The organism is Rhodospirillales bacterium, from assembly GCA_028824295.1.
In the GTDB taxonomy this organism is placed as follows: Bacteria; Pseudomonadota; Alphaproteobacteria; order TMED109; family TMED109; genus VXPW01.
This window is the reverse complement of the sequence record JAPPED010000016.1, coordinates 55,330-96,225: the sequence shown is the minus strand read 5'-3', so window position 1 is coordinate 96,225 and position 40,896 is coordinate 55,330. Positions and strand designations below refer to the sequence as shown.

Annotated in this window: 42 protein-coding genes and 1 pseudogene (1 of these 43 only partly in view); 25 read left to right on the top strand and 18 right to left on the bottom strand. The window is 61.6% G+C overall.

The annotated features are described in order from the left end of the window. The 5 genes from OXH60_07940 to OXH60_07920 form a co-directional block, all read right to left on the bottom strand. The coding region (locus OXH60_07940) for a hypothetical protein (GenBank protein ID MDE0712050.1) at positions 1 to 219 on the bottom strand (219 nt) is incomplete at its 3' end. After that, positions 216 to 1,172 carry a GTP-binding protein gene (locus OXH60_07935; protein MDE0712049.1) on the bottom strand — a complete coding sequence of 319 codons (957 nt, stop codon included), beginning with the start codon at positions 1,170 to 1,172 and terminating at the stop codon, positions 216 to 218. The genes OXH60_07935 and OXH60_07940, both read right to left, overlap by 4 nt. Positions 1,173 to 1,346: 174 nt before the next feature. Beyond that, positions 1,347 to 2,348, bottom strand: a complete 1,002-nt coding sequence (locus tag OXH60_07930) for a metal ABC transporter substrate-binding protein (protein ID MDE0712048.1) — start codon at positions 2,346 to 2,348, stop codon at positions 1,347 to 1,349. A 12-nt stretch (positions 2,349 to 2,360) separates the two neighbouring features. Then, positions 2,361 to 2,531: a hypothetical protein gene (locus tag OXH60_07925; protein MDE0712047.1), complete on the bottom strand. Its 171-nt coding sequence runs from the start codon at positions 2,529 to 2,531 to the stop codon at positions 2,361 to 2,363. A 79-nt stretch (positions 2,532 to 2,610) separates the two neighbouring features. Next, the gene (locus OXH60_07920) at positions 2,611 to 3,117 is read right to left on the bottom strand and encodes a Fur family transcriptional regulator (GenBank protein MDE0712046.1); all 507 of its coding nucleotides are present in this window, start codon (positions 3,115 to 3,117) and stop codon (positions 2,611 to 2,613) included. 338 nt (positions 3,118 to 3,455) lie between these two features. Here OXH60_07920 and OXH60_07915 point away from each other — a divergent pair, with 338 nt between their 5' ends. The 3 genes from OXH60_07915 (at position 3,456) to OXH60_07905 (ending at position 6,224) form a co-directional block, all read left to right on the top strand. Then, positions 3,456 to 4,664: an ISAzo13 family transposase gene (locus OXH60_07915; GenBank protein ID MDE0712045.1), complete on the top strand. Its 1,209-nt coding sequence runs from the start codon at positions 3,456 to 3,458 to the stop codon at positions 4,662 to 4,664. A 461-nt stretch (positions 4,665 to 5,125) separates the two neighbouring features. Continuing rightward, the gene (locus OXH60_07910) at positions 5,126 to 5,839 is read left to right on the top strand and encodes a DUF433 domain-containing protein (protein MDE0712044.1); all 714 of its coding nucleotides are present in this window, start codon (positions 5,126 to 5,128) and stop codon (positions 5,837 to 5,839) included. After that, positions 5,790 to 6,224, top strand: coding sequence for a hypothetical protein (locus OXH60_07905; protein MDE0712043.1), 435 nt, complete (start codon positions 5,790 to 5,792; stop codon positions 6,222 to 6,224). Before OXH60_07910 ends, OXH60_07905 begins: the two co-directional genes overlap by 50 nt. Positions 6,225 to 6,392: 168 nt before the next feature. Here OXH60_07905 and OXH60_07900 read toward each other — a convergent pair whose 3' ends face one another. After that, the gene (locus OXH60_07900) at positions 6,393 to 6,692 is read right to left on the bottom strand and encodes a hypothetical protein (protein MDE0712042.1); all 300 of its coding nucleotides are present in this window, start codon (positions 6,690 to 6,692) and stop codon (positions 6,393 to 6,395) included. 172 nt (positions 6,693 to 6,864) lie between these two features. Here OXH60_07900 and OXH60_07895 point away from each other — a divergent pair, with 172 nt between their 5' ends. The 4 genes from OXH60_07895 (at position 6,865) to OXH60_07880 (ending at position 11,549) form a co-directional block, all read left to right on the top strand. Continuing rightward, positions 6,865 to 8,331: a circularly permuted type 2 ATP-grasp protein gene (locus OXH60_07895; protein ID MDE0712041.1), complete on the top strand. Its 1,467-nt coding sequence runs from the start codon at positions 6,865 to 6,867 to the stop codon at positions 8,329 to 8,331. A 4-nt stretch (positions 8,332 to 8,335) separates the two neighbouring features. Next, positions 8,336 to 9,310 carry an alpha-E domain-containing protein gene (locus OXH60_07890; GenBank protein ID MDE0712040.1) on the top strand — a complete coding sequence of 325 codons (975 nt, stop codon included), beginning with the start codon at positions 8,336 to 8,338 and terminating at the stop codon, positions 9,308 to 9,310. After that, a complete protein-coding gene (locus OXH60_07885) occupies positions 9,307 to 10,272 on the top strand; it encodes a transglutaminase family protein (protein MDE0712039.1) in 966 nt (321 codons plus the stop codon). The genes OXH60_07890 and OXH60_07885 overlap by 4 nt, the downstream gene beginning before the upstream one ends. 107 nt (positions 10,273 to 10,379) lie before the next feature. Beyond that, positions 10,380 to 11,549, top strand: a complete 1,170-nt coding sequence (locus tag OXH60_07880; GenBank protein ID MDE0712038.1) for an ATP-binding protein — start codon at positions 10,380 to 10,382, stop codon at positions 11,547 to 11,549. An 81-nt stretch (positions 11,550 to 11,630) separates the two neighbouring features. Here the strand turns inward: OXH60_07880 and OXH60_07875 are convergent, their stop codons facing one another. Beyond that, on the bottom strand, positions 11,631 to 13,523 hold the full coding sequence (locus OXH60_07875) for an ABC-F family ATP-binding cassette domain-containing protein (GenBank protein ID MDE0712037.1): 1,893 nt from the start codon (positions 13,521 to 13,523) through the stop codon (positions 11,631 to 11,633). A 351-nt stretch (positions 13,524 to 13,874) separates the two neighbouring features. On the opposite strand from OXH60_07875, the gene OXH60_07870 reads away from it, so the two are divergent. From OXH60_07870 to typA, 5 genes are all read left to right on the top strand, one after another. Then, entirely contained in the window at positions 13,875 to 14,993 is a 1,119-nt protein-coding gene (locus tag OXH60_07870; protein MDE0712036.1) for an ATP-binding protein, read from the top strand. 430 nt (positions 14,994 to 15,423) lie between these two features. Beyond that, positions 15,424 to 16,431, top strand: coding sequence for a hypothetical protein (locus tag OXH60_07865; protein ID MDE0712035.1), 1,008 nt, complete (start codon positions 15,424 to 15,426; stop codon positions 16,429 to 16,431). After that, positions 16,421 to 17,014 (top strand): hypothetical protein, encoded by a 594-nt coding sequence (locus tag OXH60_07860; GenBank protein MDE0712034.1) that lies wholly within the window; start codon positions 16,421 to 16,423, stop codon positions 17,012 to 17,014. Before OXH60_07865 ends, OXH60_07860 begins: the two co-directional genes overlap by 11 nt. Then, complete coding sequence (locus tag OXH60_07855) at positions 17,001 to 17,261, top strand: hypothetical protein (protein ID MDE0712033.1); 261 nt, start codon at positions 17,001 to 17,003, stop codon at positions 17,259 to 17,261. The genes OXH60_07860 and OXH60_07855 overlap by 14 nt, the downstream gene beginning before the upstream one ends. Before the next feature lie 206 nt (positions 17,262 to 17,467). Beyond that, a complete protein-coding gene (typA, locus tag OXH60_07850) occupies positions 17,468 to 19,336 on the top strand; it encodes a translational GTPase TypA (protein MDE0712032.1) in 1,869 nt (622 codons plus the stop codon). A gap of 194 nt (positions 19,337 to 19,530) precedes the next feature. Here typA and OXH60_07845 read toward each other — a convergent pair whose 3' ends face one another. From OXH60_07845 to OXH60_07835, 3 genes are all read right to left on the bottom strand, one after another. Next, positions 19,531 to 19,719 (bottom strand): hypothetical protein, encoded by a 189-nt coding sequence (locus tag OXH60_07845; protein MDE0712031.1) that lies wholly within the window; start codon positions 19,717 to 19,719, stop codon positions 19,531 to 19,533. A gap of 91 nt (positions 19,720 to 19,810) precedes the next feature. After that, the gene (locus OXH60_07840; GenBank protein ID MDE0712030.1) at positions 19,811 to 20,146 is read right to left on the bottom strand and encodes a helix-turn-helix domain-containing protein; all 336 of its coding nucleotides are present in this window, start codon (positions 20,144 to 20,146) and stop codon (positions 19,811 to 19,813) included. Continuing rightward, positions 20,121 to 20,429: a BrnT family toxin gene (locus OXH60_07835; protein MDE0712029.1), complete on the bottom strand. Its 309-nt coding sequence runs from the start codon at positions 20,427 to 20,429 to the stop codon at positions 20,121 to 20,123. The genes OXH60_07840 and OXH60_07835 overlap by 26 nt, the downstream gene beginning before the upstream one ends. Before the next feature lie 379 nt (positions 20,430 to 20,808). Here OXH60_07835 and OXH60_07830 point away from each other — a divergent pair. The 6 genes and pseudogenes from OXH60_07830 to OXH60_07805 all read left to right on the top strand — a co-directional run bounded on the left by OXH60_07830 (position 20,809) and on the right by OXH60_07805 (position 26,011). Further along, a pseudogene (locus OXH60_07830) lies at positions 20,809 to 21,153 on the top strand (translational GTPase TypA). A gap of 410 nt (positions 21,154 to 21,563) precedes the next feature. Then, positions 21,564 to 21,794 carry an AbrB/MazE/SpoVT family DNA-binding domain-containing protein gene (locus OXH60_07825; protein MDE0712028.1) on the top strand — a complete coding sequence of 77 codons (231 nt, stop codon included), beginning with the start codon at positions 21,564 to 21,566 and terminating at the stop codon, positions 21,792 to 21,794. 124 nt (positions 21,795 to 21,918) lie between these two features. Continuing rightward, the gene (locus OXH60_07820; GenBank protein MDE0712027.1) at positions 21,919 to 22,182 is read left to right on the top strand and encodes a PIN domain-containing protein; all 264 of its coding nucleotides are present in this window, start codon (positions 21,919 to 21,921) and stop codon (positions 22,180 to 22,182) included. A 261-nt stretch (positions 22,183 to 22,443) separates the two neighbouring features. Beyond that, positions 22,444 to 23,532, top strand: coding sequence for a hypothetical protein (locus tag OXH60_07815; protein MDE0712026.1), 1,089 nt, complete (start codon positions 22,444 to 22,446; stop codon positions 23,530 to 23,532). Beyond that, positions 23,529 to 24,557: an endonuclease/exonuclease/phosphatase family protein gene (locus tag OXH60_07810; GenBank protein MDE0712025.1), complete on the top strand. Its 1,029-nt coding sequence runs from the start codon at positions 23,529 to 23,531 to the stop codon at positions 24,555 to 24,557. Before OXH60_07815 ends, OXH60_07810 begins: the two co-directional genes overlap by 4 nt. A 620-nt stretch (positions 24,558 to 25,177) precedes the next feature. Then, positions 25,178 to 26,011, top strand: coding sequence for a DUF3883 domain-containing protein (locus OXH60_07805; protein MDE0712024.1), 834 nt, complete (start codon positions 25,178 to 25,180; stop codon positions 26,009 to 26,011). Positions 26,012 to 26,259: 248 nt separating this feature from the next. Here the strand turns inward: OXH60_07805 and OXH60_07800 are convergent, their stop codons facing one another. Genes OXH60_07800 through dcm form a run of 5 tightly spaced genes read right to left on the bottom strand, consistent with a single transcriptional unit; the run spans position 26,260 to position 31,233 of the window. Beyond that, entirely contained in the window at positions 26,260 to 26,721 is a 462-nt protein-coding gene (locus OXH60_07800; GenBank protein MDE0712023.1) for a very short patch repair endonuclease, read from the bottom strand. Then, positions 26,678 to 27,436, bottom strand: coding sequence for a DUF6339 family protein (locus OXH60_07795; GenBank protein ID MDE0712022.1), 759 nt, complete (start codon positions 27,434 to 27,436; stop codon positions 26,678 to 26,680). Before OXH60_07795 ends, OXH60_07800 begins: the two co-directional genes overlap by 44 nt. Continuing rightward, positions 27,436 to 28,302, bottom strand: a complete 867-nt coding sequence (locus OXH60_07790) for a hypothetical protein (GenBank protein ID MDE0712021.1) — start codon at positions 28,300 to 28,302, stop codon at positions 27,436 to 27,438. Before OXH60_07790 ends, OXH60_07795 begins: the two co-directional genes overlap by 1 nt. Continuing rightward, positions 28,299 to 30,260, bottom strand: coding sequence for a hypothetical protein (locus OXH60_07785; protein MDE0712020.1), 1,962 nt, complete (start codon positions 30,258 to 30,260; stop codon positions 28,299 to 28,301). Before OXH60_07785 ends, OXH60_07790 begins: the two co-directional genes overlap by 4 nt. Next, on the bottom strand, positions 30,250 to 31,233 hold the full coding sequence (gene dcm, locus OXH60_07780) for a DNA (cytosine-5-)-methyltransferase (GenBank protein MDE0712019.1): 984 nt from the start codon (positions 31,231 to 31,233) through the stop codon (positions 30,250 to 30,252). Before dcm ends, OXH60_07785 begins: the two co-directional genes overlap by 11 nt. Before the next feature lie 617 nt (positions 31,234 to 31,850). On the opposite strand from dcm, the gene OXH60_07775 reads away from it, so the two are divergent. Together OXH60_07775 and OXH60_07770 are read left to right on the top strand one after the other, a co-directional pair. Further along, positions 31,851 to 33,593 (top strand): methyltransferase domain-containing protein, encoded by a 1,743-nt coding sequence (locus OXH60_07775; protein MDE0712018.1) that lies wholly within the window; start codon positions 31,851 to 31,853, stop codon positions 33,591 to 33,593. A 219-nt stretch (positions 33,594 to 33,812) separates the two neighbouring features. Then, positions 33,813 to 34,028 (top strand): nucleotidyltransferase domain-containing protein, encoded by a 216-nt coding sequence (locus OXH60_07770; GenBank protein ID MDE0712017.1) that lies wholly within the window; start codon positions 33,813 to 33,815, stop codon positions 34,026 to 34,028. Between the two features lie 529 nt (positions 34,029 to 34,557). Here OXH60_07770 and OXH60_07765 read toward each other — a convergent pair. Beyond that, complete coding sequence (locus tag OXH60_07765; protein MDE0712016.1) at positions 34,558 to 34,998, bottom strand: hypothetical protein; 441 nt, start codon at positions 34,996 to 34,998, stop codon at positions 34,558 to 34,560. A gap of 107 nt (positions 34,999 to 35,105) precedes the next feature. Continuing rightward, positions 35,106 to 36,185, bottom strand: coding sequence for a ParA family protein (locus OXH60_07760; protein MDE0712015.1), 1,080 nt, complete (start codon positions 36,183 to 36,185; stop codon positions 35,106 to 35,108). Positions 36,186 to 36,562: 377 nt separating this feature from the next. Between OXH60_07760 and OXH60_07755 the strand changes: the two genes are divergently transcribed. Beyond that, the gene (locus tag OXH60_07755; protein ID MDE0712014.1) at positions 36,563 to 37,396 is read left to right on the top strand and encodes a hypothetical protein; all 834 of its coding nucleotides are present in this window, start codon (positions 36,563 to 36,565) and stop codon (positions 37,394 to 37,396) included. A gap of 541 nt (positions 37,397 to 37,937) precedes the next feature. Here OXH60_07755 and OXH60_07750 read toward each other — a convergent pair. Continuing rightward, the gene (locus OXH60_07750; protein ID MDE0712013.1) at positions 37,938 to 38,780 is read right to left on the bottom strand and encodes an abortive infection family protein; all 843 of its coding nucleotides are present in this window, start codon (positions 38,778 to 38,780) and stop codon (positions 37,938 to 37,940) included. Between the two features lie 998 nt (positions 38,781 to 39,778). On the opposite strand from OXH60_07750, the gene OXH60_07745 reads away from it, so the two are divergent. From OXH60_07745 to OXH60_07730, 4 genes are all read left to right on the top strand, one after another. Beyond that, positions 39,779 to 39,907: a hypothetical protein gene (locus tag OXH60_07745; GenBank protein MDE0712012.1), complete on the top strand. Its 129-nt coding sequence runs from the start codon at positions 39,779 to 39,781 to the stop codon at positions 39,905 to 39,907. A gap of 57 nt (positions 39,908 to 39,964) precedes the next feature. After that, positions 39,965 to 40,255: a nucleotidyltransferase family protein gene (locus OXH60_07740; GenBank protein MDE0712011.1), complete on the top strand. Its 291-nt coding sequence runs from the start codon at positions 39,965 to 39,967 to the stop codon at positions 40,253 to 40,255. Continuing rightward, positions 40,227 to 40,613: a DUF86 domain-containing protein gene (locus OXH60_07735; protein ID MDE0712010.1), complete on the top strand. Its 387-nt coding sequence runs from the start codon at positions 40,227 to 40,229 to the stop codon at positions 40,611 to 40,613. Before OXH60_07740 ends, OXH60_07735 begins: the two co-directional genes overlap by 29 nt. A 93-nt stretch (positions 40,614 to 40,706) precedes the next feature. Further along, positions 40,707 to 40,896 carry the beginning of a glutathione S-transferase family protein gene (locus OXH60_07730; GenBank protein ID MDE0712009.1) on the top strand. The gene runs 434 nt beyond the window's last position, so 190 of the gene's 624 nt are visible here — the first part of the coding sequence; the start codon lies at positions 40,707 to 40,709; its stop codon lies off the right edge, out of view.

The following is a 40,896-nucleotide window of genomic DNA, read 5'->3' as shown; positions in this document are numbered from 1 at the left end:
GTCGACGGCCAGCGAAAGACAAGCCCCGTCATGCACCGAAACGAAGGACGGAGGAGTCTCGCTCTCGCCGTTGATGAGCGCGACCCGACCGTCGCCGAGCGCGGCCGCAAGCAGCCCCTCCCTTAGGAACACCGCGCCCACCACATAGGCGTCGAGTTCCCGACCGGTGCCGATGCGATCAAGCAGCGACGTCTTGCCCTGTTCGGCGGACCAACTCATGCGATGCAGGCGTCGAACTGCCGACGCAGTGCCGATTCATCCAGGTTTCGTCCAATGAACACCAAGCGACTCTCTTGGGTCTCGCTTGCGTTCCACGGCTTCGTGAAATTGCCTTCCATCAGCATGTGGACCGCCTGGACGACGTACTGCCTGTCCTGACCGGCGATCGACAGGATCCCCTTGGTTCGCAACAGGTCTTGGCCACACTCGACAAGTAGGCGCTGCAACCACCCCGAGACGCGGGTTCCGTCCAAGGGCCGGTCAGTGCGCAGGCAGACGCTCTTCACAGCATCGTCGTGTTCATGGTCGTCTTCCGAAAGAAAGTCGGGCTCGATCGCCAGGATGCGATCGAGATCGAAGGCCCGGCGCCCCAGCACCGAGTCAAGCCCCACCTCGCATCGCTGCGTGCGGTGGATCACCGCCGTGGCATTGATCGAACGAATGCGAGTCTCCACCAGCGCCAGTTCGTCGGCCGGCACGAGATCCGTCTTGTTGAGCAGGATGACGTCGGCGAAGGCAATCTGTTCGAGCGCCTCATGGCTGTCTTCCAGCCGTTGGACGACATGGCGGGCGTCGACCACCGTTACGATCGAATCGAGGCAGGTCCGCCGCCGAACATCGCCGTCGACAAAGAAGGTCTGGGCAACCGGCGCGGGATCGGCAAGGCCGGTGGTCTCGATGAGGATTCCATCGAAGCTGCCCGGCCGTTTCACCAGCCCGCCAAGGATGCGGATCAGATCCCCGCGTACGGTGCAACAGATGCAGCCGTTGTTCATCTCGAACACTTCCTCGTCGGCGTTGACCACAAGGTCGTTGTCGATGCCAATTTCGCCGAACTCGTTGACGACCACGGCGTATTTCTTGCCGTGCTCCTCGGTCAGGATGCGGTTCAGGAGCGTGGTCTTGCCAGCGCCGAGATAACCGGTCAGAACGGTAACGGGGATCTGATTCATTGCTTCCTCTCCTGCCATCATTGCGCCTGTTCAGCAGCGCCCAACGGCCATTGCTCCGTGCGTGGATGCCGGCAGAAAGCGCGGTCCGGGATACGACCCCATGCCCGGTGTGCCAACCTGTTGCTCTCGCTCCGGCAACTTCGGCGTCCCAGCTTTCGCTGGATGCGCCGAGCCTTACGACGTCAGCGCCCGTGCGAGCGTCATCGCGTTGTGCCGCATCATGTCGAGGTACGTCGGCGCCGGGCCGTCCGGGCCGGACAGAGCCTCGGGATAGAGCGTGCCGCCAATGACGGCTCCCGTCTCGTCGGCAATGCGCCTCAGGAGGCGCCGATCACCGACGTTCTCGATGAAGACGGCCCGAATGCCCTGTTCCCGAATCTGCCGGATCAGGCGGACGACATCTTGCGCGGACGCCTTCGATTCGGTGCTAAGCCCCTGCGGCGCGATGAACGTCAGCCCGTAGTCGCGACCGAAATACTGGAACGCGTCGTGGGAGGTGACGACGGTCCGGCTGCCGGCGGGAAGCCCGGAAACAATCTTGCTGATCTCCGAGTCAAAGGCTTCGAGTTCATTCACATAGGCCTCGCGGTTCCGGTAGAACACGCTGGCATTCCCCGGATCAGCCCGGGCCAGCGCCGCGGTGATGTTGTCGACGTAGACCACTGCATTGCGAAGGCTCTGCCACGCATGCGGATCGAAGGCGCCATGGTCATGACCGTCGTGTTGGACGTCCCCGGCGTGTTCGTCGTGGTCAGCCTCCCCGGCGTGTTCGTCATGGTTGGCCTCGCGGTCGCGATCGCGCGTGTCGCCGTCGGGCTCGTACGCGATCGGCTCGATCCCGTCGGCGGCCACCACCCGGACACCGCGGAATTCCGAGGCGTCGATCAGGCGGTTCAGCCAGCCTTCGAACTGCAACCCGTTGACTACGAGGATTTGTGCTTCGCGGACGGCCCGCGCATCGACCGGGGTCGGCCGGTACATGTGTGTATCTCCGTTGGGGCCGACGAGCGTCGTGACGGCGACGTGCTCGCCGCCGATCCGCTTCACCATGTCCCCAAGGATCGAGAAGGTAGCGACGACCGGGATCGGTCGGTCTGACTGTGCAAAGGGCGGCGCGGCAAGCGACAGGGCAAAGACGGCGGCGGCAAATGTCAGCAGCGATCGGCGGGTGAGCACGGAGATGTCCTTTCAGGCTTCGGGATAACGGCGCGGGAAGGCCCGCGTGGCGAGACCGCCAGCAGGCGGTCCGAGAACCGGCGACGGCGCGGCGGCGAGACCCGCGACGAGATCACCGACGGCCGCACCCGGCAGGATTGCCCGGGCCATTGCGTTGCCCGGCAGGCTCAGGTGGCGGGGCATCCGGAACTCCCTGATTGATGTCGCGGCGACGGTCCGTTGGGAAGACGTGCTCTACATGGGTGCAAGCCCCGGTATCCGGCTACGCCGCGCCGGCTTCCGCGCACCGCGCGCACCTGCCCTCGACCTCGACCGTGCGGCTTGTCACGACAAATCCCAAGACGGCAGCATGCTCGGCCAGCAGTGTTGCAATCCGCGGGTCCACGAACTCGACTGACGCCCGGCAGCCTTGGCAGATGAAGAACATGCAATCGTGGTTGCGCTCGGGATGGGCGCACGGGAGGTAGGCGTTCAGGGTTTCGATTTTGGAGACGAGACCCTGCGCCATCAGGAAGGCGAGCGCCCTGTACACCGTCGGCGGTCCAACAGGGCGCGAATCCCGGCGCTTCAGCGCCTCCATCAACTGGTAGGCACTGGCCGGTTCACGTCTGGCCCACAGCAACTCCAGGATACCTCTGCGCAGCTCGGTCATCTGTACACCGCGTTCCCGACAAATTGCTGTAGCCAGCGCGATCCGCTCATACGGCGCGTACCGCCCGCCGCCGTGCGGATCGGTGCAGGGCCGGGGTCGGGTCGACGGTGGAGTCATCGCCCATCTCACCTTGCGGGGCCAGAATGTTATGTTATAACATAACATATCAAAATGCTACAGGAGGGCCGGGCGGGGCAAACCGACATGAAAGGCCCCGAAATGGACGTCACTGTTCTCAAGCATCAGCCCTGGACGCCTGTACGCCCTAGCTCGGAAGCACGCTGCCGGCCGCCGCACTTCAACCCCGGAGTCACCGCTGGCATGTCGATCGAGTGGGCCGGGGATGATCCAGGCCGGAAGGGGCTGCACGGAACGCCCGAGCGCGGCGCGCGGGCCTGCGGACGCTGTTCCAAATCACTGCGCCATCCATCACCGATGGTATTCTCACCCTGCTGATGCCACACAATCATGAGCTCAAGGCGACGATCGCCCAGAAGTACGCAGCGGTCGAGGCGTATCTTGATGAGCGCGGACGTCGGATGTGGGCGGCTGCAGAATCGCGCGCTATCGGGCATGGAGGTGATGCGCTGGTCTCGGATGCGACAGGACTGTCGCGCCCGACCATTCGCAAGGGGCGCCGCGAGCTGGAGTCGGGCGGCGCGGAGTTCGGTCGCATCCGCCGCCCGGGTGCGGGGCGCCCGAGGATCGAACGGTCCCAACCTGGCTTCAGGCGGGCACTGGAGCAGCTGGTTGACCCGCTGACGCGCGGCGACCTGCAATCGCCGTTGCGCTGGACATGCAAGAGTCGGCGGGGGCTCGCCGCGGCACTGACGGACGCCGGCTGGAAGGTGAGCCCGATGACCGTGGGCCGATCGCTGCACGAGCTGGGCTATCGGTCGCAATCGGTGCGCAAGAGTCACGAGTTGACCCCGCATCCGAACAGCAACGAACAGTTCGAACACATCAATTCGAAGGCAGATGACTTTCTCCGGCGTTCACAGCCGGTGATCTCCGTCGACACCAAGAAAACGGAGTTGATCGGCGACTTCAAGCTCACAGGCTGGGAGTGGCAGCCCAAAGGGCGGCCCGAAAAGTCGCTGGTCCGCGACGTTCCCCAGGATGCGGCGGGCAGGGCGATTCCCTACGGCATCTATGACATGAGCCGCTACGAAGCGTGGGTCAGTGTCGGACTTGACCACGACACCCCTGCATTCGCGTTGGCGTCGCTTCGGCGGTGTTGGGGGGAGTTGAGTACGAGCCGTTACCCGGGCGCACGCGAATTGTTCATCACTGCCGCAGCGGGGGGCGGCAACGGATTGCGTTCGCGCACATGGAAGCAGGGGCTTCAGCATTTTGCCGACGAGACGGGGGTGCGCGTGCACGTCAGCCACTTCCCGCCCGGCACCTGCAAGTGGAACAAGATCGAGCACCGGCTGTTCTGTCACATCACGCAGCATTGGCGACGCAAGCCGCTGCAAGTCTTTGAGACCGTCGTCGATCTCATCGGCAATCCCCGAACCGACGCGAGGCTTCGGATCAACGCCGAGCTCGATATGCGCAAGTACGCGAAGCGGGTAACGGCGACGGACACGGAGTTGGAAGCCCAGTCGATACGTCGTGACGAATCCGGCGATGACTGGAACTACGAACTTCACCCGCAGTAAGCTGGAAACCCAGCTTCCATCAAACTCCGGCGAGGAATTCTTTGCCTGTTGCGCCGAAGACCCGGCCATCTTGCTGGCCAGAACTTTTGGGAGAACTGCTGGCTGCGACGAGATGATCGTCTTGCATGCGCGATATGAGTCCCGAATCTCAGGGCGAGCGCCCGGTTCGGTGACCATGTCCTCTGTGCGCGCACCGACTTCACGGACGCGCACGCGTGGATCCTGACCCGCACGTTTGCGGACTACGCCGAAGCGGACGAGGCGGTCGAATTGCCGGTGGACCTTGAGGTGGACGCCGCGGCGGAAGCAGAGGTTCCGCGCCACCACTGATCAGGCGTTGGACGGAAGCCTGCCCACAGCCGGGCTCCGAACGTTCCCGGCTGCAGTCATGAGCGGGCTGACTGACATGGACTGTCGGCAGCCAATACAGTACGCTATCTTTTGACTCAAAAGATGGTCTTTTGAATTCTGGAGGAAATCTGACGGTTAAACTTCGGACGCGGGCCAACGATCCCCGGGAACTCCCCGCCTACACGATCTCGGAGGCAGCTCACTACCTCACCGTCCCGGCGGCAACGATCCGCTACTGGTCGGTGGGTCGTCACAACTACGCACCACTCATCAAGGTTCCTGAGCGCACGCCGGCGTTACTGTCCTTCATCAATCTCACAGAACTTCACGTTCTCGCTGCGATTCGGCGCAAGCACGAAGTGAAGATGCCGAGCATTCGACGGGCGATCGAGTACCTGGCAACAAACGCCAGACATGCAATCGACCGGAACCATCCGCTGATCAGTCGCGCATTGGAAACGGACGGGCTTGACCTGTTCATCGAGCAATACGGACAACTGATCAATATCAGCCGAGCCGGACAAACGGCCATGCGAGAGATCGTCAGCGCGGCGCTCCGTCGCATTGATCGCGATCCCGATGGGATCCCGATCAAGCTCTTTCCGTTTACCCGGGCTTCCGTCGCCGCCACACCCTCCATCGTGGTTATTGACCCGAGGCTCTCCGCAGGCCGTCCCGTCATCAGCGGCACCGGCCTCGCAACCCAACTCATCGCTGAGCGCTACAAGGCAGGTGAATCGATCAGTGACCTAGCGTACGACTATGAGCGTGGAAATGAAGAAATCGAAGAAGCGATTCGGTGCGAACTCCAAGCCGCTGCCTGAGCCGACACTCTTTCTCGATCGCAACCTCGGAAGGCACATCATTGCGGACCGGCTTCGGTCAGAAGGCATGAAAGTCGAGGTGCATGACGACCATCTTGCATCGGATGCGCCGGACGAGGATTGGATCTCGCTCGTCGGGCGCAACCATTGGGTGGCAATCACGAAAGACAAGAACATCCGTTATCGAATAGCGGAACTCGAGGCCATCAGGAACCATTCAGCGCAGATCATCGTGATTCGAGCGAAGAACGCGACCGGAGCGGACATCGCCGCGCTGCTCGTGAAGGGCAGGCGCCGTATTGCCCGCTTCGCCACCGCAACGCCTTCGCCATTCGTGGGAGGCGTGTACGGAAGCGGCGCGATCAAGGCATACCCGATCATCTGAGGTTCTCTTCTTTCACTGACATATTGAAGGGAGGCACAGCTCGAGAGGTAGTAAATCCGCCTTCGACCAGATGATTCGTTCGATAGTCGGCGGCGGGTTGATGCCGTGCCGTGCCCCCTAATCGAACCTCAGGAATCTCTTGCAGCATTGAGGCCATCGGCACGAAGGTCATTCGTATTCGTCGCGCAGCTCGAAGGTGAAGGTCATGGCCACGAGCTGGGTAGAGCCGCGCCACATGAGCTGTGCGCCGGGTAGACCGCGGGAGCGCCGAGGCCTTCCGTCGGAGCGTGCGACCAGATCGACCGCCTCGTCCGAGCATGTGGGCAGTTCCGTCTTGCGTGAGCGCGCGATCGTTGCGAGCACGTGCAGTTCGGCGTCAGAGAAGAGCAGTGCGACGGACCTGCGCCGCACGGGTGGCACACTGTGTCCGTATCGGGAGTCAAGCAGATCCCTGAGTCTACCCGCCACTATTACTCCACTCCGCAATGACGGAACGTGTGTCTTGCCCTAGCCAAGGGCACCGGTTCGACCCCGGTGACCGCGGCTTGCCATGTCCCGCCATTCCAAACCACAATCGGGCGATGGTCCGGCGGACGACGAGCGTGGCCTCATGAATCGCGAAACGGGCGGCAGACAGTCGATGGCCGACGGCAGCGGCCCCTCCGTGGCGAAGCGCCTCTTCGCCGACTACGAAACCCGCCCGGCGTACTACGACGAGATGTTCGCAGCCACCGGCGTGCCGCGCGCACATTGCCTGGAACTCTGTGAGGCGCTCGACCGGATGCAGCCCGACGAGATTGCCGCCATGCAGGCGCTCGCCGAACGCTCCTTCCTGCACCAGGGAATCACCTTCGCGGTGTACGGGGAGGAGGGTGCGCAGGAGCGGATCATCCCGATCGACTTCCTGCCGAGGCTGCTCAACGCGGCCGACTGGGACGTCGTGGAGCGCGGGCTCCGCCAGCGGCTGAAGGCGCTCAACCTCTTCCTCGCCGACGTCTACGGGCCGGGGCGGATCATCGCCGACGGCGTCATACCGGTCGATCTGGTGCGCGGCTGCCCGCAATACCGGGTCGCGATGCGCGGCCTCGACGTGCCGCACGGCGTCCATGTCGCGCTCTGCGGGACGGACATCGTGCGAACCAACGACGGCTTCATGGTGCTGGAGGACAACCTGCGCGTCCCCTCGGGGGTCTCGTACATGCTGGCCAACCGCCGGGCGCTGAAGACGAGCCTCCGCAACCTGTTCAGGCGGCACCACGTCCGCGGCATCGAGCATTACGGCCAGTTGCTCCGCCAGACCTTGGCCGAACTGGCGCCGCCCGGCGTCTCCGACCCCTGCATCGTCCTGCTGACCCCCGGCGTCTACAACTCGGCCTTCTACGAGCACATGTTCCTGGCGCGCGAAATGGGGGTCGAGCTGGTGCAGGGCAGCGACCTGCTCGTCCACAACGGGATCGTCTACATGCGGACAACCGCCGGGCTCCGGCGGGTGGACGTGATCTATCGCCGCATCGACGACGACTTCATCGATCCGCTGGCGTTCCGTGCCGAGTCGCAGCTCGGCACCCCCGGGCTCTTCTATGCCTACCGGCTCGGCAACGTGACGATCGCCAACGCGCCGGGCACGGGCGTCGCCGACGACAAGGCCGTCTACGCCTATGTCCCCGACATGATCCGCTACTACCTGAGCGAGGAGCCGGTGCTCGCCAACGTCGAGACCCATCTCTGCCGCGAGCCGGAGGAACTGGCGTTCACGCTGGACAACCTGGAGACCCTCATCGTGAAGATGGTGGGCGAATCCGGCGGCTACGGCATGCTGGTCGGCCCCCACGCGACGCCGGCCGAACGCGCGGCCTACGCCGAGCAGATCCGCAAGGACCCGGCCAACTACATCTCGCAACCCGTGCTCGACCTCTCCGTCTCGCCCTGCCTCGCGGCGAACGGTGCCGCGCCCCGTCATGTCGACCTCCGCCCCTTCGTCCTCCACGGCAGCGAAACACGTCTCGTCCCGGGCGCCTTCTGCCGGGTCGCCCTCGTCGAGGGCTCGCTCGTCGTCAATTCGAGCCAGGGTGGCGGCGGCAAGGACCTCTGGGTCCTGTCCTCCTGACGGCATGCTGTCGCGCAACGCCGAGGGCCTCTACTGGATCGGCCGCTACCTGGAGCGGGCGCGGCACGGCTGCCGTCTCCTTTCGGACCAGCTCGCGACCATGGAGGACCGGCCGGTCGAGGAGATCGACCAAGGCTGGCGGCGCCTCTACCGGGCCGTGCACCGGACGCCCCTCGGCGGATTCCTGGCATCCGGCGAGGAGGGCGAGGACTTCATGCTGGCCGATGCCTACACGATGGCCGACGACCTGACCTTCGAGCCGGGCAACCCCGATTCGATCCGCAACTGCCTCGCGGCGGCGCGCGAGAATGCCCGGCAGGTCCGCAACATCCTCGGTGTCCGGATGTGGGACTGTCTCAACCTCGCGTACCTGGACATCCGCGACATCGGCATCGAGACCATCTGGAACGACCAGCCTGACGCCTTCTACCTCCGCACTGAGGACGCCATCCGTACCTTCTCCGGCATCGCCGTCAGCAGCATGTACCGCGACGACGGATGGCACTTCCTGTGGCTCGGCTGGTTCGTCGAGCGGACGCAACTCCTCGCCGGTCTCATCGACGCCCACCTCGCCCAGTACCCCACGGCCGCCCAGCACAGCGAATCGGACTGGCGCGCCCTGCTCAGGATCTGCGAGGCGCACGTCGCTTACCGTCACCTGCACTCCCACAGCCATCGGCCCGGCCGCATGGTCGACTTCCTGGTGGCGGACCCCCTGCTCGCGCACTCGGTTCGCCATGCACTGGCGCGGGTCACGGAGGCCCTCGATGCCGTGTCCACCGGCCGGACGCTGGCGATCGAGGCGGGCCGGCGCGCGGGCAGGATGGCCGCCGCCATCGACTACGACTGGCCCAACCGTGACCCCGTTGACGACGACGCCACACGGGCGGCGCTCCGGGACGTCCGCGACTCGTGCCTCCTGCTGCACGAGGACATCGCGGCCACCTACTTCCACTACGAGATCGTGGACGCGCCATGACGGAGCGGACGCAGCGGCGCTTCGCGGTCGAGCACGTCTCCGACTTCCGCTACGGGGAGACCGCCCAGGGGAGCCTGGTGGTGCTACACCTGCGCCCGCGCGAGGACAACGGCCAGGCGCTGCACGCCTTCGAGCTCGACATCGATCCGGCCGCCGCGCCGGTCTCCTTCGCGGACGCCTTCGGCAACGGCTGCCACCTCTTCAACATCCACCGGGCGCATCGCCACACCCTGGTCTGTTCACGCTCGGAGGTCACGACCGTGGACCCGGCGCCGCTGCCGGGGCACCTGGAAGCGGACGCCTGGGAGGCGCTCCGGGAGTCCGCCTCCCCGGTGGACAACTGGGAGTTCATGGGACCCAGCCGGTTCGCGCGGCCAAGCCCGGCGCTCGCGACGTTCACCGACGCCAAGGCGATCCGCCGCGGGCGCGATCCGCTCTCGTCCCTCACGGAGATGGCTGCCGTGCTGTACCGGTCGTTTCGCTACGAGCCGGCCAGCACGTCAGTCGACTCGCCCATCGAGGACATCCTGGAAACCGGCCGCGGCGTCTGCCAGGACTACACCCACGTGATGATCGCGATCGCGCGATCGTGGGGCATTCCGAGCCGCTACGTGTCGGGCTACCTGCACCTCGAAGGGAAGGCGGGCGAGCAGACGCCCGCCGGGACCAGCCACGCCTGGGCGGAGTTCCTGCTGCCGGACCTGGGCTGGATCGGCTTCGACCCGACCAACGACACGCTCGCCGATCACCGCCACGTCCGAGTCGCCGTCGGCCGGGACTATGCCGACGCGGCGCCCACCCGGGGCGTCGTGGTGGGCGGCGGTGATTCCAGTCTCGACGTCCGGGTCACCGTGGTGGAGGACGGCGATCCGAAACCGGCCCACGCGCCGCACCGGGAACAGTCGAGCCTTCGTGACGTGACGCACGCCCCGCTGGTCCAGCCCGCGGGCGCCAATCAGTGACCACCCGGGCCATCGGCCTGGGCGTCAGTTCGCGAAATGGACGGTTGAGTTAGGCTATTTCAAAATCATATTTTGAATTAGCCTATTTTCTTGCCAAGCTGTCCGCCGTGATTGAACGCGACCTTGCGCAGAAGCTGACGGAAGCAGCACGAACCTGGCCTTCCATCACGCTCACCGGGCCCCGGCAGAGCGGCAAGACGACCCTGTGCCGCGCCATGTTCCCCGACCATCCGTACGCGACATTGGAAGCCCCGGACATCCGGAACTTTGCCAAGGAGGACCCCCGTGCCTTCCTCGAGCAATTCCCGCGCGGCGCCATCCTCGACGAAGTGCAGCGAGTGCCGGACCTTCTCTCCTACCTGCAGGGAATCATCGACGCTGAACCGGCGCCCGGACAGTGGATTCTTACCGGCTCGCAAGACCTTTCCCTGGTCGAATCGATCAGTCAGTCACTGGCCGGAAGGACCGCGCTGTACCACCTCCTTCCACTGACGCGGAGCGAGACGACGCGCTTCCCCCGGCACCCAGAAACCCTTGAGCAAGCCCTGTTCACCGGATCCTACCCGCGCATATTCGACGGCGGTCTCGATGCCAGCGACTGGCTTCGTTCCTACGTCGCCACCTACGTCGAGCGCGACGTCCGGATGCTCAGCAACGTGGGCGATCTGGCAACGTTCCAGCGGTTCGTCGCACTGTGCGCCGGCCGTACGGCCCAGTTGCTCAACTACTCGGCGCTGGCCGGGGATTGCGGCATCTCGCAACCGACAGCTAAAGCCTGGCTCAGCATCCTTGAAACCAGCTTTCTGGTGTTCCGCCTACCGGCCCTTCACACGAATCTACGCAAGCGTCTCGTCAAGATGCCCAAATTGCATTTCTACGACACCGGCCTGGTGTGCTGGCTTCTGGGTATTCGCACGTCCGAACAGCTGCGCATGCACCCGTTGCGCGGCCCCATTTTTGAGACCTGGGCGGTTTCGGAGATCGTCAAGCACAGGGCCAACAGAGGTGAAGCCGGCGGGGTGTCGTTTTACCGAGACCAGAACGGCGCGGAAAGCGACCTCGTCATCGAAGGGGCCACCGGCTTCATGCTTCTCGAGGCCAAGTCGACCAAGACCGCGTCAGCCAGCCTGTTTGACGACGCCAAGCGGGTCCGAAAACACCTGGCCCGATCATCCGGACCGTGCCCCGTCGCGGTTGTCTACGGCGGCGATCAACCGCAGCGCCGGGGCACAGACACCCTGATTCCCTGGCGAGAGCTGCACGGCCTCGACTGGTAGGCGCCGGACCCTCGCGCATTCGTTCGATCAACGAGATGCTCTCGCTGCGCAAGATCCGTTGTTCGGGGCGCGTCTGTCGCGTCAGGCGGCCGGGGCAGTCTCCCACTGCTCCTGCAACTGCAGCCACCGCGCCTCGGCTTGTGCCAGATCGCGGGTAACCTCGCGAAGTTCCCTCTGCAACGCGACCGCCTTCTCGCCACCGCCGTCATACAGGTCAGGAGCTGCCATCGCCTCGTCGAGTTCGGCCTTCCTCGTTGTCAGTTGTTCGACCATCCGCTCGGCATGTTGGAGATCGCGGCGAAGCGGTGCGAGGGCCCGGCGCTGCGCGGCCGCACGACGCCGTTGATCCCGCTTGTTCTTCGGATGGAGTGACGGCGTCTCCCCGGTCCCGGTGTCGGCGCGCTTCCCGTTGGCGGAACCCGCAAGCAGGAGGTCCCGATAGTCCTGCAGGTCGCCGTCGAATGGCGCCACGGTCCCGTCCGCAACCAGCCAGAAGCGGTTGGCGGTCAGCTTGATGACGTGGGGATCGTGGCTGACAATGACGACGGCGCCGGCGAAGGAATTGATCGCCTGGATCAGCGCCTGGCGCGAATCGACATCAAGATGGTTCGTCGGTTCGTCGAGCAGCAGGACATGGGGCCGGTCGGCCGTCATCAGCGCGAACAGGAGACGCGCCTTCTCGCCTCCGGACAGGCTCGCGACGGTGGTCAGGGCACGGTCCTGGGAAAAGCCGAACCGGGCAAGCTGGGAGCGGATCTGTTCAGGTGAATCGCCGGGGCGTCGACGGGTCAGCTCGCTCACCGGCGTCCCCGCCAGGTCGAGCTCGTCGGCCTGGTGCTGCGCGAAGTAGCCGACCCGCAACTTCGGCGCGGCGGACACCGTGCCCCCCATCGGCGAAAGCCGGCCTGCCAACAACCGGATCAGGGTCGACTTGCCGTTGCCGTTCGCGCCCAGCAGCGCGATCCGGTCGTCGTCGTCGAGGTACAGCGAGAGCCGCTTCAGCACCGGCGTGTCGTCGTAGCCGACCGATACCTCCCGGGCGCTGAACAGCGGCGGCGCCTGGGGTTCGGGATCGGGGAACTGAAAGATAACGCTGGCCTCGTCCTGGTGCTCCGGGATCGGTTCCATCCGTTCCAGCATCTTCAGACGCGACTGGGCTTGGCGCGCCTTGGTGGCCTTGTACCGAAACCGCGCCACGAACTTCTCGATGTGGGCGCGCTGCGCCTCCTGGCGGGCGCGCAGTTTCGCATCCCGCGCGAGGCCCATGCGCCGGGTGCGTTCGAAGCGGTCGTAGCCGCCCTGGTAGAGCTTCAGCTGACGGTGCTCGAGATGCAGGATCTTCTGGGCGACGCTGTTCAGGAGGTCGCGCTCGTGACTGACGACGAGCACGGTCCCGCTGTAGCGCCGCAGGTACTCCTCCAGCCACAGGGTGGATTCCAGGTCGAGGTGATTGGTCGGCTCGTCGAGCAGCAGCAGGTCGGGCCGGGTAAACAGCAGCGCCGCCAGCATGACCCGCATGCGCCAGCCGCCCGAGAACGTGTCGAGCGGGCGCTGCTGGGCCGCGTGATCGAAGCCGAGCCCGTCGAGGATGCGGGCGGCCCGGGCGGGCGCGCTGTGCGCCTCCTTGTCCTGCAGGCGTTCGTGAATCTCGACGATCCGCGCGTGGTCCGTCGCGGTCGCGGCCTCGCGCTGCAGGGCGGTGAGTTCGTGGTCGGCGGCCAGCACGGCCTCGACCGGGCTCCGCGAACCCGAGGGCGCCTCCTGGCTCGTCATGCCGATCCGCCAGCGCCCGGACACGCTGACGGTCCCGTTCGCCGGCTCCAGGGCGCCGGTGATCAGGCGGAGCAGCGTCGTCTTGCCAGTCCCGTTGCGGCCGACGAAGCCCACGCGGTGCCCGGCGTTGACCACCGTGCTCGCCCCGTCGAACAGCACCCGGTCGCCGATCCGGTACGTCAGGTTGTCGATCCGCAGCATGGCCGGGGTGTACACCCCGTGTGGAGAAATACAACGCTCGGGCCCGAGGCACCCCTGCATCTTGGAGCAGCAGCCTTCGGGCCCGGCGGCTGGCGCGGTGGCCGACCGACCAACTCCAATCGAACCCTGACCTCCTTGGTGCAGCGGTCCGCACGAGACACTGCCGGGGACAACCGGCTCGCAGCTGCAGGAAACCCGCTCTTTCGTGTCTCGCGATCGCCGCCGGCGTTGCGGATTCCCGGGTTGGCGGAAACTGCCGCCATAAATGCTGAATATTCGAATCTTCTACTCGAATTATCAGCTTCTAGCTGCTAGTGTTCTCTGATGGTCCACCTGCCTCGTCCGCGTGAGATGGACGCCGTTCAGTCTAGGCTCCGCCGCGCCCCGATCACGGCGCTCCTCGGTCCCCGGCAATGCGGCAAGACCACGTTGGCTCGATCGCTGAACGCCGAGCATTTCTTCGACCTCGAGGATCCGCGTAGCCTTGCTCGCTTGGACGCGCCGCAAACTGCCCTCGAGGGCTTGACCGGCGTCGTCGTGATCGACGAAGTGCAGCGCAAGCCGGATCTCTTTCCCCTTCTCCGCGTCCTTGCCGACCGCCAGCACTCCACGCGGTACCTGCTGCTCGGCAGCGCCTCGCCGGAGCTGGTGAAGGAGGTCTCCGAAAGCCTTGCCGGCCGGGTCGCCTATCACGACCTCGGTCCCCTGGCGCTCGACGAGACGGGGGTCGGCGAATGGCGCAACCTGTGGCTCCGGGGCGGGTTCCCGCGAAGCTTCCTGTCGGAGGACAACGCCTCCTCTGCCCTGTGGCGCGAAGACTTCATCCGCAGCCACCTGGAGCGCGACATTCCCGCCCTCGGAATCACGGTTCCGGCGGAGACCCTGCGGCGGTTCTGGGTGATGGTGAGCCACTACCATGGCCAAACACTCAACTTCACCGAGCTCGGTCGATCGTTCGGGATTTCGGATCACACGGTTCGCCGTTACCTCGAGATCTTGAGCGGTACGTTCATGATCCGCTTGCTGCCGCCATGGCACGCGAACGTCGGCAAGCGGCTGGTGAAGGCGCCGAAGCTGTACATCCGTGACAGCGGCCTGTTCCATGCGCTCCACACCATCGCCACTCCCGCGCAACTGGAGGCGCATCCCAAGCTCGGCGCCTCGTGGGAAGGATTTGCGATGGAGCAGGCGATCCGCTTCCTGGGGATCCACCACCTGTACTTCTGGCGCACGCACACCGGCGCAGAGATGGACCTCGTCTGGCAGGCCGACGGTGCCCTGTGGGGCATGGAGTTCAAGTACCAGGACGCGCCGAGGATGACGCGGAGTATCCGCGCGGTACAGCGCGACCTGCCCCTGCAGCACGTGTGGATCGTGTATCCGGGATCTGGCCGATATGAGCTCGACCACGCGGTCAGCGTGGTGCCCGTGGTCGACCTTCCCGATGTTGTGGCCCGCAAGGGCGAATGACGGGCGAATGGCGCCCCGTCAGGACCGTGACCCTTCCGTAGATCCGCGTCATCGTGAAGTGCACGGGTCCGTCAACGATCAGCGGCATTACACGCGGTACTCGGAGATGTACCAAGACGTGCGGACGGCGGGCTCGGTCACCGGCTTCATCAGGGTGCTGCTCTCCAAGCAATCCCGCGTATCGCAAGTAAATCGGAATTCGGTCAAGTCGTGGCCTCGTGCACCCTTCGCGGGAGGACGGTGACGGGGACCTCGCTTTCGCAGTGCGTCAACAGGGCTACCAGACCACCAGTGACGCCTGGCGATCTGGCGGAGACGACGACAACACGCACGCCGTGTGGCTCAGCGCCTTATCCTCAGTTATTTCTATACATCATCGTGATAGTGAAGTATTCTCGATTACTGAAGATAGAACCGTTCTACAGATACCATGGCCAAGCACGACATCACCCAGCGTTCCGAGACCGCGGTTGCGGCTGTACTCCCGCCTTCGGTTCGGGTTCGGCGTAGCCATCAGGATGGCCGCTCGGTCAACCTTGCACTCAATGGAGCGCCCGTCCGAGTCACCTGGCTGGGCGAAGGGGGACTTCGACAGGCGCGCGCGCTGATCAAAAACCAGAACGAGCGCCCCGACGTCGTGGTCGCCCGGCGCATGTCATTCGCCGCGCGCGAGGCGCTTTCGGCCGCAGGGATCGGCTGGGTCGACGAGACCGGCGCCGCAGAGATCGCGCGGGGGTCCTTGATCATATCCAGGGATGGTCGTGTCCAGAGGTCTCCGCGCAAGCCGCCGCATTGGACACCTGCGGTACTGGCGACCGCCGAAGCCTTGCTGTGTGGCGGACGCGGGACCGTCGGCGCCATGCAGGAGATCACGGCATTGTCCGCAGGAAGCGCCACCAACGCGCTGCGCACCCTCACTGACCTCGGTTTCCTGCACGCGGAGGCCCGGCGTGGCCGGAACGCCGCCCGTTGCATTGTCGACCCGGATCGGTTGCTGGACGCATATGCAGAGGCAGCAGCGGCGCTGATGCCGCCGGTCTCGATCACGGTCGGTGTGACTTGGCGCGACCCGGTGTCGGGCTTGACCGATGCCGGCCGACAGTGGGATCGCGCAGGCATATCGTGGGCGGCTACGGGCGCTGTAGCGGGGTCCGCGCTCGCCCCCTATCTGACAACGGTTACGACCAGCGAGGTCTACGTTGAAGGAAAGACAAGCGCCAGACTCGAATGGGTGGCCGCGAACACTGGCCTGCGACCGATCGAAGGCGGGAGGCTCACCCTGCGACCATTCCCCACGACCACGGCCGAGCGGCTGACTACGGTGAAGGACCGAATGCGGCTCGTTCCGTGGCCGCGCGCCTACACCGATCTTCGGGTCCTCGGGGTGCGGGGCGAGGAGGCTGCCGAGCATCTCCGGGAGACAATGCGTGGTCGATGACCTACCGGTCCGCTCCCGAGCGGCACGGGAAGCTGCGGAGAGGGCACTCGTCCACGTCGTTAACCACTACGGGGAAAGGCCTGAATTCGTCGTGCTCGGGGGGCTGGTCCCGGAGCTGCTTTGCGCCGGAAGCGAGTTCCAGCACGCGGGCACGATCGACATTGACGTGCAGGTCGACCTTGAGATCGCCTGTGGAGCGGTGAACACCGCACGACTCGAGCAGGCACTACGCGACGCTGGCTTTGCACCGGAGAACGCCACGATCTGGCGATGGTTCGCGGACGGGGGTGTCGGCGCGCCGGTGGTCAAGTTCGAACTGCTGGCCGACCTTCATGATGTACCAACGGCAACGACGATTTCGTTCGACGCATGCGAAGATCTCGGTGCCGTGAACCTTCGCGGCACCGGATTCGCGGCGCGCGACATCGAAATTCGTGAATTGAACATCCGGGACAACAATGTCACACATACCGCCGAGGTGGACGTCTCCGGCCTCGCCGGGTTCCTGCTTGCCAAGACCGCGGCCATTTTCGCGGCGCAAGGCCAAGGACTGGTACGACATTGCATTCGTGCTCTTGCATAACGACGCTGGCGGAACGGATGCTGCGGCCGCATTGGTGGAGCGCCGCTTCACCGGCGAGATCACTGCCCTCCGAACGGCGCTAGTTGAGCTGGAGGCCAACTTCGAGAACCCGGTGGCCCAGGGGGCCCAGGCCTATGTCACCCAGATGCTGATTGACCATCCCGATCTCAATCCCCGAACACTGGCCGCCGACGCCATCGTCGCAGTCGGGGAGTTCTGTCAGCGTCTACGGAATTCTTCCGATTGACCAATACAATCGGCGGCAAACACCGCCGAACACCTGGGTGGAGGGACCCACGACTTCGCAAGTTCGCTTGAAGGGCCGAGGGCATCTGACGCTCGTGCCCGCGAAGCCTGGAGAGTCGGTCCGAACGCCACTACTACCCCTTTCCTCCGAGAGCCTCATCAGGAATATCTGACCAAGTGACACTCGTGGATACAGAAGCGTCGCACATCCGTCCTGTCGAGAATGCGCAGGAGGAGTATCCTGCTGCCGGGAATCTCCGCAACATCGCCATCATTGCGCACGTCGATCACGGCAAGACGACCCTGGTCGACGGCTTGCTGCGCCAAAGCGGCACCGTGCGGGCAAACCAGCCCATGCGGGAGCGTGCACTGGACAGCGGCGAGATTGAGCGCGAGCGCGGGATCACGATCCTGGCGAAGTGCACGGCGATCGACTGGCGCGGCGTGCGCATCAACATCGTCGACACCCCCGGCCACGCGGACTTCGGCGGCGAAGTGGAACGGGTGCTCGGGATGGTCGACGGTGTGCTTGTCCTGGTGGATGCGGCCGAGGGCCCGATGCCGCAGACCAAGTTCGTCGTGGACAAGGCGCTCCGGCTCGGCCTGCGGCCGATCGTGGCGATCAGCAAGATGGATCGCGCCGACGCCCGGCCCGAGGTCGTGCACGAGGCCGTCTTCGACCTGTTCGACGCCCTCGGAGCGATCGACACGCAGCTGGACTTTCCGACCGTCTACACCTCGGCGCGCGCCGGCTGGGCCTCGCACGACCCGGCCGTTGCCGGGACCGACATGTCCCCGCTGATCGAGACGGTGCTCGCGCATGTCCCGGCGCCAGCGACGGAACAGGACCGGCCGTTCCGGATGCTGATCAGCCTCCTCGAGGCCGACCCCTTCCTTGGTCGGCTGGTGAGCGGTCGCGTACTCTCCGGCGGGGTGGAAACCGGTCAAACCGTGACGGCGCTCGGGGTGGACGGCGCCGTCGTCGAGGTCACCCGCCTCACCAAGCTGCTCCGCGCGCGCGGGCTGGAACGCATCACGGTCGAGCGCGCCGAGGCCGGCGAGATCGTGACCCTTGCCGGCCTCAAGACCGCTTCCGTGGGGGACACGATCGCCTGCTCCGAAGAATGCGAACCGATACCGGCCGAGCCGATCGATCCGCCGACGATCGCGATGGTGTTCTCGATCAACACCTCGCCGCTCGCGGGGCGCGAGGGAACACAGCTCACCTCGCGCATGATCGGGGCCCGCCTGGAGCGCGAGAGCGAGGGCAATGTCGCGATCCAGGTGACCGATACCGGCGAGGAGCATTCCTTCGAGGTGGCCGGCCGCGGCGAGCTGCAGCTCGCCGTGCTGATCGAGACGATGCGGCGCGAGGGCTTCGAGCTGTCGATCAGCCGCCCACGGGTGCTGATGCGCGACGACCCCGAGGGCGGCGCACCGCTCGAGCCCATCGAGGAAATTCAGATCGACGTGGACGACGCGTTCGTGGGTGACGTGGTCAACGCACTCGCCAAGCGGCGCGCGGAACTCATCGAGCTCCGGCCCTCCGGGCGCGACAAGAGCCGCGCACGGTTTCACGGTCCGTCCCGCGGCCTCATCGGCTTCAACGGCGACCTCCTCGCCGTGACCCGGGGCACGGCGATCATGCACCGGATCTTTCACGGCTACGCGCCGTTCAAGGGCCCGATCGCGGGGCGGCGGAACGGCGTGCTGGTCTCAAGTGCCGACGGGAAGGCGGTTCCGTACGCGCTCTGGAACCTGGAGCCGCGTGGGACGCTGTTCGTCAAGCCCGGCATGCCCGTCTACCGCGGGATGATCGTGGGGGAGCACACGCGACCGCAGGATCTCGACGTCAATCCGCTACGGAGCAAGCAGCTGACCAACATCCGGGCCGCGGGCAAGGACGATGCCGTGCGCCTAAGCCCGCCCCGGCCGATGCCGCTCGAGATCGCGCTGGCCTACCTCGCGGATGACGAGCTGCTCGAAGTGACACCGGCGTCGATCCGGCTTCGGAAGCGATTGCTCGACGCGTCTGCGCGTCGCCGTGCCGCACGCGTGAGATCGGCGGCGCGCTGATTGCTCAACGGGGTGTGGGGCTGCCTTTCAACGCAATCCAAGCGCAATGACAGCTCGTCCGGTTAGCCCGGCGGTGAGCGTCACCCCTCGCTCCGATCCCAATACGGTCCTTCCCCGACCGTCGGCAGCGGGGAGGAGCTGCTCAACATCCGCACGGCACCCATCGCACCTAGCAACGCTCTGAAGGAAGGCAATCATTCGCACCGGTTTTCTTTTTTCCAGAGCCTCTGAGCGGAGATTCCCATTGCGGTTTCCGCAGCGTTGGCAGCCCGCATGACGGCATAGAGGTTGAGGCCGGGCAACGCGCCCTGATAGTCCGCGAGAGCAGGTTTGTCCCTGCGATTCGGCTTTGGCAAACCACCGAGCATGGGGAGTTCCTGCATGGAATCAAGCTCTTGCAACCTACAGGCACCGTCAGGCGCCGCCTAGGGCATGAGCGAAAAACTTGGTCGCGAGTCGTCGATCATGCCGTTTTCAAGTCAGCACGCGGAGCGCGGTCTCGGGCGCCCTATCGAGCACCCGCAGCAGGGCGCGCGCCGCGCCGGTCGGGCAGCGCTTGCCCTGTTCCCAGTTGCGGATCGTCTCGGGCGACACGTCGATGCGCCGCGCCATCTCCGTCTGGCTGAGGCCCATCCGCCGTCGGACCCGGCGCGTATACCGCGCCATGTCCTGCATGGCCTCAGCTTCGTCCTCCCGCTCTTGGGCCGCGATCTCCGCTTCCGTGGTCGCGTCCACCCTCGCGGCGTCGATGCGCCCCTTCGGGAAGGTGGCCGGATCGTCGGGATCAACCGTGATGCGCGTTGTGCTCATAGTCCGCGACCTCCTTCGGGATGGCCTTGCGGGCCGATATGATGCGGACGGCCGGACCCCGCATCGTGTAGACGATGACATGGGCCCGCCCGTCGACCCTGCCGAGCAGCCGGTAGCACACCTCGCCATAGTCCCGCCGCCGGTCCTGGACGACGATCGGGTGCGGATCGTGGAAGGCGTTGACGGCATGGGCGAAGTCGAAGCCGCGACGCTCGAAGCAGGCGTTTTTCTTGGCCTCGTCCCATTCGAGCTCCATCCCCGAGACTATAGGCCAAAGGCCCATAGTGGCCAAGCCTGCCGTCCGCCGTGCCGCGTCGGGTTGCAGGCGCGGACCGGGTCATGCGGCGGCGCACGGCGTCTGGATGGTGCGACCGTTCGTTCCGCCCTTGTTCTGCCGCCCGCAACCGCATATCTGGCGTCCATGGAGTCGCACGAATCCCGCATTTCCGCGACCACCGGATGATGGCTGCGAGCCTCACCAGCGACGCGAAGACCGCCTTCGCCAAGCTCGGCGTCGAGACCCGCGCGTTAATGGCTGAACCTGCCGCCGGGAAAACGCGAGCGGACAGGGGCGATCGCCCCAACGCGGGCGCTGCGCGACGAAATCAACGCCACGATCCACGCGGGCCTGGTCGCCGAAGGCGTCATCGACGGCCCCGCCCGAGGCGGTCCCGTACGCGCTCTGGAACCTGGAGCCGCGGGGGACGCTGTTCGTCAAGCCGGGCATGCCCGTCTATCGCGGGATGATCGTGGGCGAGCATTCGCGCCCGCAGGATCTCGACGGCAACCCGCTGAGGAGCAAGCAGCTGACCAACATCCGGGCCGCGGGCAAGGACCAATCCGTACGCCTAAGTCCGCCCCGGCCAATGCCGCTAGAAATCGCTCTCGTCTATCTTGCGGATGACGAGCTGCTCGAAGTGACGCCGGCGTCGATCCGGCTTCGCAAGCGGCTGCTCGACGCCTCTGCGCGTCGCCGCGCCGCCCGCGCGAAATCCGCGACACGCTGATCGCCCTGTGGGAGGTATGGAGGGTTTGCGACGCAATCCGGGTGCAGCGACGCCGTGTAATCTCGGCCCGGGCGTTGACTTCGCCCTTGCTCCCTCTCCCGCTAGGCTCCGCGCCCATCCGACATCGGCGGGACTGCCAGGCATTCCGTAACGGCGGCGGCCCCATTGCCTGCCGGTTGTGTCCCGAGGAGTGCTGTGGCGACGTGTTTGGCATCGCGTGGGGTCCGATGGGCGCCGGGGGTTCCGGCCGTCTGCCTCACGGGGAACACCCCGACTCATCAGCGTTTTTCGAGAATGCAGCGGAGAGGCCGAGACGGGCCAAGCGTTGGCGAGAGCGCCCCTTCCCGGATCGAACACGGACCCGATCGGCCGATTGATATCCTTCCACCGAGGACACCATGAGAAACATCATGCAAGTTTCACGATGGGGAAACAGTCTCGCCGTCCGGCTGCCCAAGGCGGTGGTCGAGGATCTCGGTCTGAGGCCGGGTGACCAGTTGGAGATCGTTTCCACCGACGCCGGACGCATGGTCATCGCGAGGGACCGCAGGCGGGCTCGTGCCGTCGAGCGAATGCGCGCCCGCGCATGGCCGATGCCGGAAGGCTACGTTTTCGACCGCGAGGAAGCGAAGACTAGGTGACGGCGTTTCTCGACACCAACCTGTTGGTCTAAGCCCAGGGCACGGGGACAAGAGCGAGACTGCCAGGCAGGCGGTCCTCGCGGGCGGTGTCATCGGCGTTCAGATTCTGAATGAGTGTGCCGCCGTGCTGTGGCGCAAGTTCCGTCTTGAGTGGGCCGCGATCAGCGAAGCGCTGTCGGATCTGCGCACCGCACTGCACCCGATTCGTCCCATCACCGTCGACACGCATTTGGCGGCCATCGAGTTGGCCAAGACGCATGGTTTCAGCTTTTACGATGCGCTGGTAGTTGCATCGGCCCTGGAGGCACGGTGCGGTCGGCTCCTGACAGAGGACCTTCAGGCCGGCCGGCGGATCAATGGGCTGACGATCGTCAATCCGTTTGCATGAGAGCTGCCGGGTTGGCGAAAACGTCGCCCGGGACCGGGACATGCCACGGCGAGATGAAATATCCGTCATGTCGTTGTTGGTGTGCAACCGATTCCCTGCCGGTACCGCCTGGATTCGCCACACGTCATGATGAGGTACCGGTCAGGCCACCAACATTAGCTCCCAATAGCGCTGCCTACACTGCTCAACTAGCATTCTCGATGAACCACGCGACCGGTGTCCGGCGCGAGCACCTGCCTGAATTCAACCGCGTTTCATCACATGCTCTCTGTTGCGACCTGGGATGAAGGCCTCCCCACGCTCGTGCTGATCGGCGTCGGCGCTCTCGCTCTGGTAGGCGGCTACTGGCGCGGCGGGGAAGTATGGCGCCGGCGTCATCAGATCCCCATCAATGGGCCCGAGTCGAAGCTGCGCATCGACGGCAGATTCGGCGAGTTCGCCGTGTTCACGATGACGCTGATCGGCGTTGGGATCGTGATGGTCTCCTGCCCGGACGTGGGTCTGTACTATGCGGGCGAGCCCGAATTCGCCTACGTGCTCTTCTGGTTTGCCTGTGTCTTCGGCGCCACCGAGCTCTACTCGTGGCGGACGGTCAAGGCGGCCGACGAGGGCAACAGCGGCGGCGGCAGCCAGCCGGAAGCCGACACCACCGACGACCGGTCGAAGGCTGACGACGTCGCCGCCCACCTCAAACGCGGGTACCGCATTTACAACCTCTACACCTGCGTGCTCTTCGGTCTGGGCGGACTCGCGCTCGCCAAGGTTGCACTGCAGTTCCGCCACGACTGGCAGGAAAATGCGTCGGCTGCCCAGCAGCTGGTCGCCAAGGCGGAAGCGCTGCTCACGATCCAACCCGCCGTGTTCAACCTCCATGCGATCGTGGAAGTTGAGAGGGCCTATCTGGCGTTCCGCCAATTGCTGAGCGACGTGCTGGTTCAGGTCGAGCCCATCGCCTTCATCTTTCTCTACGTCATGATGATGACGCTGCTGATATCCCTGACGCCGCTCTCGGCGGCGTTTCGTGTCGGCGCCCTCCGGTTGGGGTCGGCTGCTTCCCTGTGCATGGTGGTGAGCCTGCTGGCCATCTCGCTCGCCAGCTACTTCATGCACGCCATTACCGTCTCGCGCGTCCTCGCGGAATCGCTGTCGCACATGGAGCCGTGGTCCGCCACCGATCAACGGCATTACATGCGGTACTCGGAGATCTACCAGGACGTGCAGGCGGCGGGCTCGGTCACCGGATTCATCAGGGTACTGCTCTCCGAAGCGGTCTTTCTCGTCATCATCGTCGGGGTCGTGCAGCAAGCGGCTACCGGCCTGCGCAATCTCGCGGGACGAACGCCTCCATGACGGAGGCCGTGGCGGTCCTGCTGCTCCTGCTGGCCGTCGCGACCGGCATCGTCTTCGTCGCAAATCGGCGGAAGTCGCCGCGCTACGGCGGCATCGCGTTCATTGGTACCGCCGAGCCGGGTGCGGCCGGCGACACCTTGCAAATCGTCACATGGAACGTCGGCTACGGATCCCTAGGGGCCGGTGCGGACTTCGTCGCCGACGGCGGAAGGAGCATTCGCGCCCTGGATCACCGCAGCATCGTCACCGCGGCGAACGCCGTCGGCAAGACCCTGGATCGACTCGATGCCGATCTCGTGCTCCTGCAGGAGATGGCGGGCGCAGGCTTCGCGACCCGGGGCGTCGATGTCACAGCAGGCGTGCTGCGACCACTGAACGGCTACCGCACCGCCTTCTGGGAAGATTTTGCAACGACGTTGCTGCCCCCGCCGCTCAGGATCTCGCACGGGATGATGACCCTCGCCCGCGTTGCCGCCCGGGAGTGCGCGGCGCACCCGCTGCCACAGGAACCCGGCTTCCGGCTCGGCATGCTCAAGAAGCACTACGGCGCCCTCGTCACCCGGGTTCCGGTCGCGGACGGCCGCCAGTGGGTAATCCTGAACATCCACCTCTCCGCGTTCGACGACGGCGGCGCGGTCCGGGCGCAGCAGGTGCCGGCAGTGCTGGAGATGGCGCAGGCCGAGTACCGGCGCGGCGCGCACGTGGTGGTAGGCGGTGACTGGAACATGCGGCTCACCGCCACCTCGTTCCCGCACGAAACCGAGGCGAAGTATCTCTCGTGGATCCACGATTTCCCCCGCGAGACGGTGCCCGAGGGATGGACCTTCGGTCTGGATTCATCGGTTCCCAGCGTGCGCACTCTGCACCGGCGCTACGAGGCGGGCGTCAACTACGTGACCATCGTCGACGGTTTCCTCGTCTCCCCCAACGTGACGATCGAACGGGTCGAGACCACCGATCTTGGCTTTCGCCACACCGACCACCATCCGGTCCTGGCTTCCCTTCGCATGCGCAGGGACCGGTAACGAAGCCTCTCCGGCAGTAGCCCAAGACTATGCACCAACGAGCGGGAGAGAAGTGGCGCCCTGTCTCACGCAGGGCCCACCGGAAACCCTGTTGGAACTGCCTCGAGCCTGGGGCTGGCATGCCGGCCCCAGAATGGTGCGATCATGACCTTCTCGCCCGGGGCTTCTCCAGCAAGTTTGGACTTGTCCAACATCTGAAAATTTTGCGGCCACGATCGATATAGACGTACAGGTCGACCTTGAAATCGCCTGCGGAGCGGTGAACACAGAACGAGTCGAACAGGCGCTCTGCGACGCCGGCTTTGCACCAGAGAACGCCACGATCTGGCGCTGGGTCGCGGATGGGGGTGTCAGCGCGAGGCGGGCAAGTTCGAGGATTTCGTTCTACGCATGCAAATGCCTCGGTGCCGTGAACCTTCGCGACACCGGCTTCGCGGCGCGCGACATTGAAATTCGTGAATTGAGCATTCGGGACGGCAACTCATGCACAGCGGCGAGTGAATGTCTCTGGCCTTGCTGTGTTCCTGCTTGCCAAGGCCGCCGCCGCATTCTCGTGGCGCAAGACCAAGGACTGTTACGACAGATGACCGTCCCCCCTGACCAGTGTTAGCCTGGCCTACATGGCGACCGGCCCCTGGACGGATGACGAAAACGACCTCATCGTCGCGGACTACTTTGCGATGCTTGCGGCCGACCTCACTGGACGCCCCTATATCAAGGCCGAGCACAACCGGCGACTGCGGGAATGGATCGACCGAAGCCGCCCGTCAATCGAATTCAAGCACCGGAATATCAGCGCCGTCTTGAAGGGACTGGGCGCAACGTGGCTCACTGGATATCTGCCCGCATCCAATGTCCAGATGTCTCTCGCCGATGCAGTCAACCGCTGGCTGCGTCAGCACCCTGAGTTCCATGCTCCCGCACCGTTTGCGGATCAGCGGGCCAACATGCCGCAGGCAGCTCATCTCGACATCGAGTTGCCGCCTACTCTCAGGAACTACCCTCCACCCGACGAACTCGAACAGATGCAGGCGATCGCGCGCAAGTTCGACGTGGCCGCACGAGACGAGCGCAACCGAGCGCTCGGACGCGCGGGCGAAGAGCGCGTTCTCGCCCATGAACGGACCGTTCTTACAAGCGTCGGCCGTGCCGACCTGGCCAGGCGCGTGCGATGGGTGTCCGACGAAGACGGCGACGGCGCGGGATACGACATCGAGAGTTACTCCCCTGAGGGCCAGGCCCGACTGATCGAGGTGAAGACGACCAACGGCTGGGAGCGGACGCCCTTCCACATCACTCGGAACGAGCTCGTCGTCGCGGAAAATCGGCCCACTGAGTGGTGCCTCCTACGTCTATGGAATTTTGCCCGGGAACCGAAAGCCTTCGAGTTGCGCCCGCCGCTCGATGCACACGTGACCCTCATAGCGACAAGCTTCGAGGCTCGCTTCCACTGACCCCACTTCTTTACGTACTTCCGTCATTCCTTGGTGTCTTACAACCGCTTGATGACACGCTTGGTTCCGGCGCGTTCCGTGAAAGCGACTCGCTTTTTCCCGCCCGCATCGACGGCCACCGACGCGCGGTTCGCTCGATCTGCCCCAGCCCGGCATCGTTGCCGTTGAGCGCTATGCTTGCGCTCGACGACAGTGCGGAGAATCTTCTCGCAACACACGGTTTAACTTTCGGAAAGCCGGCGAAATTGCTAGCTGTCAAGTAATTTCCGAATTCTAGCGATGACGTTATCGATCTGCCGTAATTCGCATTCCCAAACGGTCAGCACTCTCCAACCCTCAGCCTCTAAAGTCGCCACATTCTTGCGATCACGAACACGAGTGCGCTTAAATTTGGGCTCCCAGTAAGATAAATTTGATTTCGGCAATCCCGATATCGGACAATCCGGATCTGGATGCCAATGCCAAAAGCATCCATTGACAAGAATAACTGCGCGACGGCGCGGGAACACTAAGTCGGGCTTACCAACCATGTCTGAACGATGTAATCGATAACGATACCCGAGGCGGTGCACCATTGACCGCACCACCAATTCCGGTTTCATGTTTTTTGATCGTATCTTGGACATACACCGAGAACGATCTCGCTGACTTAGATTATCCACCACGTCACTTAGCTTTAGCGGAAGCAACTGCTTGTTCCGCTTCCTCATTCAGTAATTGTCTGAGAGCGTCCTCGGGCAATGCGTCTAGCAATATAACGCCACCTCGACGATTCAGCGCAATCATCCAGTTTCGAAACACTTCCCTTTCAAACAACGTTCCACCATTATTCCAGTGGTCTCGCATTACCGCATAAATTCCACGCAGTAGATTTTGATTCATGGAGACCGAAGGTCGCTCTATCAATGCGGAGCGGACATCCTGCCTATGCAGCAAGATCTTCAGGAAAACGTCCGGTGCAGTCGGGTCGATTTGAAAAGCGATCTTTCCAAGCCACCATAATCGGGAAACACCGTTGTCGCGAATTAACCCTCTGTTGCCTGCTACAAAAAAATGATTCTTAACTTCGCGAACAGCATCATCCACTTCTTTTGGCCTACGATTCAGCCAGCGTGAGGACACATATTGTGGGCAGTCAAAATGCGTCAAATATACCCACATGCGTTCAATAGACGCTTGATGAGGTGTCAATGCTTTCATCGCTTTGTAAGTCGCCAATGCATTTTGCGCGTCAGTTTTCGCCGGCTTTTCGTTGTCGACAGCAAGCTTATCCGCGAGCCGTGGCGCTTCAACTACAGACTCCCGAAGGCCGCCAAATGACGTAATGGAAAGCGGCTGGTGTGGAGCATAGTACCAATCAAGACGATCCGGAACGGTGTGTCTAAGAGTTTCGAGAGTGTTCGCAGTACAATACCGAAGCTGCATTATGAACTGGCCTCCAGAGCACCAGCAATTAGAGGCATTCTGGGGAAAGGGGAATCAAGTATTTTTTGGGCATCAACGAGGCGATTTGAACTATCGCCCCCTAGGGGTAGACACCCTACCGCTTCGAGGCGGTGGTCTAATGATGAGAACCACCGAAAGTCGCGGTAGTCTTCAGCATTTTGATCAACATCGTTCAGCAGTGCCACCAGTGCAGGCAAATAAAGTCCGTTCATCAAGTACTGACTTTCTGGCTGATTGTCAGCCAACTTACGTGCCGACTGAAATTGTTCAGTATTGGCATTCGACATCACGATCCAAATTCGATCTTCAGCAATTTCGTACTCCCATCGTCCTTCCACCAGATCTGTTCGAACCTTGTGGCCAAAAATTGATCCAAGCGGTGCTTCGTCCGCGGTATCTATCCAATAATCCTTGGACACATCCTCAGCAAGTACTGTCCCAGGGTCAATAGTGAAACTCCGTTCCCCGAAATCCGGATGCCACCCATCCGCCCGAAAACTCTGCAACGCTTTTACGCAAACCAAGAATGGCGCGAGCTCAACCCGTCCGGACAGTGCGCCAGATGGAAATGATTGAGCGATCTTTGGCGCGAAGGACTGAAGCATTTGGCGATAATGTGTCTTCGGAGATCTCACCAACAACGCAAAGCTAGCCCGTTGATTATCTAGCAAAGCGAGGAGACTTGGATCACTTAGTTCGAACCAAGATTCAATCTCAACTGCAGTACTGTCTATCGTCCGCGTAACTCTAATATCGACTTCAAACTCTGCTTCTGGATAATCGTCACCAAAGTTTGATGGTCGCAATACCGGATGCGGCCAAGCTTTTCCAGGATCAAACTTCATGCTTGATCTCTTTCCTTGGTGGCGACAGCCGACAGACGCCAAGCTCTGCCATCAATCGGTCCGTCCGCCGTAATCTCGACGACGTGTCGTCGTCCCTTCTCTAGGCGAACCTTATCAAGTGACACGTCTGGCCTAACCGCACGCACGTCATTCCGTGGGATGGTGGTTGAGTCGCCAGCTTCTTCCAAAATCAACTGGGCAATTCCATCTCTTTGAGGCAAGAAACTGAGTTGATATCGGTTCTTCCGACCGACAAGCGGAAGCATGCGGACGCGTGAAACAGGTATTCCGCGACGAGCTCTTCCTCCCCCACTTGCACCAGTACCTCCTCGTCCCTCGCCTTCGCCCCTGCCGCCTCCATCTCCTCCGCCACCACCATTCTCGCCTGTTCCTGCACCACCCTCACTACCAGTGTCTTCGCCGGCACCACCATCAGACTCGGTGTCGCCCTCTGTCGCAAGTCCAGGTGGTACTGGTCTCCGTACCGGTTTCAGTGAGATTGTCACCCGCCCACCGAACCCAGGTTCTCCATTGTCTTCACGGCTATCGGAATTGGTATCATCGAAAGGTTCGTCTGGTTGGTAGTCCGGAAGATAAACGGCTAGTTCTGAAAGCACCGTCTTTTTTCCGCCTTCTGGTGGTCCAGCCCGCTTACGTATTTCGGTGCGGACCCACTCTGTTACTCGCTTCAGCGCTTTACGCCCACGATCACGTTCTTCCTTTGGCAATCGTTCTGGCTCGAATTGATCGTGCTTCGGATTCTCCATTCTGCGAAGCAGTTCATTTCCTTCGGGGTCTTCAAACACACAAAGCGCTGCAAAATCGCGGAATCCCGGAAACCGAATTAGGCCTTGCTGTCGCGTCGTTACTAGCATGCCAGTGCTCCTCACAAACGCAACTCTGCTAGGAAGGCCATCGGAGGTCCGAAGCCAGAGCTTGCAATGCCCTAAGTCAGAATCTTGCTTTTCTGCAATCGGATCACTCTGAGAAATTTCCCAAAAGTTCCGCGCTTCCCGCACTTGATCAGCTAAATCGTTAGTCGATTTATCTCCGGCATCATCTTCAATCAAGTGTTGAAACCATTCTTCGATGGAAATTCGATTTATCTCCATCAATTCGCTTGCTTCTTCTGGCTCTACTATGACTGTGAGACTCCCACTTGCTATTGCATAGAAGAAATTCTCAATCACACTAGCTGCGATACGGCGTCGCCAATTATCTGTCTCCCGAAACCCCATAATCGTTAAGCTCGTGCCAGGTTTTGGACGCTGGGCAGAGTCAAGTACACGGAAGCCTTGCGGAATACTCTGCGTTAACTCTTTGCAATCCTTGTGATACCCGTAGAAGCCCGTACCTTGTGTTTCCTCACCATCTGCGTTCATGTGTGACATAAGAACCGATTTACCCTGGAATCGCTCTACATCGCGACCATCTTCGCGAAAACACGTCCAGTAAAATACTGTTCGAACTGTTGAGACTGCAAATGGCGCATACTTTCCGATACCGTGCGACCCTCCTGCCCCCTCCAGATCTGGTTTGTGACTAATCCCTTGCATCTTCACAAGCGCGCGCCAATGGTCTCCCCGTAGTCCCGTAGTTTCCCGATCTGACACACGAAGACAGGGAATCGACTTTCGCCTAATCGTTTGGCCAGCTGCTTCCAAAGCTGAAACGGCCGTCATATCTCCACCAGCCTTAGCGGTCTGCTTGCACTGATCTATCGTTCTAGCAATTTCGTCGCGACCTACATAGTCGGGACTTAAGCCAATTAACTCAAATGAAACGTGCACCGGATGATCTTCGCCTAATCGGGCATCAAGCGAGTTCTGTATGGTTTCTCGCGCGAGACTGCCTAATGGCGTGCCCGTAAAGTGTGCGATTCCGGGATCATTGAATCCGTCTACTCTACCGCCATTAGTCGGCGGAAACCGCCAACCAATATTGTTGTCAATTTGCATTTGCCTGACCAATCAAAATGTTTGCGCATGCGTTCCCTATCAAATGGGCAAGATCTACACAAACGGCATTTCCGAGTAGTCGATATTGCTCTGCCACAGGAATATTCGGGAACAGCCCACCCGCGACATTGAATCCCTGGAGTGCCGCAACTTCGCTCACACTTAGTCGGCGTATTCCCCATGAATCACGGACAAATGGGACATTGTGACCACCAACGCCCATATTTGCGGTAAGTGTGGGGCAAAGGCCCTGTTTCTTCTCCCGTACGTATGACCGTCGCAGTTGATATATGTTGCTGGCTGATTCACCTGCGCCCATTGCTTTGTCAATCATCTTGTAGTAGCGGTTGTCGGGAGGGAGGTAGGCTTCCATCTCTGCTTGTTGCGTTCGATCGATAAATTCGTCGAGAGAACGTCTGTGACGCGTTGGCGCTTTGACGAGATTGTCTGCAGAAAATGGGTTACGAGAAAAATGTCGGCGAGCCGCCGCCACCATAAACAGTCGCTCGCGATCCTGCGGTGAGTCAGTCACATCTTTAACATTTACGGTCCAGCACGTTTCTTCTCTGAACCAATAGCCGGCCTGACGCATGGCTCGCCGTATTTGGTCGAACCAACAACCGTTCGCTCCGTACAATAGATGTGGTACGTTTTCCAACACCACCAATGCTGGCCTATCTTCCTCAGGAAATTCTTGAATCAATCGCGGGATCTCGAAAAATAGTGCGCCCCGCGGGTCCTGAAATCCCTTCCTGCTGCCGGCTTGTGAAAAGCTCTGGCATGGGAAACCCGCTGCCAACACATCAACTGGTGTCAGGCGATTCTCTTCTACTGATAGCTGGCGCACATCCTTGTTGATCATTGGAACATTGGGAAACCGATGCTGGAACGCTGAGCATGCATGAATGTCGTTGTCACTTGCCCATAAGATCTCTAGGCCAGCCTGAGCAAGCCCGGTTGCAAATCCGCCCATCCCGCCAAATAAGCACCCGGCGCTGACTGACCTTCCTTGCCGAACCAATCTCTAGGCGTCCCTTGTGGCGAGAAGGCCTGAATCCGCCAAGCGGTCACCCATTGACACAACTAACTGAACAAATGCAGCATTCAAAAATAGGCGCCCGCGTCCGCCTCTCTTGATTTTGCAACGGATACCGGTGTTTCCTAAAGTCATGCATGACCGGACTCCTGAAGGATCGAGCGTACTTCCATATTGCACCCCAACAAATACAAATCGTTTCAGTAGGTTAATTGTACCGATATTCCTCGGTTTGGCCTACCATTGCCACGAAAGCCAACAAGATATTCAAGCTGTCGCGCCAGTTCAAGTCGGGAAGGGTTTGAGTCCGATTTTCTCCCGACGGCTGAGGGAAGTCGCCGGTGCAACGCGCTTATTTCGACGCTGTAGCCTCGGAGCGTTGCACGCGGATGTCCTGACGGGAGCTGCAAGATCTCCGTTGGCAGACATTGAGGGGCTTTGTCGCGTCGTCCCCGTGCCACTGCGACTTCTTCAACAGTGCGTCGGCCGCTTCTCTCGCCGGTTGGAAGCAAACATGCCGTGCATTACCATTGCAACCATTGCGAGAAAACCGAATGAGTTCAATGGGAATGGCGGATCCGGTTGCTTGGTACGATGCGAATGCTGAGACAGTCATCCAACAGTATGAGGGACTGGTTTCCGATACGGTTCACGGCTGGCTTCGTGACTTGCTGCCCAAGGGATCGGCCACGGTCTTGGACATCGGCGCAGGCACTGGCCGTGATGCTGCCTGGTTGTCGGCCAAGGGCTACGACGTTGTGGCTGTTGAGCCTTCCGCATCCATGCGGACAACCGGCACCGCCATACATGCGCTGGCACACATCCGATGGATCGACGACCGTCTGCCGGCACTCGCCACCGTATCCAAGTCCGGCCTGTCGTTTGATCTGATCCTTCTGAGCGCTGTCTGGATGCATCTGCCTCCGGGTGACCGGCCGCGCGCATTTCGCAAGATCATCAACCTGCTCAAGCCGGGCGGCCTGCTGGCGATCGTTCTGCGCGATGGACCGACGGACCAGACAAGGAGCATCCACCCCATCTCGCTGGAAGAAGTTGACGGACTGGCTCGCGATCACGGTGCTTTTGTCGAAAGGCATACAGAGGCGGAGGATCACCTCGGCCGCCCTGGCATTCGCTGGATCCAAGTCGCTGTCCGATTGCCCGACGACGGAACCGGAGCACTTCCGCTGCTGCGGCATGTCATCCTGAATGATGACAAGAGTTCAACCTACAAGTTGGCGCTTCTTCGTACGCTCTGTCGGCTGGCAGACGGTGCAGCAGGATGTACCCGTGATCACGACGACGAATTCGTCGCCGTGCCACTTGGGCTTGTCGCACTGACGTGGATTCGGCTGTTCAAACCCCTGTTATCCGCAAATCTTCCCCAAAACCCTTCCAACGTCGGCCTGCGACGTCTCGGGTTCGTCAGGGACGCTTTTCGACGGCTTGCCGACGTCTCCCATCTCGACCTCCGCGTTGGGGTCAGGTTCTCAGGCGAACCCGGCACGGCCCTTCACCAAGCGCTGAAGGACGCCGCAAACACCATTGCGCAGATGCCCGCGACCTACATCACCTATCCGAATGGAGGGCCGGTATTTCCTGTCCGGAAATCCGGTACGGCGCCTCTCTCTTCATCGATCACATTGGATCAGGCGTACCTGTTTCGCTTCGGCGAAATGCTGGTCCCGAGGCATCTTTGGTGGGCTTTGCGGCGCTTCGGCGCATGGGTTGAGCCGTCCCTTGTCTCCGAGTGGAGCCGTCTCATCAAGTCCTACGCTTCACGCCAAGGTGTCAATGTGGACGATGCAACCATTGCAGCGTCGATGACGTGGGACGAGCCCACGCGGGATGTGGGCTTGGCAAGAGAGCGGGCACTCAACATGTTGGCCGACGGTGATTTGCGTTGCATCTGGAGCGGCCAAAATCTGAATCGACGATCTCTGGATATTGACCATTGCTTCCCTTGGACGGCCTGGAGCTGTGGCGACCTCTGGAATTTGATGCCGGCACATCGGACGGTAAACCAGCGCGAGAAAAGAGCACGTCTCCCGACGGACCGACTTCTTCAATCCGCTCGGGACAGGGTTCTCAACTGGTGGGAATCAGCGTATGTCAAGGACCTGCCATTGGTGTCGGAACGATTCTGGCTCGAGGCGACGTCGAGTCTTCCGACTGTGGATGCCGATAAGAAGCGGCTGGACGACGTCTTCGATGCCATGTGTTTTCAGCGAATTCGCTTGAAGGATGACCAACAAGTTCCGGAATGGATCGGCGAGCGGCACATTCAGGTCGGCTGATGAGGGCGGTCCGCTCCGGGAATTTAGCAGGGATCAAGAGTGAATCTGCACCATTGCCCCCAATGGATAGGCCCGATGTCGAGTTCCTGGCGGAGCCGGGCGCGGAAACGCGCGATGCCCCGGTGGCCCGCATGCCGGTTTTGACGCGGCCAGCGAAGTGGTCGGTCCCAATTTCAAGCGTGCGTCCTGGCGCCGCACTCGATCAGAGTCGGTTGATCCGTGGCGCTTAAGTTCTTCTGGACACAGCAGGGGCAGCCAACGACCAGAGACAAATTCCTTGCACTGCTGAGGACGCACAAGACGACTCCCTTCGGCGTCAACGATCTCACCCAGTTCGGTTCCTTCGCCCGCGATCAGTTAGGTGAAGACAGTGATCTCGATATCCTCTTTCATTTCGACCGTCGCGCGACCTCCAAACACTACTTCGGCACGTAGTTCTACATCGAAGATCTGCTGGGCCAACCCGTCAACCTAGTGACTGACCGCACCTTGCGCTGAGGAGGGCGTCCCTACATCGAGCGTGAGCGCGAGGCGATTCATGTCTGAGCGGGACCGGGAACCTCGGCGGTAGCGCTTCTACGTCGAGGACATGATCGGCTTCTGAGAATGGGTGCGGGACTACACCGCCGGGCTGGGCCAAGCTGCGTGCGTCGCCAGCCCCATGCCTTACAACGCCACTCTGCGCAATCTCGAACTCATCGGCGAGGCTGCGACCCAGACGCCTCAATCGGTCCGTGACGCCCATCAGGAGATTCCCTGGCGATCATCGGGATCCGCAACCGCCTCATTCACGGTTATCTCGGTATCGATAACGACATCGTCTGGGACGTCGAGTCGGGTCAAGCGCGAGAGGGCCGGAGAATCCCGTCCTCGCTACGTCGATACAATCCTCCATGGAGACCTGAACAGCGGGAGCAGGGACCCGCTCATCTGGCAGTAGAGCCTGCATCTTGACAATTCCGTGTTAGCCATTTTCGTCTGGGTTTTTCGGTTGTCCTGTCTTCGTGTCGCTCCCAAGAATCAGCTCAACCCAACGACCAAACTCCTCCCCGGGAGGCTGGTGCTCAGGCAACGTCGTATGCAAGGCGGCTTCGATTTCTTCCGTCGATTTGGTCGCCAAATGGCGGACGATCTGATTTGCTGCCTGATTCCGGCGAACAGCAAGTTCTTCCTTCATTCCGAGCGAAGTGGCGAACTGTCGAATCTCCGCGAGAGCTAGAGTTTTGTCCTTGTTAGTCAGGCGTGACTTGATCGCTGACAGGATCTCAGCCTTGACTTTGTCCTCTCGTGCGATTCTGGTCAACAAACTCTCGCGAACTCTTCGGCGCTTCTTCTTCGTCTTCTCCACCGATTTCGTGGCCGCGGCCGCCGCGTCTTCGATTGCCCTCGCGATGTCCTCGATCACCTCTCGATCTCGCAAGCGACTTGCCAGTGCTCTCCAGTCTTTCTCCGGATATTCCGCGAACAAACGGCCTATCTCAGCCACCAAAGGTGGACGCCTCCTACCCATGGTTAGCTGCTCCCCTTGAGGCCGACCCGCTCCATGAATTCCTGGGCAACGACATACAGCTCCTCTTTCTTCCAGTGTCGGGCGTAATCTGTCAGGAAAATAGGTTTACCGGTGCGAGCGCCGGCCGGGTACGAGTCAGAGTGTGTTAGCTGCCCGTCGAAGATGTCCCATCCCTGTTCCGTGGCAACCTTTCCCACGGTTTCTCGCGACCGGCGGTGTTCTGGTTTTGAATCGTCCGAATCATTGAAGACGATGCCTGCTAGTTTCGGATGTGGCTCGTTCTTGTATGCTTTCTTGTAATCAGCAAGTGAACGTACGAGCAGCGGTAGACCGATGGTGGAGAGATACTCAGGCCGTACCGGCACAACCAAAAAATCGCTACTCATGTAGGCAGCCGCCGTCAGCATCGACTCAGTTGGCGGACAATCGATGAGGATTAGATCGTAACCGTCCCTGATGTCCTGGAGATAGTCCCTGACTAGATGCTCCTTTTGATGAGGGTTCTTCAACGTCCAAGCCAGCTCTAGTTTCGATGGAATCACATGTATCAAGCTGCCATCGTCCCATTTTCGGGCGACGGTGATCGCCTCCCTGCCAATGCCCCCTTTAGCTCCATTTCCAGGTGTGTGTTGTTCGAGAATGTCCACAATTGTCGGCTTGCTTGCCTTCAGATGTTCCTCATAACGGTCATTTCCGAGTACATATTGGCTCAGGTTGAACTGAGGATCGAGATCGACCATCAAGACGCGCAAGTTTCTATAGTACGCACAGTACCAGCCGATGTTCGCTGTTAGAGTTGACTTGCCAACCCCGCCTTTCATATTCACCATCGCAACAACTACACACTTAGCTTCGGTATCAGCACCAGACTTTAACGCATCCGCCTTCGCGACCTTAACCTTCATCTTACGTTCGTCTCCCCAAGCAAGTATGTCCGGCAACTCCCATACCGGGCCGCTCTTCAGGGACGCAGTAGGCGGTGGAAAGTCGGCATGTCGCTCACGCCAGTTAGAGGCGGCCTGTCGAGACACGCCGAACAGTTCCGCTATCTCGGCGATGCCTACCAGCGCTGATCGATTCATGACGGTTTCCTTTCATCGCACGACGAGAAGGCCACTTATATATCATGATAGGAACGTCAGCACAATCCTATTTTGTGAATAATGTTCACAACCAATTTCTGTCCGCGGGTGATGGCACGGCATCAACCGTCAGTTCGAACGAAACCCGGCGGTCGTAATCCGCATCCATTTGCCCATGCTGGATCCTACATGTCGATTGTCTACATTCGATCTCGGCCGCCGGGCGCGGCTGTGAGCGCTGGGTATCCCGCAAGGCAGCCGATTTTCCTGCATAGTGGGTCCGGACCCGCCGACGCATCGTCCGGTATGGCCAGCCAAGCCCGCGTGTCATCTGAAAAGCCAGGACGCGGTGCGTAACCGATAGAATCATCAGGGGCGTGAGCTGGAACATCGCCCAAAAGCGGGACCCGTGGTTTGAACTGGCGGAGATGGCCAGCCGGGGCGAAGTTGGCCTTGCGCTGCTACAGGAGGCAGGAGATCCGCCCGGCGAGATTGCCGACCGGTTCCGCTACGAGAATGACGCCCTGGAACCGACGTCGTTCGACCGGAGGCCGCTGGTCGTGCAGCTGTCCGACAAGGTGGAGGTCGAGTGGTTCCGGCAGGTTCCCGCGCTGGGATGGTGGCGCGACGAGCGGGAAATCGAAGTAAGCGGCAGCGGAACGCTGGCGGTTGCGCGCGTGGTGCCGTGCGGACAAACAGAAGAGGCGTTTCTTGCCGTGTCAATGTACGCGCGGTGGACGCGGGCGCACCCGAGCACAACCGTAGAGACACCGGGTCGCCACGCTGACATCTCAGTGCACCGCATCCTCTCAAACCTCCAAAGCTTCATGGACTACCTTGACCCTTCCCATTACCCGATGCTCGCGGCCGGCGACCTGAACCTATGCTACGGAGCCACCGAAGCGCCGTGGTATGCGCGCGAACGCGTCGTCTGGGATCGCTTCAAGGCGCTCGGCCTCGAGTTTCTCGGACTGCAACTTCCGAACGAAAGAGCAGCGTCATCCACACCCCTTGGACAGCTCCGGGGACACGCGGGACGTTCCGACCTGGCACTCCAACCGCCAGAAGCCGGCCGAGACGAACCGCCAGCTGGACTACGCCTTTGCCTCCCGCGGACTCCATGCAGACGTGACGGTTCGTGCCCTCTATGGCGTGGAGGCATGGGGGCGAGCGACCATTGCCGGCTGCTGCTCGAAGTCGGTGGAACATGAGATGAAAGCCTGCGACGCCCTTCCGTCCGAAGGTTGGTCCCGGAGTTGGTCTTGTCGGGGAGACTCCCGAGCTTCCACGTGGAAGCCCAAGGAGAAAGCCTCGACTGATCAAAGGTCCGGATCGCAAATGGGGCACGCGAAACCGGACCGGACGCCGCCACGGTTCAGTCCGAGCGCCGGCGAAGATAGCCTTGTCGTGTGAGACGATCCTCGCACGGGGACGCAGCGGCGAGTTTCCCCTGGGGCGTCTCGCCTCCGCTTGGGCGTTGCGTATGAGTGTACGCCGCGTAGTCGCTGTCGTTACCCGAAACGCACGTATCGGACGCGAACTCGTCGGCGGTCTCGCGAGGGGAATAACCCGAGTTCAAGATGGCGTACTTCACCGAGAGTCTGTGGCGAATTCGGGACGTGGATGTGCCGACGAAGGGCGACTCAATTGGTTCACCCTTACGCGAACATCACCCCGGAATTGCGGCTTCTGAATTGATAGCGAGAGGCATTAGCGAACTGGCCCAATCGATACGCGATTGGGCCAGTTCGCTCAATGCGTTTGTTCTGCACGCTCTGTCTCTTTCCGCCTTGAGAGCTGATACTCGTGCGTTTCGAAAAGAAACCGGGCCAAGGTACGCGAAGCATTGACTGCGAGCTGGGCATGGCGCCGCGCCGGCCTATATGTGACGACATGAGAATCACTCATTGTGTTTCGTAAGGCAGCCAAGCCGTTCGTTACGCTAGTGAGCCCGGATAGGATCTGGCGCAGGCTGTCGGCTAGACCCTGTTGGCCGGGAGTCAGGTTGAGTTCCTTTTGTACCCGGCGGTACAGCTTTGGAAGGTTTCCGTCGTAGTCAGGAGGGTCGTCGACAAGTTGCCGTTCAAGCGATACTAACGTAGCCTCGAGCATCGACCGCGCATTCGTGATTGCACCGTCATAGTCTTCGGCTTGGAGCTTCTCAGTACACTTCCGAACTTGTTCGGCCAAGAAATCGTGCGTCACGCTTCCGGTCGGGATCAAAATAGTCGGTACGTCAACTTCCTCCGCGAGAGGAACAACTCGCCACTTCTTTCCGTACGCCTGAATCTCGTAGCCGTCGAACTCAAGGAACTGATTCAAGTGCTCGGCAACTGCATCTGGGTCGTGCTTTCCCCCGAGAAAGTGTCGACGATCTAGCGTCGCAACAACGACATCGGAACCTAGACCGCTTGCGTTCAGCTCACGAATGCACTCCTCCGCGTAGTACCAACGAGACGGGAATCCTCCGCTGTATTCGTCTGCTCGTTCGAACCGGTTGAAGAATTTCACGAGTTCAGGTCCAGAACGGTACGGGGTCATTCCGCCATCACCAGTGATGATGGCACCGAGGGCGGAAATCGTGTGTTCGGACAAGGTCATTCCGACGAATATGTCGAGTGCATATCGACCAAGCTCAGCCGCGCCATGTGGGCGGCGTTGGCCGGAGCGACTGGTTATACCTAGATTGCACGTTTGGCAGCATTGCGGACTTGCTCGGCGGTTCCCTGACTCGTGCGCATCATTCGATGCAGCTCATCGTGATTACGCCAGTGAGCGGCCCAAAGGTCTGGTGGAACTACCGCCTCGAAGTCAATAACACGACGAGAATGGATCGCCTCGAAGTGCTCTAGGCGTTCAACTCGCTTCTGCAGATCTTGGACTCCCCGCGTTTTCGGGGAGAGAGCTGCTGGTCCTTGGATCCAGTCTCTCCAACGTCTCCCACTCTTCGACTGGTTGCACTTCCCGCACGCTGGGACAAGATTTGCGATTTCAGAGATATAGCCTGTCGGGCGCTTTTCGGAGACGATGGGCTCCAAATGGTCCCATTCGGTTGCTGGATCACCGCAGTATGCGCATCGGACATCTGCCACATCCATATCGAGCACCCGTAGTACGGATAGGATCTCATCGTCGGTCGGTTCAATAACAGGAACGATTGCATTGACGAAGGAATTAGTGATCGTTGATGTTCGCCCAGTGATCTTGACTGGGCGGGGCATCCGGAAGGCACTGCGCGCTGCATTTGGCATTAGCGAAAGCTAATTGCAGATGGAAGGTCTAACGACCAAACTCAGCCGCGGGCAAGCCGCGTAGCGGGTTGGCCGTCGGCTGAAGCGACTGGTTAAGCAGTTTACAGCCTCATCTTCGCGTATACACCTTCAAACATGCGTTCTTCGCCTTCATCATACTTGGTCCCAAGTCCACCACCGGAATGGAACGGCGAGTGGCACATTCAAGTAGACCAATGAGAGCGGCCCGCTCCGAAACTTGGAAGGGGGCAAGAGTAAAACTGCACCACTATCCCGAAATGGACAGGCTGTATGCGGAGTTCAAAGCGGTGCTGAACGTGGCGCGTTCGGGAACCCTACTGCTTGAATGTCGACCATGACGCCGCCCGCGACGTGGTCGATATCGACATCTGCCAAGCGTCCTGGTGCCTCGGTCTCTCGACGCTGAAGATAGACGCTGAAGATAGCGGTACCACCGCAGCACTAGACTAGGGTCAGTTGATCCGTGGCACTTGAAATCTTCGGGACACGACTGGCGAGGAACGGCCGGTGACCAGAGACGAAGTCCTCGCTCTACTGCGGACACATAAGAAGGCCCTTGCGGAGCAGTTCAACGTCACCGATCTCGCCCTGTTCGGTTCCATCGCCCGCAACCGAGCGGCTGAAGACAGCGATGTCGATCTCCTTGTTCGTTTCGCCGGGCGTGCAACCTCCGCGCGTAACATTGGCACGCAGTTCTATATCGAAGACCTGCTGGGCCGGTCCGTCGATCTGGTGACCGACAGCGCATTGCGCCGGGAATTGCGTCCCTATGTGGAGCGCGAAGCGCTCCAAGTCTGAGCGGGAACGGGAACCGAGGGAGTGGCGCTTCTACGTCGATGACATGATCGGCTTCTGCGAAAGGGTCCGGGACTATACGGCCGGGCTGGATCAAGCTGTGTTCATCTCCAGCCCCATGCCATACGACGCCACCCTGCGCAACCTCGAGCTCATCGATGATGCGGCAATGCGGATCCCAGAATCGGTCCGTGACGCCCATCCGGAGATCCCCTGGCAAACCATCATCGGGACACGCAACCGCCTCAGTCATGAATATCTCCGCATCGACAATGACGTCGTCTGGGACATCGTTTGCAACGACGTTCCCGTGCTGCTGCCGGCGTTGCGAGATTTATTGAAGACGACAGGCCGCGATTAGAGAGGACGCCTGCCGCGAATCGGAGGACAATCGCAGGAACTTCGGTAGCTTCGATCCTTGGGAACAGCGCCGCGATTGCGGGAAAGAGCCACCATGACAACCGAGATCGTCTTTTACACCAACCCGAGGTCGCGCGGGCGCATCGTCCGCTGGATGCTGGAGGAGCTGGCGGTTCCGTACCGCACCGAGATCCTGGAATACGGGCCGCCGATGAAGTCGGCGGAGTACCTCGCGGTCAACCCGATGGGGAAAGTACCGGCGATCCGCCACGGCCCGACTGTGG

Coding starts and splice junctions, on each gene's coding strand:
- OXH60_07920 (MDE0712046.1), bottom strand. CDS start 3,117: ATGACTCCACCGTCGACCCGACCCCGGCCCTGCACCGATCCGCACGGC.
- OXH60_07870 (MDE0712036.1), top strand. CDS start 13,875: ATGGACGCCGTTCAGTCTAGGCTCCGCCGCGCCCCGATCACGGCGCTC.
- OXH60_07890 (MDE0712040.1), top strand. CDS start 8,336: ATGCTGTCGCGCAACGCCGAGGGCCTCTACTGGATCGGCCGCTACCTG.
- dcm (MDE0712019.1), bottom strand. CDS start 31,233: ATGGGCGGATTTGCAACCGGGCTTGCTCAGGCTGGCCTAGAGATCTTA.
- OXH60_07735 (MDE0712010.1), top strand. CDS start 40,227: ATGTGGAGCGCGAAGCGCTCCAAGTCTGAGCGGGAACGGGAACCGAGG.
- OXH60_07840 (MDE0712030.1), bottom strand. CDS start 20,146: ATGAGCACAACGCGCATCACGGTTGATCCCGACGATCCGGCCACCTTC.
- OXH60_07875 (MDE0712037.1), bottom strand. CDS start 13,523: ATGCTGCGGATCGACAACCTGACGTACCGGATCGGCGACCGGGTGCTG.
- OXH60_07795 (MDE0712022.1), bottom strand. CDS start 27,436: ATGCAGCTTCGGTATTGTACTGCGAACACTCTCGAAACTCTTAGACAC.
- OXH60_07925 (MDE0712047.1), bottom strand. CDS start 2,531: ATGCCCCGCCACCTGAGCCTGCCGGGCAACGCAATGGCCCGGGCAATC.
- OXH60_07825 (MDE0712028.1), top strand. CDS start 21,564: ATGCAAGTTTCACGATGGGGAAACAGTCTCGCCGTCCGGCTGCCCAAG.
- OXH60_07760 (MDE0712015.1), bottom strand. CDS start 36,185: ATGAATCGATCAGCGCTGGTAGGCATCGCCGAGATAGCGGAACTGTTC.
- OXH60_07800 (MDE0712023.1), bottom strand. CDS start 26,721: ATGAGGAAGCGGAACAAGCAGTTGCTTCCGCTAAAGCTAAGTGACGTG.
- OXH60_07815 (MDE0712026.1), top strand. CDS start 22,444: ATGCTCTCTGTTGCGACCTGGGATGAAGGCCTCCCCACGCTCGTGCTG.
- OXH60_07905 (MDE0712043.1), top strand. CDS start 5,790: ATGAAGAAATCGAAGAAGCGATTCGGTGCGAACTCCAAGCCGCTGCCT.
- OXH60_07845 (MDE0712031.1), bottom strand. CDS start 19,719: ATGCAGGAACTCCCCATGCTCGGTGGTTTGCCAAAGCCGAATCGCAGG.
- OXH60_07785 (MDE0712020.1), bottom strand. CDS start 30,260: ATGCAAATTGACAACAATATTGGTTGGCGGTTTCCGCCGACTAATGGC.
- OXH60_07895 (MDE0712041.1), top strand. CDS start 6,865: ATGGCCGACGGCAGCGGCCCCTCCGTGGCGAAGCGCCTCTTCGCCGAC.
- OXH60_07775 (MDE0712018.1), top strand. CDS start 31,851: ATGAGTTCAATGGGAATGGCGGATCCGGTTGCTTGGTACGATGCGAAT.
- OXH60_07865 (MDE0712035.1), top strand. CDS start 15,424: ATGGCCAAGCACGACATCACCCAGCGTTCCGAGACCGCGGTTGCGGCT.
- OXH60_07885 (MDE0712039.1), top strand. CDS start 9,307: ATGACGGAGCGGACGCAGCGGCGCTTCGCGGTCGAGCACGTCTCCGAC.
- OXH60_07835 (MDE0712029.1), bottom strand. CDS start 20,429: ATGGGCCTTTGGCCTATAGTCTCGGGGATGGAGCTCGAATGGGACGAG.
- OXH60_07805 (MDE0712024.1), top strand. CDS start 25,178: ATGGCGACCGGCCCCTGGACGGATGACGAAAACGACCTCATCGTCGCG.
- OXH60_07810 (MDE0712025.1), top strand. CDS start 23,529: ATGACGGAGGCCGTGGCGGTCCTGCTGCTCCTGCTGGCCGTCGCGACC.
- OXH60_07935 (MDE0712049.1), bottom strand. CDS start 1,172: ATGAATCAGATCCCCGTTACCGTTCTGACCGGTTATCTCGGCGCTGGC.
- OXH60_07915 (MDE0712045.1), top strand. CDS start 3,456: ATGCCACACAATCATGAGCTCAAGGCGACGATCGCCCAGAAGTACGCA.
- OXH60_07790 (MDE0712021.1), bottom strand. CDS start 28,302: ATGAAGTTTGATCCTGGAAAAGCTTGGCCGCATCCGGTATTGCGACCA.